This window comes from Cellulosimicrobium sp. JZ28 (assembly GCF_015327065.1).
Lineage (GTDB): Bacteria > Actinomycetota > Actinomycetes > Actinomycetales > Cellulomonadaceae > Cellulosimicrobium > Cellulosimicrobium funkei.
Window position 1 is genome coordinate 2,681,854 of the sequence record NZ_CP017660.1, and the last position, 57,671, is coordinate 2,739,524.

General features: G+C 74.6%; 50 protein-coding genes (2 of these 50 only partly in view). 22 read left to right on the forward strand and 28 right to left on the reverse strand.

The window, feature by feature from the left end:
- A protein-coding gene (mtrB, locus tag BJP59_RS12150) for an MtrAB system histidine kinase MtrB (protein ID WP_194523037.1) crosses the window boundary here: on the reverse strand, positions 1–1,489 show its 5' portion. The gene continues 242 nt to the left of window position 1, outside the view; 1,489 of the gene's 1,731 nt are visible here — the first part of the coding sequence; the start codon lies at positions 1,487–1,489; its stop codon lies beyond the left edge, outside the window.
- Positions 1,490–1,596: 107 nt separating this feature from the next.
- Positions 1,597–2,280 carry an MtrAB system response regulator MtrA gene (mtrA, locus tag BJP59_RS12155; protein ID WP_034655451.1) on the reverse strand — a complete coding sequence of 228 codons (684 nt, stop codon included), beginning with the start codon at positions 2,278–2,280 and terminating at the stop codon, positions 1,597–1,599.
- A gap of 204 nt (positions 2,281–2,484) precedes the next feature.
- Between mtrA and BJP59_RS12160 the strand changes: the two genes are divergently transcribed.
- From BJP59_RS12160 to BJP59_RS12185, 7 genes are all read left to right on the forward strand, one after another.
- A complete protein-coding gene (locus tag BJP59_RS12160) occupies positions 2,485–3,924 on the forward strand; it encodes a hypothetical protein (protein ID WP_194521043.1) in 1,440 nt (479 codons plus the stop codon).
- Positions 3,921–4,583: a DUF4129 domain-containing protein gene (locus tag BJP59_RS12165; protein WP_194521044.1), complete on the forward strand. Its 663-nt coding sequence runs from the start codon at positions 3,921–3,923 to the stop codon at positions 4,581–4,583. The genes BJP59_RS12160 and BJP59_RS12165 overlap by 4 nt, the downstream gene beginning before the upstream one ends.
- Complete coding sequence (locus BJP59_RS12170) at positions 4,580–5,836, forward strand: DUF4350 domain-containing protein (protein WP_228485024.1); 1,257 nt, start codon at positions 4,580–4,582, stop codon at positions 5,834–5,836. Before BJP59_RS12165 ends, BJP59_RS12170 begins: the two co-directional genes overlap by 4 nt.
- Positions 5,833–7,008, forward strand: coding sequence for an AAA family ATPase (locus BJP59_RS12175; protein WP_425291927.1), 1,176 nt, complete (start codon positions 5,833–5,835; stop codon positions 7,006–7,008). The genes BJP59_RS12170 and BJP59_RS12175 overlap by 4 nt, the downstream gene beginning before the upstream one ends.
- 10 nt (positions 7,009–7,018) lie before the next feature.
- Positions 7,019–8,311, forward strand: a complete 1,293-nt coding sequence (locus BJP59_RS12180) for a DUF58 domain-containing protein (RefSeq protein ID WP_194521045.1) — start codon at positions 7,019–7,021, stop codon at positions 8,309–8,311.
- A 527-nt stretch (positions 8,312–8,838) separates the two neighbouring features.
- Positions 8,839–8,961 carry a hypothetical protein gene (locus BJP59_RS20155; protein WP_255179365.1) on the forward strand — a complete coding sequence of 41 codons (123 nt, stop codon included), beginning with the start codon at positions 8,839–8,841 and terminating at the stop codon, positions 8,959–8,961.
- A 7-nt stretch (positions 8,962–8,968) separates the two neighbouring features.
- Positions 8,969–10,240: a winged helix DNA-binding domain-containing protein gene (locus BJP59_RS12185; RefSeq protein ID WP_194521046.1), complete on the forward strand. Its 1,272-nt coding sequence runs from the start codon at positions 8,969–8,971 to the stop codon at positions 10,238–10,240.
- A gap of 11 nt (positions 10,241–10,251) precedes the next feature.
- On the opposite strand, the gene BJP59_RS12190 is transcribed toward BJP59_RS12185, so the two are convergent.
- A complete protein-coding gene (locus BJP59_RS12190) occupies positions 10,252–11,241 on the reverse strand; it encodes a stage II sporulation protein M (RefSeq protein WP_194521047.1) in 990 nt (329 codons plus the stop codon).
- A gap of 86 nt (positions 11,242–11,327) precedes the next feature.
- Between BJP59_RS12190 and BJP59_RS12195 the strand changes: the two genes are divergently transcribed.
- Complete coding sequence (locus BJP59_RS12195; RefSeq protein ID WP_194521048.1) at positions 11,328–12,146, forward strand: RDD family protein; 819 nt, start codon at positions 11,328–11,330, stop codon at positions 12,144–12,146.
- Here BJP59_RS12195 and BJP59_RS12200 read toward each other — a convergent pair.
- The 5 genes from BJP59_RS12200 to ahcY form a co-directional block, all read right to left on the reverse strand.
- Entirely contained in the window at positions 12,119–13,471 is a 1,353-nt protein-coding gene (locus BJP59_RS12200) for an acyltransferase family protein (protein ID WP_228485025.1), read from the reverse strand. The two genes, BJP59_RS12195 and BJP59_RS12200, sit on opposite strands and share 28 nt — an antisense overlap.
- A gap of 182 nt (positions 13,472–13,653) precedes the next feature.
- Complete coding sequence (locus tag BJP59_RS12205; protein WP_034651737.1) at positions 13,654–14,313, reverse strand: response regulator transcription factor; 660 nt, start codon at positions 14,311–14,313, stop codon at positions 13,654–13,656.
- A gap of 115 nt (positions 14,314–14,428) precedes the next feature.
- Positions 14,429–15,964 carry a sensor histidine kinase gene (locus BJP59_RS12210; protein ID WP_228485026.1) on the reverse strand — a complete coding sequence of 512 codons (1,536 nt, stop codon included), beginning with the start codon at positions 15,962–15,964 and terminating at the stop codon, positions 14,429–14,431.
- Between the two features lie 82 nt (positions 15,965–16,046).
- The gene (locus BJP59_RS12215; protein WP_085387527.1) at positions 16,047–16,655 is read right to left on the reverse strand and encodes a hypothetical protein; all 609 of its coding nucleotides are present in this window, start codon (positions 16,653–16,655) and stop codon (positions 16,047–16,049) included.
- A 40-nt stretch (positions 16,656–16,695) separates the two neighbouring features.
- On the reverse strand, positions 16,696–18,249 hold the full coding sequence (gene ahcY / locus BJP59_RS12220) for an adenosylhomocysteinase (RefSeq protein ID WP_442861511.1): 1,554 nt from the start codon (positions 18,247–18,249) through the stop codon (positions 16,696–16,698).
- 585 nt (positions 18,250–18,834) lie between these two features.
- Here ahcY and BJP59_RS12225 point away from each other — a divergent pair.
- The 3 genes from BJP59_RS12225 (at position 18,835) to BJP59_RS12235 (ending at position 22,095) form a co-directional block, all read left to right on the forward strand.
- Entirely contained in the window at positions 18,835–20,196 is a 1,362-nt protein-coding gene (locus tag BJP59_RS12225; protein WP_021482688.1) for a quaternary amine ABC transporter ATP-binding protein, read from the forward strand.
- Positions 20,193–21,062: an ABC transporter permease gene (locus BJP59_RS12230; protein ID WP_194521049.1), complete on the forward strand. Its 870-nt coding sequence runs from the start codon at positions 20,193–20,195 to the stop codon at positions 21,060–21,062. Before BJP59_RS12225 ends, BJP59_RS12230 begins: the two co-directional genes overlap by 4 nt.
- Before the next feature lie 97 nt (positions 21,063–21,159).
- Positions 21,160–22,095: a glycine betaine ABC transporter substrate-binding protein gene (locus tag BJP59_RS12235; protein ID WP_194521050.1), complete on the forward strand. Its 936-nt coding sequence runs from the start codon at positions 21,160–21,162 to the stop codon at positions 22,093–22,095.
- A 159-nt stretch (positions 22,096–22,254) separates the two neighbouring features.
- On the opposite strand, the gene BJP59_RS12240 is transcribed toward BJP59_RS12235, so the two are convergent.
- The 4 genes from BJP59_RS12240 to BJP59_RS12255 all read right to left on the reverse strand — a co-directional run bounded on the left by BJP59_RS12240 (position 22,255) and on the right by BJP59_RS12255 (position 25,649).
- A complete protein-coding gene (locus BJP59_RS12240) occupies positions 22,255–22,443 on the reverse strand; it encodes a Trm112 family protein (protein ID WP_021479800.1) in 189 nt (62 codons plus the stop codon).
- Between the two features lie 123 nt (positions 22,444–22,566).
- A complete protein-coding gene (locus BJP59_RS12245) occupies positions 22,567–23,748 on the reverse strand; it encodes a cell wall-binding repeat-containing protein (protein WP_021479799.1) in 1,182 nt (393 codons plus the stop codon).
- A 62-nt stretch (positions 23,749–23,810) separates the two neighbouring features.
- A complete protein-coding gene (locus BJP59_RS12250) occupies positions 23,811–25,253 on the reverse strand; it encodes a phosphomannomutase/phosphoglucomutase (protein WP_194521051.1) in 1,443 nt (480 codons plus the stop codon).
- Between the two features lie 42 nt (positions 25,254–25,295).
- Entirely contained in the window at positions 25,296–25,649 is a 354-nt protein-coding gene (locus BJP59_RS12255; protein WP_009863301.1) for a DUF3499 domain-containing protein, read from the reverse strand.
- A 145-nt stretch (positions 25,650–25,794) separates the two neighbouring features.
- Between BJP59_RS12255 and BJP59_RS12260 the strand changes: the two genes are divergently transcribed.
- Positions 25,795–26,373, forward strand: coding sequence for a metallopeptidase family protein (locus BJP59_RS12260; protein WP_336244565.1), 579 nt, complete (start codon positions 25,795–25,797; stop codon positions 26,371–26,373).
- 7 nt (positions 26,374–26,380) lie between these two features.
- On the opposite strand, the gene BJP59_RS12265 is transcribed toward BJP59_RS12260, so the two are convergent.
- The 3 genes from BJP59_RS12265 to BJP59_RS12275 all read right to left on the reverse strand — a co-directional run bounded on the left by BJP59_RS12265 (position 26,381) and on the right by BJP59_RS12275 (position 31,959).
- A complete protein-coding gene (locus BJP59_RS12265; RefSeq protein WP_194521052.1) occupies positions 26,381–28,126 on the reverse strand; it encodes a DUF5719 family protein in 1,746 nt (581 codons plus the stop codon).
- Between the two features lie 5 nt (positions 28,127–28,131).
- Positions 28,132–31,497, reverse strand: a complete 3,366-nt coding sequence (locus BJP59_RS12270) for a glycosyltransferase (RefSeq protein WP_194521053.1) — start codon at positions 31,495–31,497, stop codon at positions 28,132–28,134.
- Between the two features lie 132 nt (positions 31,498–31,629).
- Entirely contained in the window at positions 31,630–31,959 is a 330-nt protein-coding gene (locus BJP59_RS12275) for a WhiB family transcriptional regulator (protein WP_021482334.1), read from the reverse strand.
- A gap of 178 nt (positions 31,960–32,137) precedes the next feature.
- On the opposite strand from BJP59_RS12275, the gene BJP59_RS12280 reads away from it, so the two are divergent.
- Both BJP59_RS12280 and BJP59_RS12285 read left to right on the forward strand, forming a co-directional pair.
- Positions 32,138–32,926 carry a TIGR03089 family protein gene (locus BJP59_RS12280; protein ID WP_194521054.1) on the forward strand — a complete coding sequence of 263 codons (789 nt, stop codon included), beginning with the start codon at positions 32,138–32,140 and terminating at the stop codon, positions 32,924–32,926.
- Between the two features lie 191 nt (positions 32,927–33,117).
- The gene (locus BJP59_RS12285; RefSeq protein WP_228485027.1) at positions 33,118–33,714 is read left to right on the forward strand and encodes a class I SAM-dependent methyltransferase; all 597 of its coding nucleotides are present in this window, start codon (positions 33,118–33,120) and stop codon (positions 33,712–33,714) included.
- An 11-nt stretch (positions 33,715–33,725) separates the two neighbouring features.
- On the opposite strand, the gene BJP59_RS12290 is transcribed toward BJP59_RS12285, so the two are convergent.
- On the reverse strand, positions 33,726–34,940 hold the full coding sequence (locus tag BJP59_RS12290) for a M15 family metallopeptidase (protein WP_194521056.1): 1,215 nt from the start codon (positions 34,938–34,940) through the stop codon (positions 33,726–33,728).
- A gap of 90 nt (positions 34,941–35,030) precedes the next feature.
- On the opposite strand from BJP59_RS12290, the gene rfbA reads away from it, so the two are divergent.
- Positions 35,031–35,894, forward strand: a complete 864-nt coding sequence (rfbA, locus tag BJP59_RS12295; RefSeq protein ID WP_194521057.1) for a glucose-1-phosphate thymidylyltransferase RfbA — start codon at positions 35,031–35,033, stop codon at positions 35,892–35,894.
- A gap of 13 nt (positions 35,895–35,907) precedes the next feature.
- Here rfbA and rfbD read toward each other — a convergent pair whose 3' ends face one another.
- A complete protein-coding gene (rfbD, locus tag BJP59_RS12300) occupies positions 35,908–36,765 on the reverse strand; it encodes a dTDP-4-dehydrorhamnose reductase (RefSeq protein WP_194521058.1) in 858 nt (285 codons plus the stop codon).
- Positions 36,766–36,876: 111 nt separating this feature from the next.
- Here rfbD and BJP59_RS12305 point away from each other — a divergent pair, with 111 nt between their 5' ends.
- Positions 36,877–37,509, forward strand: a complete 633-nt coding sequence (locus BJP59_RS12305) for a dTDP-4-dehydrorhamnose 3,5-epimerase family protein (protein ID WP_194521059.1) — start codon at positions 36,877–36,879, stop codon at positions 37,507–37,509.
- 12 nt (positions 37,510–37,521) lie between these two features.
- Here BJP59_RS12305 and BJP59_RS12310 read toward each other — a convergent pair whose 3' ends face one another.
- Complete coding sequence (locus BJP59_RS12310) at positions 37,522–37,914, reverse strand: DUF2304 domain-containing protein (RefSeq protein ID WP_228485028.1); 393 nt, start codon at positions 37,912–37,914, stop codon at positions 37,522–37,524.
- Positions 37,911–38,654, reverse strand: a complete 744-nt coding sequence (locus BJP59_RS12315) for a glycosyltransferase family 2 protein (RefSeq protein ID WP_031316230.1) — start codon at positions 38,652–38,654, stop codon at positions 37,911–37,913. The genes BJP59_RS12310 and BJP59_RS12315 overlap by 4 nt, the downstream gene beginning before the upstream one ends.
- 117 nt (positions 38,655–38,771) lie before the next feature.
- Between BJP59_RS12315 and BJP59_RS12320 the strand changes: the two genes are divergently transcribed.
- Complete coding sequence (locus BJP59_RS12320; RefSeq protein WP_194521060.1) at positions 38,772–39,653, forward strand: glycosyltransferase family 2 protein; 882 nt, start codon at positions 38,772–38,774, stop codon at positions 39,651–39,653.
- A 9-nt stretch (positions 39,654–39,662) separates the two neighbouring features.
- Here the strand turns inward: BJP59_RS12320 and BJP59_RS12325 are convergent, their stop codons facing one another.
- Together BJP59_RS12325 and BJP59_RS12330 are read right to left on the reverse strand one after the other, a co-directional pair.
- Entirely contained in the window at positions 39,663–40,955 is a 1,293-nt protein-coding gene (locus BJP59_RS12325) for a hypothetical protein (RefSeq protein WP_194521061.1), read from the reverse strand.
- Positions 40,952–42,841, reverse strand: a complete 1,890-nt coding sequence (locus tag BJP59_RS12330) for a DUF7657 domain-containing protein (RefSeq protein WP_194521062.1) — start codon at positions 42,839–42,841, stop codon at positions 40,952–40,954. Before BJP59_RS12330 ends, BJP59_RS12325 begins: the two co-directional genes overlap by 4 nt.
- A 234-nt stretch (positions 42,842–43,075) precedes the next feature.
- On the opposite strand from BJP59_RS12330, the gene BJP59_RS12335 reads away from it, so the two are divergent.
- The gene (locus BJP59_RS12335; protein ID WP_194521063.1) at positions 43,076–44,281 is read left to right on the forward strand and encodes an extracellular solute-binding protein; all 1,206 of its coding nucleotides are present in this window, start codon (positions 43,076–43,078) and stop codon (positions 44,279–44,281) included.
- 108 nt (positions 44,282–44,389) lie between these two features.
- On the opposite strand, the gene BJP59_RS12340 is transcribed toward BJP59_RS12335, so the two are convergent.
- Both BJP59_RS12340 and rfbB read right to left on the reverse strand, forming a co-directional pair.
- Positions 44,390–45,103 (reverse strand): N-acetylmuramoyl-L-alanine amidase, encoded by a 714-nt coding sequence (locus tag BJP59_RS12340; RefSeq protein WP_194521064.1) that lies wholly within the window; start codon positions 45,101–45,103, stop codon positions 44,390–44,392.
- A 99-nt stretch (positions 45,104–45,202) separates the two neighbouring features.
- A complete protein-coding gene (gene rfbB, locus BJP59_RS12345; RefSeq protein WP_031315482.1) occupies positions 45,203–46,198 on the reverse strand; it encodes a dTDP-glucose 4,6-dehydratase in 996 nt (331 codons plus the stop codon).
- A gap of 143 nt (positions 46,199–46,341) precedes the next feature.
- On the opposite strand from rfbB, the gene BJP59_RS12350 reads away from it, so the two are divergent.
- The 4 genes from BJP59_RS12350 to BJP59_RS12365 all read left to right on the forward strand — a co-directional run bounded on the left by BJP59_RS12350 (position 46,342) and on the right by BJP59_RS12365 (position 51,122).
- Positions 46,342–47,274 (forward strand): glycosyltransferase family 2 protein, encoded by a 933-nt coding sequence (locus BJP59_RS12350; protein ID WP_228485029.1) that lies wholly within the window; start codon positions 46,342–46,344, stop codon positions 47,272–47,274.
- Entirely contained in the window at positions 47,271–48,170 is a 900-nt protein-coding gene (locus BJP59_RS12355; RefSeq protein WP_021481131.1) for a glycosyltransferase family 2 protein, read from the forward strand. Before BJP59_RS12350 ends, BJP59_RS12355 begins: the two co-directional genes overlap by 4 nt.
- A gap of 83 nt (positions 48,171–48,253) precedes the next feature.
- Positions 48,254–48,811, forward strand: coding sequence for a hypothetical protein (locus tag BJP59_RS12360; protein WP_194521065.1), 558 nt, complete (start codon positions 48,254–48,256; stop codon positions 48,809–48,811).
- 1 nt (position 48,812) lies between these two features.
- On the forward strand, positions 48,813–51,122 hold the full coding sequence (locus BJP59_RS12365; protein ID WP_194521066.1) for a hypothetical protein: 2,310 nt from the start codon (positions 48,813–48,815) through the stop codon (positions 51,120–51,122).
- 4 nt (positions 51,123–51,126) lie between these two features.
- Here the strand turns inward: BJP59_RS12365 and BJP59_RS12370 are convergent, their stop codons facing one another.
- The 5 genes in view from BJP59_RS12370 to BJP59_RS12390 are tightly spaced (at most 8 nt apart) and all read right to left on the reverse strand, a layout consistent with a single transcriptional unit that may run on beyond the window.
- Entirely contained in the window at positions 51,127–53,247 is a 2,121-nt protein-coding gene (locus tag BJP59_RS12370) for an acyltransferase family protein (protein ID WP_194521067.1), read from the reverse strand.
- Between the two features lie 4 nt (positions 53,248–53,251).
- Positions 53,252–55,582: a hypothetical protein gene (locus BJP59_RS12375; RefSeq protein WP_194521068.1), complete on the reverse strand. Its 2,331-nt coding sequence runs from the start codon at positions 55,580–55,582 to the stop codon at positions 53,252–53,254.
- An 8-nt stretch (positions 55,583–55,590) separates the two neighbouring features.
- The gene (locus BJP59_RS12380) at positions 55,591–56,313 is read right to left on the reverse strand and encodes an ABC transporter ATP-binding protein (RefSeq protein ID WP_021480446.1); all 723 of its coding nucleotides are present in this window, start codon (positions 56,311–56,313) and stop codon (positions 55,591–55,593) included.
- Position 56,314: 1 nt separating this feature from the next.
- Positions 56,315–57,184, reverse strand: coding sequence for an ABC transporter permease (locus BJP59_RS12385; RefSeq protein WP_194521069.1), 870 nt, complete (start codon positions 57,182–57,184; stop codon positions 56,315–56,317).
- Positions 57,181–57,671: the 3' end of a glycosyltransferase gene (locus BJP59_RS12390; protein WP_021480444.1), read on the reverse strand. It continues 1,528 nt past the right edge of the window; only the last 491 of its 2,019 coding nucleotides appear in the window; the start codon falls outside the window, past its right edge; its stop codon occupies positions 57,181–57,183. Before BJP59_RS12390 ends, BJP59_RS12385 begins: the two co-directional genes overlap by 4 nt.

The following is a 57,671-nucleotide window of genomic DNA, read 5'->3' on the forward strand; positions in this document are numbered from 1 at the left end:
ACGACTGGAGCCGGATCCCGGCGCGCCGCGGGAGCGTGAGCCGGAAGCTCGCGCCCCGGCCAGGGCGGCCCCACGCCTCGAGCCACCCGCCGTGCAGGTGCGCGTCCTCCAGGGAGATCGCGAGCCCGAGGCCGGTGCCGCCGGTCGTGCGGGCGCGAGCGGGGTCCGCGCGCCAGAAGCGGTCGAACACGTGCTGGACCTCGTCGGTCGTCATCCCGACCCCGTGGTCGCGGACCGTCACCGCGACGGCGTGCCCGTCGCCGTCGACCGTGATCTCGACCGGCCGCTCCTCGGCGTGCTCGATGGCGTTGACGACGAGGTTGCGCACGATGCGCTCGACGCGCCGCGGGTCGATGTCGGCCGTGACGGGCTCGTCGCCGAGGTGGACCGACAGCCACACGCCCTTGCGCTCGGCGAGCGGAGCGGCGTGGTCGACGGCGGCGTTCACCACGTCGCGCAGGTCGCGCCGCTCGGCGTCGAGGATCGCGGCGCCGGCGTCGAACCGGCTGATCTCGAGCAGGTCGGCGAGCAGGTCCTCGAACCGGTCGAGCTGGGCCTGCAGGAGCTCGGTCGAGCGCCGCGAGACCGGGTCGAAGTCCTCGCGCGACGCGTGCAGCACCTCGGAGGCCATGCGGATCGTGGTGAGCGGCGTGCGCAGCTCGTGGGACACGTCCGAGACGAACCGGCGCTGGAGCATCGACAGCTCCTCCATGCGCCCGATCTGCTCCTGGAGGCTCTGCGCCATCTCGTTGAACGAGTGCGCGAGGGACGCCATCTCGTCGTGCCCCTTGACCGGGAGCCGCTCGTCGAGCCGGCCGTCCGCGAGCCGCTCCGCGACGCTCGCGGCCTGGCGCACCGGGAGCACCGCCTGGCGCGTGACGAGCGCCGTGATGCCGACGAGCAGGGCGAGCAGCACGAGCGCCCCGACGAGCAGGACCGACTGGAGGAAGCGCAGCGTCTCCTGGTCGGCCTCGAGGTCGTAGAGGTAGTAGAGCTCGTACGTGCCCGCGACCGGCACCTCGACGGTCGAGCCCACGACGATGCCGGGCACCACCCCCGACGACTCCGGGTGCGCCGGGTCGACCGGGATCGCCACCGACTGGAGGTACTGCTCGCCGTCCGCCGCGACGGTCGCCGCGCGCATCTCGGGCGACACGAGGCCGTCGAGCTGCTGGTCGGTCGACTGGTCGAGGAAGCCGACCGTGCCCGACCCGCCGGACTGCCAGAGGAAGACGTCGCGCGACGACCCGGTCGTCTGGAGCATGGAGAAGAGGTCGAAGAGGAGCGACTGGGCCTCGGTCGGCGTCGACGCGGGCGACGCGTCGAGCGTGCGGCGCGCCTGCTGCGTGGACTGGGCGCTCTCCTGGTCGAGCTCGGCGGCGCGCCGCTCGTAGAGGCCGTCGCGCATGGCGTCGGTGAGGTAGGCGCCGAGCGCCCCGACGGTCAGCACGCCGACGACGAGCGCCGACGTGACGACACGGAGCTGCATCGACGAGCGCCAGCGCCACACCACGCGGCGGACGGTCGCGCGCGCCCGGCGCCGGACGCGGCGCCAGAGCCCTCGCCCGCGCCCGTCGGCGGAGCCGGCCGTCGTGCTCACGTGCGCGTCGCGCCCGCCTTGTAGCCGACGCCGCGCACCGTGAGGACGATCTCCGGGTTCTCCGGGTCGTGCTCGATCTTCGAGCGCAGGCGCTGCACGTGGACGTTGACGAGCCGCGTGTCCGCCGCGTGCCGGTAGCCCCAGACCTTCTCGAGGAGCACCTCGCGCGTGAAGACCTGCCACGGCTTGCGCGCGAGCGCGACGAGGAGGTCGAACTCGAGCGGGGTCAGGGACACCTGCTCGCCACCGCGCGAGACGCGGTGCCCCGTGACGTCGATCTCGACGTCGCCGATGGACAGGTGCTCGGGGGCGGGCTCCTCCGTGCGGCGCAGGCGCGCCCGGATGCGGGCGACGAGCTCCTTGGGCTTGAACGGCTTGGAGATGTAGTCGTCGGCACCCGACTCCAGGCCGAGCACGACGTCGACCGTGTCGCTCTTCGCGGTGAGCATGATGATCGGGACGCCCGACTCCGCCCGGATGAGGCGGCACACCTCCGTGCCGTCCTTGCCCGGGAGCATGAGGTCGAGCAGGACCAGGTCCGGCTGCGTGGTGCGGAACGTCTCGAGCGCGAGGTCGCCGTCCGCGCAGAACACCGGTTCGAAGCCCTCGGAGCGCAGGACGATGCCGATCATCTCGGCCAGGGCGGTGTCGTCGTCCACCACGAGCACACGAACCTTCATGCGGACATCTTGCCATCGACGGGCCCGACGTCGGGGCGGCCGGGCCCCGCGGCGAGGGTGAACCCGCGGGCGGGGCGCACCCGGCGGCGCGAGCCGGTCGGCCGCCGCGCAGGGCCGCGTACTAGGGTGGCCTCGCCGCCGTTGCCGATCTTCGCCCGGCGGCCTGGACCGACGCCCGAGCCGATCGCGGGGGACCACGAGCACATGAGCACACCCGACACCTCCGGCACGCCGGACGGTGCCACGCCCGACCCGACGGCGGCCCCCGGCCCCACGCCGCCCGCCGCGCCCGGTCCGGGCGGCGACGCGAGCGGCTGGGGCGCGCCCTCGTACGGCGCCCCCGGCTACGGTGCGCCCGGCTCGTCGGCACCCCAGCCGCGGTACGGCCAGTACGCGCCCGGCCAGGAGCCCGGTCAGCAGCCGCCGACGGACCAGCCGCCCGCACCCGGCGCGTGGGGTGCGCCCGGCGCCGCTCCGGGACAGCCGGGGTACGGCCAGCCGGGCTACGGCCAGCAGCCCGGCTACGGCCAGCAGCAGCCGGGGTACGGCCAGCCCGGCTACGGTCAGCAGCCCGGCTACGGCCAGCAGCCCGGTTATGGCCAGCAGCCCGGCTACGGCCAGCAGCAGTTCGGGCAGGGCCAGTACGGGCAGCAGCAGTACGGCGCACCGGGCTACGGCCCGCCGCCCGGCCTCGCGGGCGCGCCCTACGCGCCGGCCGCGGCGAAGCCCGGCATCATCCCGCTGCGCCCGCTGTCGCTCGGCGAGATCTTCGACGGCGCGTTCGGCGCGATCCGCCACAACCCCCGGGTCGTGCTCGGCATGAGCGCGCTCGTCGTCGTGGTGGCGACGCTGCTCGGCACCTTCCTCGGCTGGGCGTTCTCCGGCTACGTCGCCCAGTACTTCGACGTCGTGCTGGACGAGGCCACCTTCCCCGGCTTCGACGAGAGCTTCGCCACGACGCTCGCGAGCTCCCTCGGCATCCAGGTGACCACGTTCTTCGCCGCGCCGATCATCGCGGGTCTCCTCACGGTCTCCGTCGGCCAGTCCGCGATCGGGCGCAAGGCCGGCGTCGGCGAGGTCTGGTCCCAGGTCGGACGGCGCACGTGGTTCCTCATCGCCTTCCCCCTGCTGACCGGCCTGGTCGCGTCCGTGGCGCTCGGCCTGGCCACGCTCCTCGTCGTCGCGGGCTTCGCGGTCTCCGAGGGGCTCGGCGCGTTCCTCATCGTCGTCGCCCTGCTCGCCTGGCCCGTGCTCCTCGTCTGGGTGGGGACGCGGACCGGCCTCGTCCCTCCCGCCCTGGCGCTGGAGGGGCAGCCGTTCTGGCAGACGGTCAAGCGGGCGTGGCTGCTCACCCGCGGCAGCTTCTGGCGGCTGTTCGGCATCTACCTGCTCGCCCTCGTGGCGATGAGCTTCGTCTCCGGCATCGTCGCGTACCCCGCGAGCCTCGCCGCGTCGTTCCTGCTCATGGCGGGTCAGACCTTCCTGTACCACCTCGTGCAGGCGATCGGCGTCGCGCTCTCGATGATTCTCACCTCGGTCTTCCTGGGCTGCATCGTCGCCCTGCTCTACATCGACGTGCGCATGCGCCGCGAGGGCCTGGACGTCGAGCTCGCCGCGGCGGCGAGCGAGCAGCCGCCCGCATGACCGTGCGGTCGCTCGCGGCCGACGTGCCCGTGCAGCCCGGTGCCGACGAGGCCCGGCGGTGGCTCGTCGGCGAGCTCGCCGGGCCGGAGTACCGCACGGACCCGTCGCTCCTGCAGCGGTTCCTCGAGTGGCTCCAGGGACTGTTCGACGGCGCGCCCACGCTCGACCTGGGCGGCCCGCTGACCGCGGTGGTCGTCGTCGTGGCGGTCGCCCTGGTCGCGGCGGTGGCCTACTGGGTCGCCGGTCCGGTGCGCCTGTCGCGCCGGGCGAAGGCCTCGGTGGTCGTGCTCGACGACGACGCGCGCACCGCGGCCGAGATGCGGGCCGCGGCCGACGCCGCCGCGGCCCGCGCCGACTGGGCGACCGCCGCGCTCGAACGCTTCCGCGGCGTCGTGCGCTCGCTGGAGGAGCGCGCGGTCCTCGACCCGCGTCCCGGACGGACCGCGTGGGAGGCCGCACGGACGGCGGGCGAGCGCCTGCCCGACGTCGCGGACGGGCTCGAGCGCGGCGCGCACCTGTTCGACGACGTCGCGTACGGCGCCGTGACCGTCGGCCCGGAGGCGGACGCCTTCCTGCGCGCGCTCGACGAGCGGACGCTCGCGACGCGCCCTGCGCTCCGTGCGGAGCTCGCCGTGTCCGCGCCCGGTGACGGCGCATGAGCGCCCCGACGACGTCCTCCGCACCGCCCTCCGCAGGCGCGGCGGGCGACCCGCGAGCCGTGACGACCGCCTACGTGCCCGTCGTCGGCGACGGCACGACCGCCCGCTCGCGGGCCAGCAGCCGCTGGCGCCGGGCGCGCTGGCCCGTCGCCGTCGTCGGCGCGCTGCTGCTGCTCGCCGGGCTGACGGCGCTCGCGCGCCCCGCGACGTCGGCCACACCGCTCGCACCCGACAACCCGGGCCCCGCCGGGGCGCGCGCGGTCGCGCAGGTGCTGGGCGACCAGGGCGTCGAGGTCACCTACGTGCGCACGGTCGCCGAGGCGGTGCGCGCCGCCGAGGAGGGCGGCACGCTCCTCGTCGCGCAGGGCGACTACCTGCTCGACGAGCAGGTGGACGCGCTCGTCGGGACCCCCGCGGACCTCGTGCTCGTCGCGCCGCCCGACCACCTGCTCGCCGCCGCGACCGACGGCGGCGCGGAGCTCGCGTACGACTGGGGCTCCGGCGGGTCGGCACGACCGGCGCGCTGCGCGGACCCGGCCGCGCAGGCCGCGGGCTCGATCCGCTCCGACGGTGTCGGCTTCGTCGCGCTCGACGACGCGACCGTCCTCTGCTTCCCCTCCCCCGACGACCCGTCCCTGGGCGCCTACCTCGTGCACGAGGCCGACGGGCGCACGGTGCGCGCGGTGGACACGCCCGCCGTCCTGCGCAACGACTCGGTCACCGAGGACGGCAACGCCGCGCTCGCGCTCTGGACGCTCGGCGCGCACGACCGTCTCGTGTGGCTCGTGCCCGACCCGTTCGACACGTCGCTCGCCGACGACGGGAGCACGACCCCCGGCCTGTCCCTGCCGCCGTGGTTCGGCGTCGTCGCCCTCCAGGGGCTCGTCGTGCTGCTCGTGGTCGTGCTGTGGCGCGGCCGCCGGCTCGGCCCTCTCGTCACCGAGGACCTGCCGGTCGTCGTGCGCGCCGCCGAGACGACGCGCGGCCGCGGCCGCCTCTACCGGCGCGCCGGCGCGCGCGGTCACGCCGCCGCCGGGCTGCGCGCGGGCGCCGCCGACCGCCTCGCGCACCGCCTCGGCCTGCCCCGCTCGGCCGACGCCCCCACCGTCGTCGACGCCGTCGCCCGCGCGACGGGTCGGCCGGGCGACCAGGTCGCCCAGCTCCTGTACGGACCACCACCCGCCGACGACGCGGCGCTGCTCGAGCTCGCGCGTCACCTTGACCGGATCGAGAGCGAGGTCTACCACTCGTGACGCACCACCCCGACGGCTCCGTGCCGCAGCCCGACCGCTACGCGCCGCCCGCCCAGGACCCGGGCGTCGCCGACCGCGTGAGCGCGGCCGCCGGCCAGCCCGCGCACCGGCCCGGACCGCAGGCACCCGCCCCGCAGACGCCGTACGGCCAGGGCCACGCGCCCGCCGCGCCGACCCCGACCGCGACCCCCGCACCGGTGCACGACGCCCCGCCCGCGCCGTCGCCCGAGCTGCGGCAGGCGCTCGCCGCCGTCCGCAGCGAGGTCGGCAAGGCCGTCGTCGGGCAGGACGGCGCCGTGACGAGCCTGCTCATCGCGCTGCTCTGCAAGGGCCACGTGCTGCTCGAGGGCGTGCCCGGCGTCGCCAAGACGCTGCTCGTGCGCACGCTCGCCGCGTCGCTCGACCTCGGCACGAAGCGCGTGCAGTTCACGCCCGACCTCATGCCCGGCGACGTCACGGGCTCGCTCGTGTACGACGCGCGGACCGCCGAGTTCTCGTTCCGCGAGGGGCCGGTCTTCACGAACCTGCTGCTCGCCGACGAGATCAACCGCACGCCTCCCAAGACCCAGGCGTCGCTCCTGGAGGCCATGGAGGAGCGGCAGGTCTCGGTCGACGGCACGCCGCGCCCGCTGCCCGACCCCTTCCTCGTCATCGCGACGCAGAACCCCGTCGAGTACGAGGGCACGTACCCGCTGCCCGAGGCGCAGCTCGACCGCTTCCTGCTCAAGGTCGTGCTGCCGCTGCCGGAGCGCGAGCAGGAGGTCGAGGTGCTCGCACGGCACGCCGCCGGCTTCAACCCGCGCGACCTCGCGGGCGCCGGGGTGCGCGCCGTCGCCGGGCGCGACGTGCTCGACCGCGCCCGCGCGGAGGTCGCGCGCGTCCAGGTCGCGCGCGAGGTGCTCGGCTACGCCGTCGACGTGTGCCGCGCGACGCGCCACTCCCCCTCGCTGTCGCTGGGCGTGTCCCCGCGCGGTGCGACGGCGCTGCTCGCCACGTCGCGCGCGTGGGCGTGGCTCTCGGGCCGCTCCTACGTGACGCCGGACGACGTCAAGGCCCTCGCGCACCCCACGCTGCGCCACCGCGTGCAGCTGCGGCCCGAGGCCGAGCTGGAGGGCGTGACGGCCGAGAGCGTGCTGGACACCGTGCTCGCGTCCGTCCCCGTCCCCCGCTGAGGCGTCGCTCGTGGCCCTGACGTGGCGCGCCGTCGTGCTGGCGGCGCTCGGGATCGTCCCCGTGCTGCTCGTCCCCGTGCCGGGGACGGTGCTCGTGTGGACGCTGCTCGTCGTCGCGCTGTGCGTGCTCGACGCGGCCCTCGCGGCGTCCCCGCGGCGCGTCGCGATCGAGCGGCGCGTCGCGGGCTCCGTGCGGCTCACCGACGCGACGGCGTCCCGGCTCACGCTGACGAACCTCGCCCCGCGGCGGTTGCGCGCGCTCGTGCGCGACGCGTGGCCGCCGTCCGCGGGGACGCAGGTCAACCGGCACGCCGTCGACCTGCCGCCCGGCGAGGCGACGCGCGTGACGACCGTGCTCGTCCCGACGCGCCGCGGCGAGCGCGTCGCGGACCGCGTGACGATCCGCTCGTTCGGCCCGCTGCGGCTCGCCGCGCGCCAGGCGTCGATCCCCGTGCCCGGGCGGCTGCGCGTGCTCCCCGAGTTCGCGTCGCGACGCCACCTCCCGAGCCGCCTCGCGCGCCTGCGCGAGATGGACGGGCGCGCCGCGGTGCAGGTGCGCGGCGAGGGCACCGAGTTCGACTCGCTGCGCGAGTACGTGCTCGGCGACGACGTCCGCTCCATCGACTGGCGGGCGTCGGCGCGCGGCCGGGACATGGTCGTGCGCACGTGGCGGCCCGAGCGCGACCGCCGCGTGCTCATCGTCGTCGACACGTCCCGCACGTCCGCGGCGCGCGTCGGGGACGCGCCGCGCCTCGACGCGAGCATCGAGGCGGCGCTCCTGCTGGCCGCCCTCGCGGGGCGCGCCGGGGACCGCGTCGAGCTCGTCGCCTACGACCGCACCGTGCGCTCGCGCGTCGCAGGGGCCGCCGGGCCGCGCCTCATGCCCGCCATGGCGGACGCCCTCGCGCCGCTCGAGCCCGCGCTCCTCGAGACCGACTGGCCCGGCCTCGTCGGCACCGTCCACGAGCGCCTGTCGCAGCGCGCGCTCGTCGTGCTCCTGTCGACGCTCGACGCCGCCGCCGTCGAGTCCGGGCTGCTGCCCGTCGTCGGGCAGCTCACGGCCAAGCACCAGGTCGTGCTCGCCGCGGCGGGCGACCCCGAGGTCGCCGCCCTGCGCGACGACCGCACCGGGACCGCCGAGGTGTACGACGCCGCGGCCGCCGCGCGCGGCGAGATCGAGCGCGCCGCCGTGACGACGGTCCTGCGCCAGCGCGGCGTCGAGGTCGTCGACGCCCTCCCCGACGACCTCGCCCCCCGCCTCGCCGACACCTACCTCGCGCTCAAGGCGGCCGGCCGCCTCTGAGCACCCGCCGGGGGCCACCGAGCCGGAGCCGGCGGTCGCGCGAGGTAGGGGCCCGGTCCCACGAGGTAGAGGCCCGGTCCCCCGAGGTAGAGGCCTGGTCCCCCGAGGTAGAGCCGAGGGCGCGCGAGGTAGAGGCCTGGTCTCACGGGATGAGGGTGCCCGGGTTCGCCGAGCAGGGATCCCGGCTCCGTCTGCGGCGCCGGGCCACCAGAAGCGCCCGGTCGGGCGCCACGACCATCCGGTCGGCACGCAACCCGTCCGGGGTGGCCCGACGTCGTCGTCCCCTCGAGCGTGGGCAGGCCCACCCCGGGCGACCACGCCTCCACCTCGCGGAACCACCGTTCTACCTCGCGCAACCCACGCCTCTACCTCGCGCAAACCTCGCCTCTACCTCGCGGAGCTACGGCTCTACCTCGGGAGACCAGGCCTCTACCTCGCGGGAGGTGGTTCCGGGGCCCTCTCCCCCGACCGTCAGGGGCGAGAGGTAGGGTCGTGCAGCACGTCCATCCCGACCTCAGGAGACTCCCGTGGCCTGGCAGCCGACCGACCCCCGGCAGCGCGTCCGGCGCAATCGTCGCGTCGCGATCATCGTCGTGGTGGCGCTGCTCGCGACGTTCCTCGTCCCGGCGCTCGCGATCGTCCTGTCCTGACGGGCCGATGGCCGACGAGCGGTTCGGGCCGCGGCTGAGCCACGACGACCTCAACCGGGCGCTGCTCGCGCGCCAGCACCTCGCCGCCCCGCGCGACGCGACCGTGCTGGACGAGGTGCGCCACCTCGTCGGCCTGCAGTCGCAGGTCCCGTCGTCGCCGTACCCGGCGCTCTGGTCGCGCCTGGCGGGCTTCGCGCCCGACGACCTGGGCGACCGCCTGCTCGACCGCCGGGTGGTGCGCGTCGCGACGCTGCGCGGCACGGTGCACCTCGTCGCGGCCGACGACGCGCTCGAGCTGACGGCGCTCGCCCGCCCTGGTCTGGCGACCTACCTGCGGTCGCGGAACCAGCACGGGACCGCGCTCGCGCACGTCGACCTCGACGACCTCGAGCGTGCGGCGCGCGACCTGCTCGCGGATCCGCTGACGTCGGTCGAGGTGGGGCGGCGCCTCGCCGAGCGGTGGCCCGACGTCGACCCGAAGCACCTCGCGTACGCGGCCCGCTGCCTGCTCCCGCTCGTGCAGGTCCCGCCCCGCGGCCTGTGGGGTGCGAGCGGCACGGGCACGACGACCACCTGGACGACGGCGCAGGCCTGGCTCGGTCGGGCCGACGACGCCGTCGCGCACGGCACGGACCCGGACGCGACGCTCGCGGCGCGCGTGCGGCTCGTGCGGCGGTACCTCGCGGCGTTCGGCCCGGCGTCGGTGGCCGACGCACAGCGCTGGGCGGGCCTGACCCGGCTGCGCGCCGCGGTCGACGTGCTGCGACCGGAGCTCGTGACGTTCACCGGCCCGGCCGGCACCGAGCTCCTCGACCTGCCCGACGCGCCGCGCCCGCCGGGCGACGAGCCCGTGCCCGTGGTCCTCGCGGGCGACTTCGACAACCTGCTCCTGTCCCACGACGACCGCACGCGTGTCCTCGGGGACCTGCCGGTCACGAGCGTCGTGAGCGTCAACGGTCAGGTCGCGGCGGCGGTCCTCGTCGACGGCCGCGTCGCGGGCGCCTGGACGGCCCGGCCGGCGGCACCGGCGGCGCGCAGCGCCCGAGCAGCGGAACCGGCCGACGGGACGCGCCCGGCCGACGGGACGGACGTCGTCGTGCACGTCGAGGTGCGACCCCTGCGCGCAGGGAGCGGCCCCGGCGCGTCCGGCGACGAGGCGCCGAGCCTCGCCGACCGCCTGCGCGACCCCGCGGTGCGCGACGAGGTCGTCGCGCGCGCCGAGGACTGGGTGCGGTGCGGGTGGCCGGACGCGCGGGCGCGCGTCGTCGTCGACGCCTGAGGCGTCGCGGGTCAGGCCGCGACGGGCGCGGTGTCGCCCGCGTGGTCGGCTGTGAGGTCGCCCGTCTCCCCGGCCCGGACCGCGCGGCGGCCGAGCACGATCGTGTAGACCCAGAACGCCGCGAGCGCGACCGCCCCGATGGCGATCTTGAGCCACCACGGCAGCTCCGACCCGGTGACGAACCCCTCGATGACGCCGGAGACCGCGAGCGCGATCGCGAGGCCGATCGCGACGGTGACGAGCGCCCGGCCCTCCTGGGCGAGGGCGCGCGAGCGCGGCAGGGGGCCGGGGTCGATCCACGCCCAGAAGATCCGCAGCCCGGCGGCGCCGGCGACGAAGATCGACATGAGCTCGAGCAGCCCGTGGGGCGCGATGAGCTGGAGGAAGAGCGCGAGCTCACCGTGCGCGGCCATCATGCCGCCGATCGCGCCGATGCCGACCGCGTTCTGGAACAGGACCCACACGGGGAACACCCCCGTGATCCCGAGGCCCACGCAGAAGGCCGCGATCCGCGCGTTGTTCGTCCACACGACGGCGGCGAAGTCGACACCCGGGTCGTAGTAGGACGCGAACGCGTCGTTCACGTACTCCTCCTGGACGCTGGGCGGGCCCATGGAGGCGAGGCCCTCGGGCGTCGTCGCGACCCAGACGCCCGCGACCAGCGCGACGAGGAGGCACGCGGCGGTCACGCCGACCGACCACCACCGGATCCGGTAGAGCGCGGCCGGGAGGGACACCGTGAGGAACCGCACGACGTCGCGCCACGCGGGCTCGTGCGCCCCCGCGATGCGCGTGCGGGCGCGCCCGAGGAGCACGGACAGGCGCGAGATGAGCACCGGGTCCGGCGCGACGGAGCGCACGGTCGACAGGTGCGTCGCGACGGACTGGTAGAGCCGGACGAGCTCGTCGGCCTCCGCGCCGTCGAGCGTGCGGCGGCGGACGAGCGCGTCGAGGCGGTCCCACTCCGCGCCGTGCACGTCGGTGAAGGCGTCGAGGTCCACGACCGATACCCTGCCACACGGGGCGTGCCGCCGGTGCGCCGACCGACCGGCGGGCAGGGCCCGCGACGGCGAGGACGGGAGCGGGCGTGCGCGAGGGCATCGTGATCGGCGAGGGCGTGGTCCTGGACGCGCGACCGGCGTCGTTCGTGACGCGCGGGCTGGCGCTCGCGCTCGACCTGCTCGTCGTGCTCGTGTTCTTCGTCGCGACGCTCTTCGTGCTCGGCGCCTCGCTGGGCTCGCTCGAGCTCGACCTGGTCACCGCGATCCTCATCGCGTTCTCGATCCTCGTCATGGTCGTCATCCCGACGACGGTCGAGACGCTCTCGCGCGGCCGCTCGCTCGGCAAGCTCGCGCTCGGCATCCGGGTCGTGCGCGACGACGGCGGCCCGGTCCGGTTCCGGCACGCGTTCCTGCGGGCGCTCGTCGGGGTCGGCGAGATCTGGCTGACGTTCGGCTCGGTCGCGCTCGTCGCGTCGCTGACGAACGACAAGGGCAAGCGGCTCGGCGACATGGCGGCGGGCACGTACGCGATCCGGGTGCGGGGCGGGCGACCGACGCTCGCCCCGCTCGCGATGCCGCCCTACCTCGCCGCGTGGGCCGCGCACGCGGACATGCGGCGGCTGCCGGACGGCCTCGCGCTGGCCGCCCGGCAGTTCCTCGGGCGCGCCGACCGCCTGCACCCGGCGTCGCGCGCGCGGCTGGGCCAGGAGCTCGCGGGGCAGGTCGAGCGGTACGTCGCGCCGGGCCCGCCGCCCGGCACCCACCCCGAGACGTTCCTGCTCGCCGTGCTCACCGAGCGCCGCGACCGGGACCGCGCGACGGCCCACCGCGCGCAGGCCGCCGCGCGCGAGCAGGCCGAGCTGCTCCACCGGCTCCCCTACTCGGTGCCCGACCCGACGCGCTGACGCGCGCGGCGCCCCGTCGGGGCGTCCTCGAACCGCCCGACGACGCGCGCGATCCCGACGAGCACGAGGGCGAACGCGCCGAACCAGACGGGCCGGCTCGCCCACCAGTCGGCGCCGCCCACGGCCGGGAGCTCCTGCCCGAGCACCACGAGGACGACCCCGACCACGACCACCATCGCGGTGAGGTGCCACAGGTACACGGTCATCGAGCGTCGCGCGAGACCGCGCACGACGGACCGCCCCCGGCCGTCGGCCCAGCGCACGAGCGGTCCCCGCGCGGCGAGCGCGAGCGCGGCGAGCGCGACGGCGTGCAGCACGACGGGCGCGGTCGGCGGCCCCAGGTTGGACATCGCGTCGCCCGGCATGCCGATGAGCGAGACCGGGTAGGGCCCGACGGCGACGAGCAGGGCGGCGAGGGCCGCCGCGGCGAGCCCGACGGCCACGAGCACGCGGGGCCGCGGCACGACGGCGACGGGGACGACGCGGCCCCGGCGCACGACCCGCAGGCCCGAGCGGGCGTCGGCGTAGAGGAGCCCGACCGCGTACGGCACGGCCCACACGAGCACCACGTTGACGAGCGCGAGCCGCTCGAGCCCGGCGCCGAACCGCAGGGTCTCGACCGCGAGCGGGGCCGCGGCGAGCCCGGCGACGGCCCACCAGCCGGCGGCGTGCAGCGCGCGACGCAGGAGCGGCGTGAGGACGACGAGACCGAGGTAGACCGCGAGGAACCACAGGAGCTGCGGCGCGAGCGTCGCGAGCGAGCGGACGGCGTCGGCCGGGAGCCCGACGGCCAGCAGAACGCCGACGGCGACCACCCACGCCCCGACGAAGACGGCCACCGGCCGCAGCAGGCGCGGCAGCCGGGCGCCCGCGAGGCGGACGCCGTCGGCCAGGTCGGCGGCGACGCTCGGGCGGGTCACGACCCGGCCCCGGGCGCCGGTCCCGCCGGTGCTGCCGGCACGCCGCAGCCCGTACGCCGCCGAGGCGCCCGCCGCGAAGAACAGCAGGGCGAGCACCTGGAGCACCCACGTCACGGCCCACCCGGCGCCGTGCGCGAGCGCGTTCCCGATCCGGAGCTGCTCGCCGTCCCACGTCGCGTCCGCCATGAGCCAGTGCACCGTGAGGACGCTCAGGGTCGCGACGGCGCGCACGGCGTCGACGAACACGTCGCGCGACGGACGACGCGGTCCCTCGCCCGCCGCGGCCGCCGCGCCGGGCCGGTCGGAGCGCAGGGCGGGCGGGCCGCCGTCCCGGGTCCGGCGCGCGGCCGGGAGGACGGGCGACGACGCGCGGGGTCGGGCGGGGGGTGGCGACAGGACGGCCACGGGATGCTCCTCGGTCGGCGGGCCCGGGAGGTCTCCCGGTGCTCACCAGTCTCGAAACATCCCGTTCGTCCCGGTACGGGACGGTCCCCCGACCGCGTCGCGGTCGTCCACCGAGGTTCCGGGGGGTTGTCCCCCGCCGCTCCGACCTGGAGCCGCTGAGACCTGGAGGCGCTGAGAGCCGCTCAGACCTTGAGGTAGCGCAGGACCGCGAGGACGCGGCGGTGGTCGCCGGCGTCCTGCGGGAGCCCGAGCTTGCCGAAGATCGAGGTGACGTTCTTCTCGACCGCGCCGTAGGAGAGGAACAGGGCCTCCGCGATGGCGGAGTTCGACCGGCCCTGCGCCATGAGCTCGAGCACCTCGGTCTCGCGCGGCGTGAGGCGCGCGAGACCGTCGTCGGACCGCGACGCGCCCATGAGCTGGCTCACGACCTCCGGGTCGAGGACGGTCTGGCCCGCGGCGATGCGCGTGAGCGCGTCGACGAACTCGCCGACGTCCGCGACGCGGTCCTTGAGGAGGTAGCCGACGCCGCGCGCCCCGCCCGTGAGCAGCTCGCTCGCGAACCGCGTCTCGACGTACTGGGAGAAGAGCAGCACCCCGAGGTCGGGGTGCGCCGCGCGCAGCGCGAGGGCGGCGCGCAGCCCCTCGTCCGTGAACGTCGGCGGCATCCGGATGTCCACGACGGCGACGTCCGGCAGCGCGTCCTGCGCCGCGAGCCGCGCGACCTGCGCGACGAGCTCGTCGCCGTCCGCGACCGCCGCCGCGACCTCGTGGCCGCGGCGGGTGACGAGCGCGACGAGACCGTCGCGCAGGATGGCGGAGTCCTCGGCGATGACGAGCCGCATGGTGTCCTTCCGGTCGGGCGGGCCGGGCGGCCCGGGCGGGCGCGGTGCCCCGGGGACATCCTGCCCGACGCCGCCCCGCCGCCCGGGCAGGACCGTCCCGTTCGCGCGCAGCACGTCAGACCCGGACGGGCAGGAGGACCGTGACGACCGTCGGCCCGCCGACGGGGCTCGTGAGCTCGAGCGAGCCGTCCACGGAGCGCACGCGCTCCGCGAGACCCGCGAGCCCCGAGCGGTGACCGTCGGAGCCCGGCTGCACGACGCGCGCGCCGCCCTGGCCGTCGTCGCGCACCCGCAGGCGCAGGCGGGCCCCCCGGCCGCCGCCCTGGCGCTCCACGAGCACGTACACGCCCGACGCGCGCGCGTGCTTGACCGCGTTCGTCACGAGCTCGGCGACGCAGAAGTACGCGATCGACTCGACCGCGGGGGCGAGCCGGCCGGACGCCTCGACGGCCGGGTCGACGTCGACCGTCACCGGCAGCGGCGAGCGCGCCGCGAGGGTCTCGAGCGCGACCGCGAGGCCGTTGTCGAGCGCCGGCGGGTGGATGCCGCGCGCGAGCTCGCGCAGCTCGATCAGCGCCTCCTTGGTCGACGAGTGCGCGAGGTCGACGAGCTCGAGCGCGTCGCCCGCGTCGCCGCCCGCCGCGAGCTGCTCCTTGGCCTCGCCGAGCTGCATCGCGACGGCGACGAGGCGCGCCTGGGTGCCGTCGTGCAGGTCCCGCTCGATGCGGCGCAGCTTCGCGTCGGCGTCCTCGACCGTGCGGCCGCGCGACTCCTCGAGGTCGGCGACGCGCAGGCTGGACAGCGTGGGGCCGAGCAGCGCGACGGTGAGCACGCGGAAGAGGTGCGCGAACGCGCGCGTGACGTGCGGCCAGACCCAGAGGAAGAGCGCCCCGACGAGCACGAGGCCGAGCTGGCGCGCCGGGGTGTCGACGTACCAGTCGACGCCGATCTGCGCCCCGCGGTGCCACGTCCCGTCGGCGGCCTGCTGCAGCGGGAGCCAGCGCGACCAGATCCAGTGCGTCATGCCGCCCAGCCCGACGGCGAGGAAGACCGTGCTCACGACGAAGGACAGGATGGCGAGCGGGAACGTCACGAGGAGGAACAGCACGGCCCGCCACCCCGTGCCGTCGCCGATCCCGCTCCACAGCGTGCTCCAGAAGCCGCGGCGGCGCGTGTACGGGGCGGGGGCGGCGACGTCGACCCCGAGCAGGGACCGCGCGAGCGACCGGTACATCGAGCCCCAGCCGCGCCCGCCGACCACGACCCACCCCGCGACGACGAGGCCCAGGACGGGCACGATCATCGCGACGAGGAAGACCACGGAGAACAGCCCGTAGGAGAACGCGAAGGGCGCCAGCAGGAGCGCGAGCGAGAGGTACCCGTACTCGCGCCACGTGCGCCCCGCGAACGGTGCGCGCGCGAAGCCGACCCGCTCGCGGTGGTCCACGTACCGCGGGTCGGGCTGCGAGCCCGCGAACGCGCCCGGGACCCCGGGCGCGGCGGCCACGGCGGACGCCGAGGGGTCCGACGGCGCGGCGGGCGACGACGGCACCGCGGAGGGGTGCGGCGTCGGCACAGCCGCCTCGGGCGCGCCGGGCGAGGGCTCGCCCGCGGGCACGACGCTCGGCTGGTCAGGGGTCACGGCAGTCATGGTGCCAGTCTGCGCGCGCGCGTGCGGCGACGACAGGGTGGCGTCCGCCGCACCCGGGTGGGGACAACCCCCGTGCCTGCCGTCAGTGCAGCAGGTACTTGACCGCGATGACCACTCCGCCGAACGCCGCGGCGAGCAGCGTCTCCCCCACCAGCAGACCTCCGCGCGCCCCCGCGCGGTACGCGGCGAGGAACCCCACCACGCCGAGCAGGACGACGGTGAACCACACCGCGACGAGGGCGGCGCCCTCGGCGTCGAGCCCGGCCGCGAGCGCCACGAGGTACACGACGATCCCGGGGAGCGCACCGAGCAGCACCCCGACGTTGGACCGCAGCGCGACGACCGTGCGGCCCCACAGCGAGTGCCCGGTGTCGTGGAAGCGTCCGCTCACCGCGTCCACGTAGCAGTGCGCGAGCCAGTAGCCCACCGCCACGAGGGTCGTCGCGAGCACGACGCGGTCGCCCGTCGGGGCGTGCACGCTGGAGACCGCCATGACGAACCCCGCGACGATCGCGCCGTACAAGAGGTCGTGCGGGGGCTCGCGCTCCCAGCGGTCGCCCACGCGGTGCCACAGCGGCCGCACCCGGCCGGGCGGCGGCTCGTCGCGCACCTCGTCGGCCGGCCCCGCCGTGCCCTCGCCCGCTGGGGGCGAGGGCACGACCGGCGTGCGCTCGTCGGACGACGGGTCCATGCGACCTCCTCGGCGCGTGCCGGACGACTCGGGGCAGTGCTCAGTAGCGGTAGTGCTCCGGCTTGTACGGCCCCTCGACGGGGACGCCCAGGTAGTCCGCCTGGGACGGCGAGAGCTCGGTGAGCCGGACGCCGAGCGCGTCGAGGTGCAGGCGCGCGACCTTCTCGTCGAGCACCTTGGGCAGACGGTAGACCTGGCGTGCGTAGGCGCGCTCGCGCCCCTCGCGCGCGGCGGCCGTCGCGTCCTGGTAGAGCTCGATCTGGCCGATCACCTGGTTCGAGAACGAGTTGCTCATGACGAACGACGGGTGGCCCGTGGCGTTCCCCAGGTTGAGCAGGCGGCCCTCGGACAGCACGACGACCGAGCGGCCCGCGGGCTGGCCGTCGGGGCCCGGCTCCGCGAACGTCCACTCGTGGACCTGGGGCTTGATCTCGGTGCGCGACACCCCGGGCACCTCGGCGAGGCCGGCCATGTCGATCTCGTTGTCGAAGTGGCCGATGTTGCCGACGACGGCCTTGTCCTTCATCGCGACGAGGTGCTCGGCGCGGATGACGTCCTTGTTGCCCGTGGTCGTGATGAAGAAGTCGGCCTCGCCGAGCACGTCCTCGATCCGGGCGACCTGGTAGCCGTCCATCGCGGCCTGGAGCGCGCAGATCGGGTCGACCTCGGACACGATGACGCGCGCGCCCTGGCCGCGGAACGCCTCGGCCGCGCCCTTGCCGACGTCGCCGTAGCCCGCGACGAACGCGACCTTGCCGCCCATGAGGACGTCGGTCGCGCGGTTGATGCCGTCGGGCAGCGAGTGACGGATGCCGTACTTGTTGTCGAACTTCGACTTGGTGACCGAGTCGTTGACGTTGATCGCCGGGAAGAGCAGCTCGCCCGACTCGGCGAGCTGGTAGAGGCGGTGCACGCCCGTCGTCGTCTCCTCGGTGACGCCCTGGATCTCCTGCGCGATCGTCGTCCAGCGCAGCGGGTCGGCCTCGAGCGCGCGGCGCAGCACCCCGCGCACGACGTTCATCTCGTGGGTGTGGTCGGGCTCGCCCGGGAGCGTGTCGGGCGGGACGACGCCGGCGCGCTCGTACTGCAGGCCAAGGTGGACGAGCATCGTGGCGTCGCCGCCGTCGTCGAGGATGAGGTTGGGCGACTCGTCCCCCGGCCACACGAGGATCTGCTCGGTGCAGTCCCAGTACTCCTCGAGGCTCTCGCCCTTCCACGCGAACACCGGGACGCCCTGCGGGTCATCGGGCGTGCCGTGCGGCCCGACGACGACGGCGGCCGCCGCCTCGTCCTGCGTCGAGAAGATGTTGCAGCTCGCCCAGCGCACCTGCGCGCCGAGCGCGACGAGCGTCTCGATGAGGACGGCCGTCTGCACGGTCATGTGCAGGGAGCCGGCGATGCGGGCGCCCGCGAGCGGCTGCGACTCCCCGTACTCGGCGCGCAGCGCCATGAGGCCGGGCATCTCGTGCTCGGCGAGGCGGAGCTGGTGGCGGCCCGCCTCGGCCAGGGACAGGTCGCGGACCTTGTACCGGCCGGGGATCTCGTCGAAGCCGGGGGTGGCGCCGGAGGTCGGGGCCTGCGCTGTGGTGGACATGGTTCTCCTGTGCGTTCTCGGTGCCGGCGGAGCCGGTGGTGCCGGCTCGGCGGTGGCTGCCGATGACTGGTCGGTTGCTGCGCTGGGGGCTCCCGTCCGCGCGGGACGGGACCGCGGCCCGCCCGGCACCAGCCTACCGAGGACGACGCCGTCCGGCCGGGGCGCGGACCGCCCGGGCCCGCAGCACCACCGTTCGTCCGGCGCGCGCGCCCGGGCGCGCGCGTAACACGAACGCTTGACCATCTCAAGATCACGAAGGGATAACGATCCCGGTTCCGCCGTCATCCGCGCCATTCCAACGATGCTCGGTCAAGAATCGTCCTGGAATCGCCCCCGGTGCGGGGGTCCTGGGTAGAAGTTGAACCTCGAATCAGGCAGGGTGGGCGCGAACCGATTGACATCGGATCAGCGTGAGGCCCTGTGTGCGCCGGCCCCTGCGGGGGCAACCGGCCGGACGCGCCACCCCAGGGAGGACGTCCTCGCACCCGGGGCCTCCTGCCGTGCCCTCTCGTCGAGCGCCCGCACCCGGGTGCTCCGGAGGGGCGTGACGCTGGTCCACGACCGGAAGGTGGCGACACCCACCGCATGACAGCTCTCAGCACACCCGTGCCGACCGACCCGGCCGCGCACGCCGGCGCCGCGACCGTCGGCACCGACGAACGCGCGACCGCGCTCTCGGTCCGCGACGTCTACAAGGTCTTCGGGCGCCGCCCCGTCGAGGCGATCCGCCGCCTCGAGCAGGGCGCGAGCCGCGACGACGTCAAGCCGCTCGGCACCGCTGCGGTCATCGACGCGTCGTTCGACGTGAAGCAGGGCGAGATCTTCGTCGTCATGGGCCTCTCGGGCTCCGGCAAGTCGACGCTCATCCGCATGCTCAACGGGCTGTGGAAGCCGACGTCCGGGCACGTGCTGCTCGGCGGCACCGACCTCGCCCAGGCCGACGCCAAGCAGATGCGCGCGCTGCGCCGCAAGCACGTGTCGATGGTCTTCCAGCACTTCGCGCTCCTGCCCCACCGCACCGTGCTCGACAACGCCGCCTACCCCCTGGAGATCCAGGGCGTCGGCAAGGCGGAGCGCCGCGAGAAGGCCCGCAGCGCGCTCGGCCTCGTCGGGCTCGGCGGCTGGGAGGACTCCCTGCCCTCGCAGCTCTCCGGCGGCATGCGCCAGCGCGTCGGGCTCGCCCGCGCGCTCGCCGCCGACACCGACGTCCTGCTCATGGACGAGGCGTTCTCCGCGCTCGACCCGCTCATCCGGCGCGAGATGCAGGAGCAGCTCCTCGAGCTCCAGCAGACGCTCGGCAAGACGATCGTCTTCATCACGCACGACCTCAACGAGGCGATGCACCTCGGGGACCGGATCGCCGTCATGCGCGACGGCCGGATCGTGCAGATCGGCACCGCCGAGCAGATCCTGTCCGACCCCGCGAACGACTACGTCGCCCAGTTCGTCGCCGACGTGGACCGCACGCGCGTCCTCACGGCGTCGTCCGTCATGGTGCGCCCCGCCGTCGTCGTCCCGCTCTCCGGCGGTCCCCGCCAGGCGAGCCGCACGATGCGCGAGGCGCAGGTCTCGGCCGCGTACGTCGTCGACCGCCAGCGCCGCCTCCAGGGCGTCGTGCGCGACGAGGACGCGGTCGCCGCCCTGAAGAAGGGCCAGGACAGCCTCGACGGGCTCGTGCGCCAGGGCGTCGCACCCGTCTCCCCCGACACCCCGCTCGCGGAGGTCTTCGCCCCCGCCGCGGAGTCGCCGCTGCCCGTCGCGGTCACGGACGAGCAGGGCCGCCTCGTCGGCGTCGTCCCCCGCGTCACGCTCCTCGAGGCCATGGTCCCCGGCGACCAGCCGAAGACCGGCGAGATCGACCTCGGGCAGACGCCCGTCGTCCAGGACGCGCCGGCGGAGGGCTCCGCCCCGCTCGCGGCCGCCCCGACCGAAGGCGGTGCCGCGTGAACGACACCCTCGTCCCCCGCATCCCGCTCGGCGAGTGGGTCGACGCCTTCGTCGGCTGGGTCACCACCACGTTCCGCCCGCTCTTCCGGTTCATCAAGGACGTCCTCGTCGGCGTCTACGACGGGCTCGACGCCGTGCTGTCCGGCCCTCCGTTCTGGGTCGTCGCGATCGCCCTCGCCGCGCTGGCGTTCTTCGTCAAGGGCTGGCGGCTCGCGGGCGGCACGCTCGTCGGCTTCGTCCTCATCGCGGGCGTGAACCAGTGGGACAACGCGATGGACACCCTCGCGCTCGTCCTGCTGTCCGCCGTCCTCGCGATCGCCATCGCGATCCCGCTCGGCATCTGGGCCGCGCGCAACGACCGCGTCTCCGCCGTCGTGCGGCCCGTGCTCGACTTCATGCAGACGATGCCGGCGTTCGTCTACCTCATCCCGACCGTCGTCATCTTCCTCACCGGGCCCGTGCCCGGGATCATCGCGACGATCGTCTTCGCCATGGCCCCCGGCGTCCGGTTCACCGAGCTGGGCATCCGGCAGGTCGACAAGGAGGTGGTCGAGGCCGGGCAGGCGTTCGGCTCGACCCCCGGCCGCATCCTGCGCCAGATCCAGCTCCCGCTCGCCCTGCCGACGATCATGGCGGGCGTCAACCAGGTCATCATGCTCTCGCTCTCCATGGTCGTCATCGCCGGCATGGTCGGCGCCGGCGGCCTGGGCGAGGACGTCGTCGCCGCGCTCCAGCGCGTCGACGTGGCGCTCGGGTTCGAGGCAGGCCTCGCCGTCGTCATCCTCGCGATGTTCCTCGACCGCGTGACCTCCGCGCTCGGCGACCGCGCCCCCGTGGCGCGCGCCCTCGCCGCGGCGCGCGTCTGACCGCGCCACCCACCGTCCCCGGCCGCACGCCGGGACCCTGCCCACGCACCCGCCGTCGGGCACCCCGACCGGGCCCCCCGGCCCACGGAAGGAACGCATGACCCCCGCACGCAAGCGCACCACCCGCACCGCCGCCGTCGCCGCGACCGCCGTCCTCGGCCTCGCGCTCACCGGCTGCGCGTCCGACTCCGGCTCGGGCGGCTCCGGCGACGGCGCCTCCTCCACCGGCGAGGACGAGACGTCGGTCTCCATCGGCATCCCGTCCGGCTGGGACGAGGGCATCGCCGTCTCCCACCTGTGGACCACCATCCTCGAGGACGAGGGCTACGACGTGTCGACGCAGACCGCCGACGTCGGCGTCGTCTACACCGGCCTCGTCGGTGGGGACTTCGACCTCACGCTCGACGTCTGGCTGCCCTACACGCACGCGTCGTACGAGAAGAAGTACGGCGGCGAGATCACCGACCTCGGCTACTGGTACGACGACGCCAAGCTCACCATCGCGGTGAACGAGGACTCCCCCGCGCAGACCCTCGAGGACCTCGCGGCCATGTCCGACGAGTACGGCAACAAGCTCGTCGGCATCGAGGCGGGCGCGGGCCTGACCGAGATCACCCAGGACCAGGTCATCCCCACCTACGGGCTCGAGGACATGGACTACTCCATCTCCTCCACCCCCGCGATGCTCGCCGAGCTCAAGGGCGCGACCGACAGCGGCGAGAACATCGCGGTCACGCTGTGGCGCCCGCACTGGGCCTACGACGAGTTCCCCGTCCGCGACCTCGAGGACCCCGAGGGCGCGCTCGGCGAGGCGGAGAAGATCCACATGTGGGGCTCGGCCGACTTCGAGGAGCGCTACCCGACGCTGACGAAGCTGCTCGGCGCGTTCTCCCTCGACGACGAGCAGCTGTTCTCGCTCGAGAACATGATGTTCAACTCCGACGAGTACGCCGACGAGCAGGCCGCCGTCGAGGCGTGGCTCGAGGAGAACCCGACGTTCGTCGACGACCTCAAGGAGGCCGCGGGCGTCTGACGCCCCGACCACCCGCGCTCCGACGGGCCCGGCAGGCCCGTCCCGGACGGGCTGCGGTCCCGGTTCGCCGCAGCCGTGCGGGCACCCTCGGTGCCCGACGCCGAAGGCCGGCTCCCTCGCGGGGGCCGGCCTTCGGTCGTGCTGCGGGACGAGGCGTCCTCAGAGCTCGCGCGCGTCGTCCTCCAGCAGCACCGGGATGCCGTCGCGCACGGGGTACGCGAGCGGACGCCCCGGGTCGGTCGAGTGCAGCTCCGGCTCGCCGGAGGGGCTCGTCCCGTCCACGAGGCGGGCGCCCGTCACCGGGCACCGCAGCGCCTCGCGCACCCAGGGGTCGATCTGCAGGCTCATGCTCGCTCCTCGTCGTCGTCCGTGCGCGCCGTGCTCCCGCGAGTCTACGGGGACCGGCGTCACGGGACGTCTCCGGCCCCCGCCCTGGACGGACGGGGGCCGGACGTCACGCGTGGAGGGCCGTCAGCACTGACGCAGGCTGGCGACCCCGTCGCCGAGCGCCCCGCGTCCGCCGAGCAGGACGTAGCTGTTCACACCGAGCGCAGCACCGTCGCCGAGCACCGCGGCGGGGACGCACGTGCTGGGGACCACCCACAGCGGGACGGGGATGAATCCCGCCGCCGCCGCACCCGAGAGGGCGTCCGCGTACCCGGACCCCGTCGCGAGGAACGCACCGTTCGCCCAGTCGAAGACGCCGCGGTTGAGCTCCACCGAGGTCTCGTAGCGGTTCTTGCCCGCGAACCGCACCACGTTCCCGTTGAGGTAGGGCTCACCGAGGAGGTCGGCCTCGACGGAGGCGCTCACCGCGCCGTTGCCGCCCGCGATGCCGACCGCGCGGACCCCGAGGGCCTGGAAGAGCTGCTTCGTCGGGGCGTCGACGGTGGCCGCCTTGCCGTTGACGAGGACGACGGGCACCCCGTAGGCGCCGGCGACGGCGCCGGCCGAGAGCGCGTCCGGGAAGTCGGTCCCGGTGGCGACGTAGGCGACCTCGACGGTCTGGCCGGCGAACGCCCGCTCGCTGACCAGGCGGGACGTCGCGTACCGGTTCGCACCGGCGTCGCGTCGGATCGCGGGCGTGTACCCGGCGAGCTGCTGGTAGACCGCGTCGGACACGGCTCCCGAGCCACCGACCACGACGATGCGCTGCGGGGCGAGGCGACGGAGCTCGTCGGCCACGACCGTCGGGATCCCGTTGGGCTGGACCAGCAGGAGCGGTCCGCCCTGGACCGCGGCAGCCGGTGCGGCGCTCAGCGCGTCGGCGAAGCCGGTCCCGCTGGCCACGTACACGACGGGCACGCCGGGATCGAAGACGCCGTACGAGACCCCCACCGCGGTCTGGTACCGGTCCTTCCCGGCGACCCGCTCAGTCCCCGCGGCAGCGAGCGTCGCCGCGTTCTCCTCGAGGACGGCGCGACGCTCCGGCGTCAGGCGCGCCGAGAGAGTCTCCTGGAACGTCGTCGTCGCGCCGGCCAGGCCGTCGAGCGTGGCCGTCTCGGACGGTGGGGCCGTCTCCGCGCCGGCGGTGGCGCTGACGCCACCGACCACCGTGAGCGCCAGCGTCGACGCGAGGAGGGCGCGGGTGACGCGGCGCGCACGGACGGGGGACCGACGACCGGAGTCCGCTCCCCGCAGGGGTGTTGCCATGAGTTGTTCCTCTCAGCGGTTGTACAGGGTGCGCTGAGAGTAGCGGTCGTTCGAACGTTCCCCTAACGCGTTTCGCGCACGAGCGACAGGACGTCGTCGCGCACCTTCTCCATGATGTCCTCGTCCGCGGCCTCGACGTTGAGCCGCAGGAGCGGCTCCGTGTTGGACGCCCGCAGGTTGAACCACCACTGCGGGTGAGAGCCCCAGTGGGAGACCGTCAGGCCGTCGAGCTCGTCGACCTCGACCGGACCGGCCCCCTGCTGGGTCACGTACGCCTCGACGACGCGCGCCCGCGCCTCCGGGACGTCCGCCACGGTCGAGTTGATCTCCCCCGAGGCGACGTAGGGCTCGTACATCTCCGCGAGGTCGGACAGCGCGTGCGGCTGCGACCCGAGCGCGGCCAGGACGTGCATCGCCGCCAGCATGCCCGTGTCCGCGAAGAAGAAGTCGCGGAAGTAGTAGTGGGCGCTGTGCTCGCCCCCGAACACGGCGTCGTGCTCCGCCATCTGCGCCTTGATGAACGAGTGGCCCACGCGCGTGCGGACCGTGCGCGCGCCGGCCGCCCCGAGGAAGTCGGGGACGGCGCGCGAGGTGATGAGGTTGTGGATCACGGTGGGGGTGCGCCCGGCCTCGAGCTCCTTCGCGACCTCCCGCAGGCCGACCAGCGCCGTGACGGCGGACGGGGAGACCGGCTCGCCGCGCTCGTCCACGACGAAGCAGCGGTCGGCGTCGCCGTCGAACGCGAGCCCGAGGTCGGCCCCGTGCTCGACCACGGCCGCCTGCAGGTCCCCGAGGTTCTTCGGGTCCAGCGGGTTCGCCTCGTGGTTCGGGAACGTGCCGTCGAGCTCGAAGTAGAGCGGGACGACGTCGAGCGGCAGGGCGGGCAGTCCCGCGCCCGTGCCCAGCACGGCCGGCACGGTGTGCCCGCCCATCCCGTTCCCGGCGTCGACGACGACCTTGAGCGGACGGATGCCCGACAGGTCGACGAGGCCGCGCAGGAACGCCGCGTACTCCGCGAGCATGTCGCGGTCCGTGACGGTGCCGGGCTCCTCGGCGGCGGGCGGGAGACCGTCGTCCAGGTAACCCTCCGCGAGGGTCCGTACGTCGATCAGGCCGGTGTCCTGGCCGACCGGTCGCGCGCCCGCGCGGCACAGCTTGATGCCGTTGTAGACGGCGGGGTTGTGGCTCGCGGTGAACATGGCCCCGGGGACGCCCAGCACCCCGGACGCGTGGTAGAGACCGTCCGTCGAGCACAGCCCGATGCGCGTCACGTCGACCCCCGCGGCCGTGAGCCCCGCGGCGAACGCGTCGACGAGCTCCGGGCCCGACTCGCGCATGTCGTGCCCCAGCACGGCGCTGGGCCGCGTGCCGGCCGGGGCCTCCGGCAGCACCACGGCCCGCGCGAACGCCGCGCCGACCGCCCGCGCCACCTCCGGGTTGAGCTGGTCCGGGACGGTGCCGCGGACGTCGTAGGCCTTGATGAGGGGGGAGAGGTCGGTGCTCACGCGGCCCACCCTACCGACGCGCGGCGGCCCGGGCGTGACGGCTCAGTCGGCCTCGGCGCGCAGGACCCGGAGGTGCCCGCGTCGTCCGACCTCGGTGACGTCCGGCGGCTCCGGCTCGGTGCGAACCTTGCCCGCCTCGCGGACGGCGTCGGCGAGCGCCGAGAGGTCGTCGTCGCTGGGACCGGTCTCGACGAACTGCGGCGACAGGCGCACGACCTCCCAGCCGCGCGGCGCGGTGAGCCGCTCCGCGTGCTCGGCGCACAGGTCGTAGCTGTGCGGCTCGGCGAGGTGCGCGAGCGGGCCCAGGACCGCCGTGGAGTCGGCGTAGACGTAGGTGAGGGTCGCGACGGCGGCACGGACGCACGCCGTGCGCGAGCACTGCCTGACGGATCTCACGGCCTGACCTTACGCCTTCCGGAGGGATCCTGGAGACGGCACACGCCGTCCGCCGCCGCTCCGGGCCGTGGCTGGTCGCGGCCGGGTTCGTACCGGAGCACGACGAGTCCCGGTGCGTCGGGCGGCGGCCGACTAGAGTCGGGGTGTGCGTGGCAACTCATCGTCCCCCGGCTCGCGCCCCGACCCGGCCGGCGCCGGGCGCCGGGCCCGCGACCGTTGGTCGCGTCGCAGCGCCGTCACCCCTCCCCCGGTCTCGTTCGACGAGCTCGTCATCCCGCCGCGCGCCCCCGGGCCGGGCGGCCACGGCCCGGTGCCCCGACGGCGCGACCGCCGGGGACGCGGCATCCGAGGTCCTCTCCTCCCGCCGACCGCGCCCGCGAGCCGCACCCGCGCGGAGAAGTTCGACGACGTCGTGCTCGACGTCGTGGAGCGCGTGCAGCGCTCGTGGGCGAAGCAGCTGCGCGGGACGGAGTTCGCGGTGGAGGACGTCCCGCCGTCGGACCCGGCGCCCTGGGAGGACGGCGGCGTGCCGCTCGGCCGGTGCTTCCCGGCCGAGTCGGGCCAGCCCGCCCGCATCGTGGTCTACCGGCGGCCCGTCGAGGCGCGCGCGTTCGACGCCGAGGATCTCGAGGACCTCGTCCGCGACGTGCTCGTCGAGCAGGTCGCGCACCTGCTGGCCCGCACCCCGGAGGAGATCGACCCGCGCTACACGGGCGACCGCTGACCGTCGCCTAGCGTCCGAGCCCGGCCGTGTCCGACGCGCGGACCGCGACCTCGTGGGCGGCGGGCGCGTCCGTGACCGGCAGGAGCACCGACACGAGGCTCGGCGCGTCGTCGCCCTCGTCGCCGCTCGGCGGGCCGGCGCTCGCCGTGAGCGACCAGACGGGGAGCAGGCCGTCGTCCTCCCCGACGACGTCGACCGTCACCGCCGCGGGGACGGCCTCGGACCCCTCCGCCCGCACCGTCGCCGGGTCGAGCGTCTGCGTCGTGCCCGCGCGGAGGGTCAGGGTCGTCGTGCCCGCCTCCGCGCCGCTCTCGTCGTAGACGCGCACGAGGAGCTCGAGCGAGCCCGTCGGCTCGTCCTCGTCGGCACGCGCCGCGGGGACGGCGGCGAGCGTCAGCGCGGAGGACGTGCCCGGGACGAGCGCCACCTGACCGGCAGGGGACGTGTCGTCGGCGGACCCGGCGCTCTCGTCGGCGCTCTCCGCGTCCGTCAGGGACGGCAGCGGTCGCGCCGCGACCCAGGCGCGGTCGTACTGCCGCTCCTCGTGGAGCAGGTCGGGGTCCGGCTCGCCGCGGCGGTCGACGGACGCGCCGCCGACGACGGGGACGTCGGCGTGCACGGAGACGGCGTACGCGCCCGCGGGCAGGCCGCCGAGCGACACGTCCGTGACGACGCCGGGCGTGAGCGCGACCTCCTCGGCCCCGCGCAGGGGCACGGCGCCGTCCTCGCCGTAGACCGTGACGCGCGCGGTCCCGGCCTCCTCGCCCGGGGCGAGCAGGCGCAGCTGCGGCGCGTGCGGGTCGTCGACCGCCTCCCCGACGCTCGTGACGCCCGCCAGCGCGAGGTCCGTCGTCGGCTCCGCGCCCGGGACCACGTGGTCGACGCCGAGCGGCACGAGGCCGTCGAGCGTCGAGTGCTGCAGGTACGCCGACACGAGGCCGCCCGACGCGGCCACGTGGACGACGAGGCGGCGCTGCTCGGGGGCCGCCGCCTCGACCAGGGTCACGACCTCCTGCCCCGGACCGACGAGCTGCTGCCCGCCCCCGGAGAGCACGACCTCGCCCCCCTGCCCCCAGACCTGCACCTGGACGACCGCGGGCGTGAGGCCGGGGTTCTGGAGCACGAGCTGGGAGCTGCTGCCGATCTCGGTGCTCCCGCCGACGAGCCACTGGCTGATGCCCGGCCGGGAGCAGCTCGCCGCGGCGAGCCCGCGCAGGTCGCCGTCGGTCGTCACGGAGCCGACGGACGCGGCCACGCGCGGGGACGAGTCCTGGGCGGGGCGCACCGTCAGGACGGTGCCGTGCGCGGGGTCCTCGACGTCGCCCACGGTCACGTCGGCGCCCGGCCCGGGCGCGATCTCCTGCTCCTCGAGGTCGCCGCCGTCGAGCACGCCGAGCCCGGCGGTCCCCTCGCCCTCGACCACCGCGCGCAGCCGGCTGGACGTGCCGACCGGGGCGGGACCGAACTGCGCGTCACCGACCGTCTCCGGGTCGGTGAGCCGCGCCGGGCCCGGGCAGACCGAGACCTCCTGGGCGGGCTCGACCGTGACCTCCTCGACGGGGTCCGCCGGGGCCGGCGCCGCGGGCAGGAGCGCCGCGCCCGTGCTCCCGAGCACGACGACCGCGCCCACCGCCAGGATGCCGACCAGCCCGGCGCCCGTCGTCGTGACGCGGCGCACCACCGCCCGGGCGCGCCCGGGGCGCGCGTCCGTCTCCGGAGCCTCGTCGTGGCTCGTGCCGTTCGTCGTCGTCACCGTTCCTACCTCGTTCCCGCGCGACGGCGCCGGACCGGCACCGCGAGCAGCACGTACACGACCAGGGTCACGCCCGCCGCCGCCATCCAGCCGGACCGGTGGTCCGCGGCGTGGTACACCTCGAGCCGCCCGGCGTCGGTCCCGAGGGCGAAGGCCTGCAGCCCGCCGGTCGTCGCCGGGTCGACCGCCTCCAGCGGGCGGCCGTCGAGCGTCGCACGCCACCCGGACGACGCGTCCTCCGCGAGGACGACCTGCCGGTCCTCGGCCCCCTCGGGCACGGTCGTGACGACCGGGCGCAGCGCGTCGCGGTCCGCGGCCAGCGGCTCGACGCCCGCGTCGGACTCGACGCGCGCCCACGACGGCTCGCCTCCCTCGGGCACGACGCGCCAGAGCAGCGCCGAGCGGCCCTCCGTCATGCGCTCGAGCCCCGGCACCATGTCGAGCCGGGCGACGAGCTCGGCCCGCGCCTGGTCCTCCGGCGCGGACGCGGGCAGGAGCACGGCCCCGACGCCCAGACGGCCCAGGCCGTCGGCGACGTCCGCCGAGGTCCCGGAGACGAGCTCCGCGACGAGCCGGGGCAGCTCGCCCTCGGTCACCGCGGGGTCGGCCGCCTGCCACGCGTGCACGACGACCGACGAGTCGACCGCCTGCGGACCGTCCGAGCGCAGCGCCGCGTACTCGACGACGCCACCCGGACCGTGCTCCAGGGTGAGCACGCGCGCCTGGCGCGGCGAGGACTGCATCTGGCGGCCGACCGGCGGCACCACCGGCTCGGTCGTGGCCACGACCGAGCCGACCCGGGCGTCGTCGCGGTCGAGCACGCCCACGGTCCACGACGCGGCGGTCCCCAGGGGCAGCAGGGTGACGACCAGGGCGAGCGCGACGACGGCGCCTGCCCGCCAGCCCGGGGCGCCGGCACCGGGCCATCGCGGGACACCGAGGAGCGCAGCGCCGAGCAGGGCGAGCAGCGCGAGCGACAGCCCGGCGCCGGGCCACCCCGTGACCGGGGCGTCGGGCGACGCCCCGGCGGCCACGACGGTCGACCCGGCGAGGACGGCGGCGGCCAGCCCGAGCGCCGCGACGAACCACGCCCCCACGGCCAGACGGCGGCCGCGCAGCACGGCGAGCACGGCGAGCGCCACGACGACCGCGCCGGCGGCGAACGGGGCCCAGCGCGCCAGGAGGTCACCGGCGCCGCCCCCGTCGAGCCCGAACCACGCCTCGGGCGCGGTCGGCAGCCCCAGGAGCTGCTGCCACGGCGCGGCGGGCGTCGCCGCGACCGGCGCGCCCGGGTCGGCGAGCAGCAGCCGCCACCCGCCGTCGCCCGCGGTGCGGGCCACGTGCACGAGGAACGGGGCGAAGAGCACGAGGGCCGGCACGGGGACGAGGGCGAGGTAGCGCCGGTGCGCCCGGACCCCGAGCGCCACGACGACGAGCACGACCACACCGACGGGCAGGAGCACGGGCGCCCCGGCGACGGCGACCGCGAACAGCAGGCCCGCGGTGGCGGCGGCCGCGAGCGACCCCGGCTCGCGGCGCGCAGCCCGGCGGACGACGTCCTGCGTCGGGGGCGCGACCACGTCGAGCCGCTGGAGCCCGAGCGCACGGACGACCGCGAGCGCGAGCCACGGGAGGGTCGCGTGCACGAGGACGGCGCCGACCCGGCCGGCACCCACGGCGGTGAGGAGCGCGGGAGCGGCGACCCAGACGAGCGTCGCCCAGGCCCGGAGCGGCACCGAGCGCGTGACCGCGCCCGCGGCGAACCACGCGCCCAGGCCGGCCGCCAGGAAGCACGCGGGGACGAGGAGGTTCACAGCGGTCTGCGTCGCGCCGCCGGCGAGCAGGGACGCCGGGACCAGCGCGGACACGAACGGGTCCGCCGGCGCGGGCGCGCCGAGCCCCGTGGTGACCCAGCCCGTCGTCGCCGCGCGCCACACGTCCCCGAGCGTCCCCGTGGCCGGGAGCAGCGACCCGCCGACGAGCCGACCGCCCGCGAGGAGAGCCCCCGCCAACGGCCCGAACACGACGGCGGTGAACCCCGCCAGCACGACGGCGGCCCCGGCGAGCCCGGCCCGACGCCGCACCGCGAGGGCGCGCAGCTCGCGCCGCTCGATGTCGGTCGGCGCCCACGCGGTGCGCCGCTGCTCGGCGCGCGCGAGCCGGCGGTCGCGCCGCTCGACGAGCACCTCGCGCCACGTGCCGCGCAGCGGGCGCAGCGCTCGGCGCGGGAGCGTCCGGGTCCGGCGCGCCACGCGGCGCGCCCGCACGACGGGCCCGACCCGCGCGAGCGCCCACAGCGGCGCGAGCAGCTCGTCCCGGGCCTGCCCCGGCTGCTTGACGAGCAGCCGGAACGCGGCGTGGAACGGCGCGCCGACGACCATCGCGAGCGCGACGAACGGGAGCCACGGCGCCGCGACGCCGACGAGCCGCGCGTGGAGCTGGGAGTGACGGCGCGCCGCCGACGACGCGTCGGGGTCCGGGGCGGGGAGCGCCGTCGTCCCGCGCCGGCGCTCACGCAGGCCGAGCAGGGAGGCCTGCGCGTGCCGCACCACGGCCGACGGCACGACGACGACCCGGTGCCCCGCGAGGCGCGCCCGCCGGCACAGGTCCAGGCCGTCGCCGAACGGGCCGAGCTCGGGGTCGGTCCCGCCGAGCTCCTGCCACACGGCCCGCCGCACGAGCGCCCCGGCGAGCCCGACCGCGAGCACGTCCTCGCGCGCGTCGTGCTGCCCCTGGTCGACCTCGTCCTCGTCGATGCCGGTCAGGCGGCGGCCGAGCGGCGTCGTGGTCACGCCCACCTCGACGAGGCGGCTGACCGTGCCCGGCTCGAACGGCGCCGCGAGCTGGGCGTCGGTGCCGGGCACCCAGCGCTCCTGCTTGGGGCCGGCCACCGCGACCGCGCTCGAGTGCTCGACGGCGCGCAGCAGCTCGGCGAGCGCGTCGGGCGAAGGGGCCGAGTCGTCGTGCAGGAGCCAGAGCCACGTGCCCGGCTCGACGTTCGCGAGGGCCGTGTCGACCGCGTCGCCGAACGAGCGGGCGCGCGGCGCCGCGACGAAGCGCGCGTCCCCGAGCTGCAGGCCCTGGTGCTCGCTGCTCGCGTCGCCGGTCGCGGCGTCGACGACGACGACCTCGTGCGGGCTCGTCGTCTGGGCGCGCAGCGCCGCCAGCGTGTGGGCGAGGAACGGGGTGCGGCCGCGCGTCACGACGACCGCCGTGACCGTGGTCACGACGGGCAGCGCGCCCGTCACGGCGGCGACGATCCCGGGTGCCGCGACGACGCCCGGCACGGCGGCGGCGCGCGCGGCGGCCCCCGGCGTGACGTCGCCGGGACGGGCGCTGCGCGCGGACGTGGTGAGGTCGGAGGAAGTCATGTCCCGTCGATCATGCGACGGACACGGCTCCAGGCGCGGCATTTGCGCGCACCGGTGTGGCGGGTGTCGACCACCCGTCACGACGGCGCCTGCCGACGACGCCGACGAGCCCGCCGGGCCGAGGCCCGGTCGTCAGACGACGCGGCGCTTGAGCTTGCGGCGCTCCCGCTCGGAGAGCCCGCCCCAGATACCGAAGCGCTCGTCGTGCTCGAGCGCGTACTCCAGGCACTCGGCCCGGACCTCGCAGCCCGTGCAGACCTTCTTCGCCTCGCGCGTGGACCCGCCCTTCTCCGGGAAGAAGGCCTCCGGGTCCGTCTGGGCGCACAGCGCACGCTCCTGCCACCCCATGAGCGAGTCGTCGACCGGCTCACCGAAGAGCGGCAGCACCGGTGCCACGCGCTCCACCTCTCGCTCAGCGTCGGAGGGGAAGACCCCGCCCGTCCCGTCCAGCATGTTCCACATTGCTCGCCCCTTCATGCCGTTCGCCGGGCCTCGAGCGAGAACCAGGCAGGAAACTGCATTGAAGAAATTACACGCGTGTCATCCGCGGGCGTCAAGCCGAAATGTGATAGCCCCGCGGAGGCGGCGGGTGAAACCATCACATCTCGGGTGTCGATATCAGCACCCTAGGGTGGTGTCCATGGTGTCCGCTCCCCGCTCCCCCGCCCCGCGCGGCGACTGTCCCACCCACATCGCTGACCTGCTCCGACTCGTCACGCGCGATCCCGGTCGGCCACGGCTCACGTGGTACGGGGACGACGGCGAGCGCGTCGAGCTCTCCGGCGCGGTGCTCGAGAACTGGGTCAACAAGACGACGAACCTGCTCGTCGAGGAATTCGACGCCGGTCCCGGAACGCAGGTCGTTCTCGATCTTCCCGTGCATTGGCGCACCGTCGTCTGGGCGTTGGCTGCATGGCGCGTGGGAGCCACCGTGGTCCTGGTCGACGAGAATGCCATCGCCCCGGGCACCACGCACGCGCAGGCGGACGTGGTCGTCACCCACCGGCCCGAGACGTGGACGGGATCGGGGTCGGAGCTGGTCGCCGTCGCGCTCCCGGCCCTGGCCCGCCGGTTCGACGTGCCCCTCCCCGCCGGGGCGGTCGACGCCGCCTCGGCGGTCATGACGTACGGCGACCAGGTGGGCTGGGCACCGGAGCCCGCCGCCGGGTCCCCGACGACCGCCGGTCGCCGCGAGACCCACGGGGAGCTCGTCACCCGGGCGGTCGAGGAGCTCGCCCGCACGGGCGACGCGCTCACGGCGCCGCGCCGCTGGCTGGTCGAGGGCCGGACCGTCGAGGGCGTCCTCCACGCGGCGGTGGGGATCTGGGCCACGGACGGCTCGCTCGTGCTGATGCCCGAGGCAGCCGGGAGGGACCTCGCCGCGCTGCGCGCCTCGGAGCGCGTCGACGGCGTGCCGCTCGAGGCCTGACCCCCGCAGGTCGTCGACGGGCCGGCCGCCATCTGTTGCCATCCGGCACCGTACCCGCGAGGCTCGGGGGGTTCGCGGTCGCCGTGCGCCTGCGAGCACGACCCCACGAGGCCCGGAGGAGCACCATGGCAGGTCCGGAACCTGACAGCACAGCCGGGGACGAGCCGGCGGACGGCCCCCTGCCTCGTCGCGTGCAGGACACCACGTCTCCCGAGTACGCGCAGCGGCTCGAGGAGCTCGAGGGCGCCCGCTGGAAGCGGCTGCTCGACGTGCAGGCCCCGTACCGGTGGAACCTGCGCCGCCTGCTCGGCACGCGCCGGACGCTCGACGTGGGGTGCGGGATCGGCCGGAACCTGCGCCACCTCGCCCCCGGGAGCGTCGGTGTGGACCACAACCCGAGCTCCGTGGACTTCTGCCGCACGAGAGGGCTCGAGGCATACCTGCCCGACGAGCTCGAGTCCCGCACGCCCCCGCTCGACCGGGGTTTCGACGGTGTCCTCCTCGCCCACGTGCTCGAGCACCTCGAGCCCGGCAGCCAGGAGTCCTTCCTGCGCCGCTACCTGCGGTTCGCGGCGCCCGGAGCCCGGGTCGTCGTCATCTGCCCGCAGGAGCGGGGCTTCGCGAGCGACGCCTCGCACACGGACTTCGTCGACGGCGACCGGATCGTCGCGACGTGCCGCGCCCTGGGCCTGCGGGTGACCGGGTCACGGTCCTTCCCGCTGCCTCGCGCCGCGGGCCGCCTCTTCACGTACAACGAGTTCGTCGTCGCGGCCACCGTCCCGGGCTGACGCCGGCGCGCTCACCCCGTGTACTCGAAGTGCCAGTACTCCGGGTTGGAGCCGTCCGCCCAGGCCCACCGCGGCGCCACCCAGCCGTACGTCGGGGCGTTGGCGCGCAACCACGCGTAGGACGGCGAGCCGAACCCGTGACCGGCGCCCTCGGGGGTGTCGATCGCGAGACCCCAGCCGTGGTTGGACGTCCCGGGGACCGCCGCCACGGTCCCCAGCGTCATCCGGAGGTACACCTGCGTCGCGTAGGTGCGGTACCCGTAGTCCACGGCGAGCGGTCGACCGAACTGCCGCGTGTACGCGACGTTGAGACGTTCGAGCGCACGCGCGGCGTCGCACCGCAGCAGCACCCCCGGCGACCAGGCGATCCCGCAGAGGGTCGCCGGGTCCAGGCGTCCGTTCCGGCCGGCGTACGGGACGGGCGACCCGGCGGCCTGCCACTCTGCGAACGAGACGTAGCGCGAGACGGTCGGCCCCGAGTACCGGATCCCGGGGCCCGTGAAGTCCTTCTCGAAGATGTCGCCGGGGAACCGGGGCGCGACGCGAGGAGTCGGGGCACCCTCCGCGAGCCAGGTCGAGTAGGAGATCGGCGCCCCCTGCCCGTACCGCAGGTCGCGCACACGGGCGACGGACCCGTCCCACGACAGGCGGACGAAGCCCTCGTTCGCGCGGACCGTGGCGGGCGGGCGCCCGGCGAGGCTCCACTCGGACCACGTGAGCTTGTGGATCGACGCGTCCTCCCCTCGCAGGAAGAGCTCGTCCGACGTCTCCCAGCGGTACACGGAGCTCCCGGGGATCCAGCCTGCGAGCTGTGCCGCCGGACGCCCCGCGTCCACCCAGCCCGCGTAGGACAGCCGCTCCCACTCCGCCCCGTCCGGCCAGGAGGTGACGCCGTAGAGCGTGGCCGACCACGCGTACCGGAAGTACGCGGTGGGCGACGGACCCGGGGTGGGCGACCCGGCGTCCCGCCACTCGGCGTAGCCGATCGCCCGGTGCGAGGTGGCCGTGACCGCGTAGATCGTGGGGCTGAACGGCTTCTTCACGTACGCCACCGCCGCGGCCTGCTCGACGGCGTGAGGGGCCACCGTACCGGTCGCGTGCGCCGCGGGGGCCATCGGTGCCCCGAGCGCCAGGACGACCCCCACGGCGGTGACGGCGCGCCGCAGCCGGCGCGGGCGCCAAGGGGCACGGAAGGGTCGCGGCGCTCCGGCCGGGGACTCGAGCATGGCTTCTCCTGCGGTCGGACGACGACGTCCGGCCCATCGTGCCCCGGGCGCCCCCGACCGGCATCCGCGGGCCGTGAGAGGATCGCGGGCATGCGCGGAATCATTCTTGCCGGCGGCTCCGGGACGCGTCTGCACCCGATCACCCTCGGCGTGAGCAAGCAGCTCGTGCCGGTCTACGACAAGCCGATGATCTACTACCCGCTCTCGACGCTGATCCTCGCGGGGATCCGCGAGGTGCTCGTCATCACGACGCCGCACGACGCGGACCAGTTCCGCCGCCTCCTCGGCGACGGTTCGCAGTTCGGCATCTCGATCGAGTACACGGTGCAGCCCGAGCCGAACGGGCTCGCCCAGGCGTTCGTCCTCGGCGAGGAGTTCGTGGGCGACGACGCGGTGGCCCTCGTCCTCGGCGACAACATCTTCTACGGCCCCGGCCTGGGCTCACAGCTCGTGCGCTTCGGCGACATCGACGGCGGCGCCGTGTTCGCCTACCGCGTCTCGGACCCGACCGCCTACGGCGTCGTCGAGTTCGACGACGAGGGCAAGGCGCTGTCGCTCGAGGAGAAGCCCTCCGCACCCAGGTCGAGCTACGCGGTCCCCGGCCTGTACTTCTACGACAACGACGTCGTCGAGATCGCCAAGAGCCTGCGGCCCTCCGCGCGGGGCGAGTACGAGATCACCGACGTCAACCGCGAGTACCTGCGCCAGGGGCGCCTGCAGGTCGAGGTCCTGCCGCGGGGCACGGCGTGGCTCGACACGGGCACCTTCGACTCCCTCCTCGAGGCGTCGGACTTCGTCCGCACGATCGAGAACCGGCAGGGGCTCAAGATCGGCTCCCCGGAAGAGGTCGCCTGGCGTCGTGGCTTCCTCGACGACGAGGGCCTGCGCTCCCGGGCCCAGGCCCTCGTGAAGTCGGGCTACGGCTCCTACCTGCTGAGCCTGCTCGACGAGTGACGCGTCGCGGTCGTCAGCCGACGACCGCGGCGGCCGCCGCCGCCCACCGCTCGTCCCAGGGCCCGATCGGCTCGACCCCGGCGGCACGCAGCGCGTCGTGCCCCAGCACCGACCAGGACGGCCGCGGGGCGGGTCGCGCGAACGCCGCGCTCGTCGTGGGCGCGACCGCTGCCGGGTCGAGCCCGGCGGACGCGACGGCGGCACGCGCGAACCCGAACCACGTCGTCGCACCGCTCGACGTGCCGTGGTACACCCCGCCCGGGGCGTCGGCGTCGACGAGCCGCACGATCAGGTCGGCCAGGTCGGCCGTCCACGTCGGCTGGCCCCGCTGGTCGTCCACGACGGACACCGCGCCGCGCTCGCGGACGAGCCGCACCATCGTGGCGGCGAAGTTCGGGCCGCCGGCGCCGTACAGCCACGCGGTGCGCACGACGACGTTGCGCCGGTCGGCCGCGAGGACCGCCCACTCCCCCGCGGCCTTCGTGCGGCCGTACGCGGAGAGAGGGAGCACCGGCGCGTCCTCCGCGTAGGGAGCCGTGGCGTCGCCGGCGAAGACGTAGTCGGTGGAGACCTGGACCACGCGTGCCCCGTGCTCACGGGCGGCGCGCGCGACGTTGGCCGCACCCACCGCGTTGACGGCGAAGGCCGCGGGCTCGCGCTTCTCGGCGTCGTCGACGGCGGTCCAGGCGGCGCAGTTGACGACGACGTCGGCCCCCGCGACCGCCCGACGGCACGCCTCGGGGTCGGTCACGTCCAGCGCGTCCCGGCCCACGCTGCGCACGGGGCGCCCGGCGGCCTCGAGCGTGGAGACCACGTCCTGACCGAGCATCCCGCTCGCACCGGTCACCAGCCACCGGAGGCCATCCGCCATCGATCTCTCCTTCGTCGTCCGTGCCGAGCCAGGTACGACCCGTCCGCAGGCGAGGATATCTGGCGCACGAAGGCGGGTAGTGTGGCCGGGCCCCCACCAGAAGGAGAACCGATGGACGTCCGCGCACTCTCGATCGACGGCGCGTGGGAGCTCACGCCCCGGCAGCACGGCGACGACCGTGGCGTGTTCCTGGAGTGGTTCAAGGCCACCGAGCTCGAGGAGGCGACCGGTCGGTCGCTCGACCTCCGGCAGGCCAACATGTCGGTCTCGTCGCGCGGGACGCTCCGCGGCGTGCACTTCGCCGACGTCCCGCCCAGCCAGGCGAAGTACGTGACGTGCCCGCGGGGCGCCGTCCTGGACGTCGTCGTCGACGTCCGCGTCGGGTCACCGACGTTCGGTCGCTGGGAGACCGTGCTCCTCGACGACGTCGACCGGCGCGCGGTCTTCCTGTCCGAGGGCCTCGGCCACGCCTTCCTCGCCCTCGAGGACGACTCGGTCGTCACCTACCTCTGCTCCGCGCCCTACGCGCCGGGACGGGAGCACGGCATCCACCCGCTCGACGGCACCGTCGCGATCGAGTGGCCGACGCAGGACCGGGACGGCCAGCCCCTGGAGTATCAGCTGTCGGCCAAGGACGCCGCGGCGCCGTCGCTCACGGACGCCGCGTCCGCCGGTCTCCTGCCGACGTTCGAGGCGGCGACGGCGTTCGTCTCAGGGCTCGGGGTCCGGCCTCCGCAGGCATGACGCGGGGGCGGGTCAGCCCTCCTCCGGCGCTTCGCCGGCCCGGTCGCCCGCGACCGCGTCGGTGCGCTCGCGCAGCTCCCCGACCTCGTGCCGCAGGAGCGCGATCTCCTCGGTGAGGGTGCGGTTCCGGTCCTCGATCGCCGTGAGGCTCACGCTCAGCTGGATGCACACCAGGAGCAGGACGACGAGCCCGAGCACGAACACGAGGTTGATGGGGGTCGCGACCCCGACGAGGCGCGCCAGCGCGAACGACAGCCCCGGGAAGACGACGAGCACCACGACGGCCAGCGCCAGGACGATCCAGATGCCGGCGTACTTCTCGCTCACCCGGCGCCGTCGCAGCAGGAAGAGCATGGAGACGACGAGGACGACGGCGACGAGGGCCGCGAAGAGGTAGGCGGTCACGCGAGGGGCTCCGGCTCCAGGGGTTCGGTCGGTCGGGTGAGCGCCACGACGAGGGCCACCACGGCGCGCAGGAGGAACGCTGCGGCGCGGACCGGGCCGTGCGAGGGCGTCCCGCCGGCCCGTGGCCGCATCTCGACGCCCTGCTGCTCGATGCGCAGCCCGGCCCGGGTGGCGATGACGATCGCCTCCACGGTGTCCCCGAGGTACTCGGCCGGGTAGTTCGAGGCGAACAGGCGGATCGCGCGCCGGTTGCTCGCCTTGAAGCCCGAGGTCGTGTCGGTCAGGCGCGTGCGCGTCACCCGGGACAGGACCCCGGAGAGGAGGCGCATCGACCAGCGCCGCGGCCCGCGCGCCGTGTAGGTCCCGACTCCCGCGAACCGCGCCCCGATGACGAGGTCCGCGCCCGTCTCCTCCATCCGGCGCAGCAGCGCCGCGACCTCGCGCGGGTCGTGCTGGCCGTCGGCGTCGAGCTGGACCGCGACCTCGTACCCGCGGCGCAGGGCGAACTTGTACCCCGCCCGCATCGCACCGCCGACGCCGAGGTTCGCGGGAAGGTCGAGGACCTCCACCCCGCAGCGCGCGGCGACCAGGGCGGTGTGGTCGGAGGAGCCGTCGTTCACGACGACGACGTCGGCCTCCGGGAGCACCTCCCGCACCTCGCGGAGCACACCGGGAAGCGCCTCCTGCTCGTTCCACGCGGGGATGATCAGCAGCAGGCCGCGTGGAGAAGGCGAAGGCATGAGGGGGAGTCTATCGACCTCGGTGCGCTGGCGCGGACGCTCCGCGAACGGGTACGGTCCGGTCCGTCGCGCCTGGGCGCCGACCGGCGCGTCCCCGTCCCTCCCGAAGGAGCTCCCGTGCAGATCGACGTCGTCATCCCGTACTGGGGAGACCCCACGCTCCTGGAGGAGGCGGTCGACTCGGTGCTCGCGCAGACGTCGCCGGACTGGACCCTGCTCGTCATCGACGACGCGTACCCCGACCCCACGGCCGCCGACTACGTGCGCGGGATCGACGACCCTCGGGTGACCTACCGCCGCAACGAGGAGAACGTCGGGCTCATCGAGAACTTCCGTCGCGCCGTGCGCTCGGCGACGTCGGAGTACGTCGTCGTCATGGGATCCGACGACGTCCTCGGCCCCGACTACGTCGCGACGGTGCTCGAGGCGGCCCGCCGGTACCCGGACGTCGACATCCTCCAGCCCGGGGTGCAGGTCATCGACGCCTCGTCGCGGCCCCACCACCCGCTCGCCGACCGCGTCAAGGGCCTGATGCGCGCGCGGTGGGAGCGGCGGACGGGGCCGTTCGCGGGAGAGCCTCTCGCCGCCTCGCTGCTGCACGGCGACTGGCTGTACTGGCCGTCCCTGGCCTTCCGGACCGCGACGGTCCAGCAGGTCGACTTCCGCGACGAGTACCGGATCATCCTCGACCTGGCCCTGATCGTCGACCTGCTCGACCGCGGGGCGACGCTCGCCCTCGTCCCCGCCGAGGTCTTCTCCTACCGGCGGCACGCGGAGAGCGTCTCCTCCGACTTCCGCAGCGGCGAGCGCTTCCGCGGCGAGCGCCGCTACTTCGACGAGACCGCTCGGCACCTCGCGTCGCGGGGCTGGCGCCGTGCCGCGCGCGCCTCGCGCCTGCACCTCACCTCGCGCGTCCACGCGCTGACGCTCCTTCCGGGAGCCGTCAGTGCGCGGGACGGCCGCTTCGTCCGCGAGCTGCTGCGGCACGCGTTCCGGTAGCCCGCTCGATCAGTCCGCGCGCGGCCGCCGGACGAGCGCGCCGCGGAGCGCGACGAGGTGCACGACGAGCCCGCAGTAGGGGCCGACCAGCAGCGCCGCGACGACCCGCGTGGTCATGTCGAGCCCGCTCACCAGGACCGCGACGGAGACCGCGAGCGCGACGAGCCAGCCGGCCACGAACACGCCGTGCCGCTTGAGCGCCTGGCAGAGCGCCCCGCTGATCGTCAGGAGCGCCGTCCCGGCGGACGCGAAGGTCATCGCCGCGAGCTCGAGCCCGCCCACGCGATAGTCGGCGCCGAACAGCACCTGCATGAGCGGCGGCCCGACGACGAACGCGAGGGCTCCCCCGACGACCCCGGCGAGGAGGAGGGCCCCGGTCACCCGGAGGAACAGGCGGCCCGCCCCGTTCTTCTCCCGGACGAAGTGCGCCACGATGACGCTCTGGAACGACGTGAGCGGCACCATGATCGGCGCGCGGGTCAGGGAGATGGCGAGCATGAGCGGCGCGGCGGTCGCGTAGACGGCCGGCGACGTGGTGAGCGAGGTGAGCACGGGGAAGCCGACGAGGAGCACGGCGCTGGCACCCGAGGCGACGGCCGCCACGGCGGCGCGACCCAGGAACGCCCGGGTCCGCGCGTCGACCCGGGCGCGTAGCGCGGCACGAGACGCCGGGGAGAGCGCGAGCATCAGGACCCAGGCGGCGGCCGCCGCCCCGGCCGCCGCGGCGAGCGCGACCACGCCGGACAACCAGAGGCTCACGACCGCTACGACGGCGACGCGTCCCAGCGCCTCGAGTGCGATGACCCCGGCGTAGGCGTCCCAGCCGCCGCGACCCGACAGCGCACCCAGGAGCGACGCCTCGACGGCGTAGGCGGAAGCCGACAGCGCGACCACGAGCGCCAGGGACACGTGGCCCGGACCGAACACCGCACCGCCCCACAGGCCGGAGGTCGCCGCCAGGACGACGAGGACGGTCGCGGCGACGATCGTGGCGGTCACCGCGACCCGGGGCGCCCGGGCACGGGGTGCGGCGTCGAGCGAGGCCTGGGCGACCGCTCGGGCCGTCTCGGTCCCGACCCCGGTGAGCACGCCGTACGTGGTGAAGAGCGCCGCCCAGAACGTCACGAAGAGCGCGTTCTCCTCGAGCGTCAAGGACCGCGCCGCGATCGCGAGCACCACGTAGCCGGCCAGCGCCCCGGCGGCGGAGGCCGCGGTGATGCGCGCGCTCGAGCGACGCCCGAGAGCCCCGGGCACCGTGCCCCGGTCGGCGCGAGGCGGGACGGTGGTCGCGTCGTCGCTCACGCCGCGTCGTCCCGCACGACGTCGTACACCGTGAAGTCGGCACCGGCCCAGCGCATCGACGTGTCGCGCTCGAGGCACGGGACGTCGAGGTCCTGGCCGGAGACGACCTTCGAGAGCTCGGGGAACGTGTCCGCGAGCACGCACGGGTCGGTGCGCACCCACGTCTGGTCGAACCCGTCCGTCGCGACCTCCGTCTCGCGACCGGGGACGAGCTCGAACCCGAGGTACCCGCCGCCGCGGTTCCACGCCTCCTCGAACTCCCGCTCGGGGTCGATCCGCAGCCACTCGTCCTCGACCGGCCCGGACCTCTGCAGCCCCGAGAGGGAGGGGACGCCGTTGGCGAGCATGACCGGTCCGAGCACGCTCCCGTCGCTCACCCAGAGCGTCCCGTCCGCCCGCGCTCGCTCCCCCTCCGCAGCCAGGTAGTCCGCGGTGGTGGAGCCGCGGAGATCGCCGAGCCCGACGAGCAGCGGGTTCGCGCGGTACACGGGCAGCGCCGCGAGGAGCACCGCGACGCCGATCGCCCACCAGCGGTCCGGGAACCGCACGACGAGAGCCACGACCACCGCGACACCGAGGCCGGCACCGACGATGGTCAGCGCGCTCGCCTGGGGAAGGAACGTCTCGCGCAGGAGCGACACCGCGTACACGGTGACCGCACCCGCGACCGCACCGACGACGAGCGCCGTCGAGAGCTCCAGGCGTGGCAGCCCGGACAGCGCGAGGCACACGAGGAGCACGCCGAGGATGCCGACCACCTGCGCGGCGCGCGGCGCGGGCACGCTGCTGAAGATCGGGATGCGCGAGCCCGCCCCGTACAAGGACACGGTGGCCCAGGCGAGCCACACGGCGGAGAACGCCACCAGGGTCCAGACCTCGGGACCGACGCCGCGCAGCCGGAGGCTCCGCTGCGCCACGAGGAGGACCACGAGCACGACGAAAGCCACCGTGAACGACGTCGAGAGCTCGCTCGCGTTGGTCCCCGTGGGGTCGCCCGACTGGAGCGGGCCGAGCCCCGGGGCGCCGAACAGCATCGAGAATGGCTGCGCCTCGGGGCCCGACCGCCGGGCACCCGGGTAGACGGTGTCGAGCAGGGCCGCCAGGCTGTCGCGGTACTCCCAGAGCGTGCCGAGCCCGAAGACGACCGCGGTCCCACCCGCGATGCCCGTGGTCAGGAGCCGGGGCGCCCAGGAGCCCGGCCGCGTGAGGACCCAGAGCGTGGTCGCGACGAGCAGGGGCAGCCCGAGGACGATGGACCAGGGCACGTAGAACGAGGGCATGCCCGCGATCAGGACCCCGGCCAGCACCGCCTGCACGACGGGCACGAAGCGACCGCCCCGCGCGAAGCGGTGGTAGGCGCAGGCCATGAGGGCGCACCCCGCCGCCGTGTAGGCAAACGACCGCACCGGGATCAGGGACCACCAGGCGACGGCGGGCGACAGCACGGTGAGGAAAGCCGCCAGCCACCCGAGCCTCCGCGAGTGGCCGAGCGCCTGGAACCACACCGGGAGCGCCAGCAGCAGGAGCACGACGGGCATCCACCACCGCAGGGCGAAGACCGTCGCGTCCGGGAGCACCCCGGCCGCCTTGAGGACCGTGGCGTCGAAGAACGTCACCGTCGAGAAGATGCCGCCCGAGGAGTACCGCTGGACGAGACCGGCGTCGGCTCCCAGCGGGCTGAGGGTAGGTTCGCCATGGGTCGTCATGATCGACAGGTCGATCGGTGTGTTCGCGTTGTACTCGTCGGAACGGATGGCGCGCGGCGTCCCGACCTGGCTGACGTCCTCGCTCGAGCCCTCCTGCGTGAGGTGGCCGATCCCTGCGGACGACGTGGTGACGCCCGCGAGGACGAGCCCGGCGAACAGCGCGAGCACCACCACGACCATCCACCGGTCTTCCCGGACCAGCCATCGTGCCGCGCGACGTGGGTCCGGAAGTCGACTCATGGGAACGGCTCAGCTCCTCGTGGGCGGAAGGTGGGTGCGGCCGGGGCGCGCGGCGAGCCTGACGAGTTTCCCACAAGCCGGAGCACCTGGGCGCCGCGCTTCGCCGGGGCGTCGAACGCTCGGGGAGGTATCGTGCTCGAGGTGGGCAGATCGTGCCAGCACGGGGGAGGAAACGTGGCGACAGCACTGACCAGGCGGACGTTCGTCGTCGCAGCGGCCTTGGCGGCCGCCGCGGTCGACGTCGTCGCCCGTACGGGCACGGTGTCGGCCACGACCTCCGGGACCACGGGCGTGCGCGTGCTGGCGGTGCGCCACGCGTGGACGGACGCGCTCCGCCGCGACGTCGGCGGGTTCGTCGGCCCGGGCGGGACGGCGGCGTCCCTCACCGAGGTGGACACGTCCCCGGGCGGCCTGCTGCTCCAGGGCGCGGCGGAGGCCGACGTGCTCCTGTACCGGACCCTGGAGGAGGAGGACCTCCTCCTGACCGCCGGCGTCCTTCGGCCGGAGACGGCGGCGGCGCTCGACGCGGCCCCCGACGCCCCTCCCCTCGTGGCGGTCGCGGCCGAGAGGTCGCGCCTCGGCGTGCCGGTCGCGCACGGCGCCCCGTCCCTCTTCGTGCACGACGACGTGCTGGCCGAGCTCGGCGACGTCCGGCTCGACACCTTCGACGACCTCTACGCGGCCGCCTACCGGCTCCACGCCCCGGGCACCCGGGCCGGCGTCGTCGTGAGCGACGAGATGTCCGTGCTCAGCCCGATCCTGTACTCCTTCGGGGGTGCGGTGGCCGAGAACGGGCGGTCGGCGCTGGGATCGACCGGGTCCGGGGCGATGTTCTCCTACCTGGGCCAGCTGCTGCGCGACTGCGCCGCCGGCGAGGCGTCCCTGCTGGCCCCCGACGACGCCGTCGCCGCGTTCGTGGCTGGCGGCGCCGCGCTGCTCGTCGCCGAGGGCGACCTCGAGCCCGCGATCCGGTCGCGCCTCGGGGCCGAGGTGGCGGCGGGGCTGCATCGGCTGCCCGTTCCCGCGGGCCCGGACGGGCGGGTCGTCTGCGACCTCCCCACCTGGAGCCTCGGGGTCGCCCGCAACGCGGCCGACCCCGTCGCCGCGCAGGCCTTCGTCGCATGGGCCACCGGTCGCGGTGCCGCGTCCGGCGACGACGGGACCGGGGTGGCGGTCGCCTCCCTCGCGACCGGAGCCGCCCTCGAAGGGCCCCCGGTCGGGGGCGACGGGCGCCGACCTGCGGACGACGACCTGACGCTCGTCGCGGGGACCACGGGCGACGCCGTCCGCGCACCGCTCGCTGCCGCCGCCGCGGGCGCCGACGCGGGCGGTGCCCAGCAATCGTCCGCCCGGCTCGTCGACTCGCTCCTCGGCTCCTGACCCACCGCGTCCCGACGCCGTGTCCGGTGTCGGGTCCGAGTCCCGTGGTCGGGCCTCCCGACGTCGGCTCCGCCCGGCGGGCCGTCCACGGACGGCCCGCCGGGCGTCCTAGGAGTTCGCGCGCGCGTCCGCGATGAGGTTCTTCAGCGTCCACGCCTCGACCCAGACGACGGCGACGCCCGCCTGGATCAGGTTGTTGTACTCGGCACGGGAGCTCAGCTCGACCCATCCGCCGTTGTGGCCGAAGACCCCGTACGGGGTCCGCTCCCCTGCTGCCCGATAGATGATCGCCATCTCGTCTCCTCTCCAGTCCCGAAGGGGCGGGGGCAGCCGGCGCGCGGAGTCGAGCAGCCCAGCGAACTGGGCCACCCTCTGCTCGCCGGGACAGACCTTGCCCGTCGGCCCCCAGACCTCACCGTTCGCCACCCGCCACGGATCGACCCCGTAACGGTGCATCCCCACCCCGACCGCGTCGGGGCGGGACGTCCTCATGTCGCTGATCGGCAGGCTGTAGTACTGGCACAGCCAGACGACCAGGCGCGCGAGCGCGGTCAGCTGCGCCGCGGTCCAGGCCCCGTCACCGCGGCCCTGCGTCTCGATGCCGATGCAGCTCGCATTGCCCTCACGCTGCGTCCACGCGATGCGGTCCGTGTCGACGTACTGCTCGACGCGTCCCGAGTACGTCACGTAGAAGTGGCTCGACGCCAGCGCCGCCGGGTTGCTGAACCAGCCGTAGAGCGACTCCGCGCCACCGGCGTCGACGTGCAGCACGACGGCGCGCGTCCGTGACCGGACACCGCCGACGTTGTTCTTGATCGGCATCCAGTGAGCACCTGGGTATCGAGCCATCGGACCTCCTTCACCGCGAGGCTACCGGCGGCCCGCCCCCGACGCGTGGAGCAACGCGCGGGCGCTCGCCGCTCACTGCCCGGTCGCGGCGTACTTCGCCTCGACCTCGGCCTTGCGCGGACGCCACCACTGCTCGTTCGCGCGGTACCAGTCCACCGTGGCCTCGAGGCCGGAGCGGAAGTCGGTGTAGCGGGGCGTCCAGCCCAGCTCCTCACGCAGCTTCGTCGCGTCGATCGCGTAGCGCAGGTCGTGACCCGGCCGGTCGGCGACGAGGTCGAAGTCGTCCGCGGGCCGCCCGAAGATCTCGAGCAGCGCCTGGACCACCTCGAGGTTGTTCCGCTCGCCGTCGGCCCCGATCAGGTACGTCTCCCCCGCGCGGCCGGCCTCGATGATCCGCCACACCGCCGTGTTGTGGTCCTCGACGTGGATCCAGTCGCGGACGTTCTTCCCTGCTCCGTAGAGGCGCGGGCGCACGCCGTCCACGAGGTTCGTGATCTGACGCGGGATGAACTTCTCCACGTGCTGGTACGGCCCGTAGTTGTTCGAGCAGTTCGAGATCGTCGCCTCCACGCCGAACGACCGCACCCACGCGCGGACCAGGAGGTCGCTCGCGGCCTTCGTCGACGAGTAGGGGCTCGACGGGTTGTACGGAGTGCTCGCCGTGAACTTCGCGGGGTCGTCGAGCTCGAGGTCCCCGTAGACCTCGTCGGTCGAGACGTGGTGGAAGCGGACGCCGTGCCGTCGCACCGCCTCGAGGAGGGTGAAGGTCCCGACGACGTTGGTCTCGACGAACGGGGTCGGGTCGTCGAGCGAGTTGTCGTTGTGCGACTCGGCCGCGAAGTGGACGACGACGTCGGCGTCACGCACGAGACCGTCGACGAGGTCACGGTCGGCGATGCTGCCCTCGACCAGCTCGACCGCGTCCGCGACCGGCTCGAGCGACCCGCGGTCGCCCGCGTAGGTCAGCGCGTCGAGCACGACGACGCGGGCGTCGGGGCGCTCGCGCACGGTCTGCTGGACGAAGTTGGAGCCGATGAAGCCGGCCCCGCCGGTCACCAACAGCTTCACGGTCATCTCCTCAGGTTCGGTATCGGGGGCGCGGCCCGGCGTCCGGCCGGGTGTGCGCAGTTTGGTAGCGTACACACCGGCCCATTCCCGCTCCTCGTCGCTAGCGTGGTCATCCGATGTCAGAGTCCGCGGCACGTCCGCTCGTGTCCTATGTCTTCCCGATCTACAACGAGGCCGGGAACCTCGACCTGCTGTACTCGACCCTCCGAGGGCTCCTCGACGAGCACCCCGAGTACGCGTACGAGATCGTCTTCGTCAACGACGGCAGCAAGGACGAGTCCCTCGAGATCCTCTTCCGGATCGAGGACGCCGACGACCGTGTCGTCGTGGTGGACCTCTCGCGGAACTTCGGTCACCAGATGGCGGTCACCGCCGGTCTCGACGTCGCGAAGGGCGACGCCGTGATCATCATGGACAGCGACATGCAGGACCCTCCCGCGGTCAGCTTCGAGCTCCTGGCGAAGTGGCGCGAGGGCTACGACGTCGTCTACGCGCAGCGGCGCAGCCGCAAGGACAGCGCGTTCAAGAAGCTCACGGCGAACGTCTACTACCGGTTCCTCCACCTCGTCACCGACATCGACATCCCGCGCGACACCGGTGACTTCCGCCTCGTGGACCGGCAGGTGGTCGACCAGATCGTCCGGATGCGCGAGCACTCCCGCTTCCTGCGCGGCATGGTCAGCTACGTCGGGTTCCGCCAGGTCGCCGTCCAGTTCGACCGTGACGAGCGCCACGCGGGCGAGACCGGCTACCCCCTGCGCAAGATGCTCAAGTTCGCCGCCGACGGCATCATGAGCTTCTCGACCGTCCCCTTGCGGCTCATCACCCGGATCGGATACCTGTTCGCCGCGGCGAGCTTCGCGCTCATGGTGTGGGTCTTCGTCGCGCGGTTGGTCCAGCCCGCCACCGTCGTGGAGGGCTGGACGTTCATCGTGATCCTCCTGCTCCTCACGAGCGGGGTCCAGATGATCCTGCTGGGGGTCGTCGGGTCGTACGTCGGTCGCACCTACATCGAGACGCAGCACCGGCCGCTGTACCTCGTGCAGGAGAAGTCGCGACGCGCGGTGCGCCCGTGAGCGCCTCGACCGCGGGAGCGCCACGCACGCCGCGCGTCTCCGTCGTCGTGCCCGCCTACGACAACGCGGCGTTCATCGAGGAGACGATCGACTCGATCCTCGCGCAGACGTTCACGGACTTCGAGCTCGTCGTCTCGGACCACTCCTCGACCGACGGCACCTGGGAGCTCCTCCAGCGGTACGCGTCCGACCCACGCGTCACTCTCGTCCGGACGGACGCCGGCGGCGGAGCGCGCCGGAACTGGAACCGCGTCACGGAGCTGGCGACGGGCGAGCTGGTGAAGCTCGTGTGCGGCGACGACCTCCTGCGGCCCACCTGCCTGGAAGAGCAGGTGCGCGCGTTCGACGAGGGCGGCCCGGACGTCGTGCTCGTCGCCTCGCAGCGGGACATCGTCGACGCGCGCGGGGCCACGTTCATCCGTGGTCGCGGGCTCGCGCGCCTCGACGGGGTGGTCGACGGCGCCGAGGCGCTGCGTGCGACCGTCCGGTCCGGCAGCAACGTCTTCGGCGAGCCCGCCTGCGTCCTCCTGCGGCGTGACGCCCTCGCGCGTGCGGGCGGGTGGCAGGACCTGCGCTACTTCATCGATGCCGGCACCTACGCCCGCGTGCTCGTCCAGGGTGACGCCGTCGCCCTGCGGCGCTCGCTGGCCGCCTTCCGGGTGAGCGCCGCACAGTGGTCGGTCCGGCTCGCTCGTCAGCAGGCGCAGGAGGCGGCCGAGTTCCACCGGTCCGCCCGCGCGCTGGCACCTGCGGCGATCAGCAGCACGGACGTCCGGCTCGGCGATCTGAAGGCTCGGATCGCGGCCGTGCAGCGCCGGGTGGCCTACCTGCTCCTCGGGCGCAGGATGCACCCGGTCGAGACGAGCCCGGCCGGCGCCAGGAGCGCCACCGACTGACCCGACCCCGACTCCTCCCCGTGCGGAAATTGGTTTCCCTGGGATACTTGGTGCGACGACCTGCACCGGGAACAGGGGGATACATGGGTGCTCGCTCTTCGCGACTTCGGGCGTGCGCGCTCGCCGTCGCTGCCCTGCTCATGGCGGGCTGCACGGGAGGACCGACGGAGGCCGGACCGGTCGACGACGCTCCGGTCCCGTCGCCGTCGGGCACGAAGGATCCTGCGGCAGCGACGGAGGGTGGCGACCCGGCGGACGAGGAGCCGACGCCCCCGGGCGACGACGACACCTCCGGCCCTGACGAGGCGGGCGAGGGTCAGGCGGGCTCGGACGACTCCGAGAACGCCCCGGCCGGGACCGCCGCCACACCGACGATCACGTCGGCCGTCGCGGCCGACGGCACGCTCTCGGTCTCCGCGGGCGTGAACGGGGTCGTCGAGGACGGCGGGACCTGCACCGTCACGGTGACGGCGGCCGACGGTGCGGAGACGACTCAGGACGTCGCGGCGTTCGCCGACGCCACCAGCACGCTGTGCGAGCCGATCTCGGTCCCCGCGGAAGGCGCAGGACCGTGGACGGTCCGCGTCGCCTACGCCTCGGCCGCCCGCTCGGGCACCTCCGACCCGGTCGAGGTGTCCTGACGTGCACGGTGCAGCAACCCGGACGCTCTCCGCGGCCCTCGCGCTGGCGCTCGCGGCGGTCCTCTCGCTCGTGCCCGTGACCGCGCCCGAGCCGGCGACCGCGGCCGGCGGCGAGACCTGGGACCCCGGTCTCATCATCTCGGACTCGGTCTTCTACGACTCCGGCGCGATGTCGGTCGCGCAGATCGACGCCTTCCTGCGCTCGAAGGGCGCGGGCTGCGTCGCGGGCGAGCGCCCCTGCCTCAAGGACTTCAAGGAGAACACCCGGGCGTGGCCCGCGGAGCCCGGGATCTGCTCCGGGTACACCGCCCGGAACGGCGAGACGGCGGCCCAGATCCTCCAGCGCGTGGCCACGAGCTGCGGCATCAATCCGCGCGTCCTGCTGGTGATGCTCCAGAAGGAGAACAGCCTCGTCGACCGGACCCGGCCCACGGCGCGGAGCTACGACGCCGCGATGGGCTTCGGATGCCCCGACACGGCGCCCTGCAACACGGAGTACTACGGGTTCTTCAACCAGGTCTACCGGGCGGCACGTCAGTACAAGGTCTACGCCGCGAACCCGACCCGCTACAACTACCAGGCCGGTCGGTCGAACTACATCGCGTACAACCCGAAGGCCTCCTGCGGCGGCTCGCAGGTGTACATCCGCAACCAGGCGACGGCGTCGCTCTACATCTACACGCCGTACCAGCCGAACGCCGCTGCCCTCGCGAACGTCTACGGGTCGGGCGACTCCTGCAGCGCCTACGGCAACCGCAACTTCTGGCGGCTCTTCACGGACTGGTTCGGCAACCCGCAGCTGGGCGGCTACCTCGTGAAGTCGGACGCGTCGGTGACCGTCTACCTCGTCGTCGGCTCCCGGAAGTTCGCGATCCCCGACTGGCCGACCTATCTCGCCTACGAGCCCCTGGGTCCGATCGCCACGGTCGGCGCGGAGACCCTCAACCGGTACACGTCGGCGGGCGAGCTCGGCCGCCTCGTGCGCAACCCCGGCAGCGGGGAGATCTTCTTCGTCGACGCCGGTCGGCGGTACCACGTCGGGACGTGCCAGCTGGTCGCAGACTTCGGCAGCTCGTGCCCGAGCGTGCCCGAGCTCGGCGCGGACCAGATCGCGCTCCTCGGTGCGGGCTCCAGCCTGTCCGCCACCGTGTCGCTGCCGAGCGGACGGAAGTTCGCCATGGTCGGAGGGACGCGCCGGGAGGTCTTCGACGACGCGTCGCTCTCGGCCGCCGGTCTGCCGACCTCGGCCGTCCGGCTCTCCGAGCAGGCGCTCGACCGGTTCCCCCTGGGCGCTCCGGTGGTCCGGGACCGGGTGCTCGTGGGGACCCGAGGATCGTCCGCGCTGGCGCTGTGGGCGGGCGGCCGGCTCGCGCCGCTGCCCTCGGCAGCCACCCGTTACCCCGGCGTAGCGCAGCTGGCGCGCGGGACGCTCGACGCCGCCTCCGTGGCGCGCATGTCCCGCTCGAACGGTGCGCCCGGGCTCGTCAGCCGGGACGGGGCCGGCGTCTACGCGCTGGGCGAGGGGGGCCTCGCCCTGCTCCGGCCGGCCGCGCTCGGGGCACGACCACCCGCGACCTCCTCGCTACCCGCCGCCACGTTCGACACGCTTCCCGTCGGCGCCGCCACGGGTTCGGCCGCGGCGCTCAAGCGCGCCGACAGCCCCACCGTCTGGGTCCTCGCGGACGGCGTCCTGCGGCCCGCGAACACCTGGGACGACCTCGTGTCCCGGTTCGGCGGTATCGCTCCGCCCGTGCACACCGTGGCACCGGAGACGCTCGCCGTCTTCCCCACCGGCCCTCCGATCCTCACCCAGGGGCGGCTCGTCAAGACGAGCGACAGCCCGGAGGTGTACCTCGTCAACTCCGGCGGTCGGGTCGTCTACGTCGACTGGTTCGGCACCCTCCAGGCGCTCGGCCACACCCGGATCGAGACGCGTCCCGCCGGTGCGTTGCGGGGGTACGCGATCGACCCCCTGCCGCTGCAGCCGTTGCTGCGCTGCGCCGACGGCGACCGCGTCGGGATCGCTGGCAGCGTCCGGCGCATCGACCGCAAGGAGGCCGGCCCGACGCCGGCGACGTCCCTCGGTCCGGTGGCGTGCCGGACGCTGGCACCCACCGGGTCCACCGTCACGGGGCCGCTCTTCGTCAAGGCGCCGGGAGACTCCGTCGTCTATCGGGTCGTCGCGGGCACCAAGCGGCCGGTGCGGAGCTGGACCGCGCTCGTCGCGATGGCCGGCACGGGGTCGCCGCGCATCGTCGAGGTCAGCTCTCGGGTGCTGTCGACGGTGCCGACGGGCGCGATGATGGGCTGAGCGGTCAGGAGGCCGGTCGCTGCAGCCCGAGCGCGCTCTCGAGGCGCGGCTCGAGCGACAGCGCGTAGGTGTCCGTCAGGTGGTTGTCCCGGTAGACGAGGACGTTGCCCTCCACGGCACGACAGGTGTCGGCGCGGCACAGGCTGTCCGTGAGGTCGACGACCTCCACCTCACCGAGCGCGCGGGCGGCGTCCACGAGCGGGTCGTCCTGCGCGGCGAGGCGTCCCCGGGGGAAGGCGCACTCCGGGGACGCCGCGCCGTGCTCGGCCACGCACTCGGGGGCGACGAACGGGGGCAACGGCGTGTCGCGCACGACGACGACGCGGATGCCGGCGTCGACGATCGGCTCGAGCGTCTCCCGGTAGCCGGCGACCGCGTCGTCGAACTCGTCCCACCCCCAGTCGAGCGCCGAGCGGTAGCCCGCCGGCGTCATGGCGGAGACGACGACGAGCTCCGGGCGCTCCCTGAGGATGAGCTCCTGGTTCCTCCGGTTGCGCTCCCCGCACTCCCCGAACGGGATCCCGTTGCTCGACATCGGGTCGACGTTGAACGGGCACCCGTTGCGGACGAGAACCGTCAGCGCGTACCCGTTCTCCTCCGCGGCACGGGCGAGCGGCGAGCTGAGGACCGCCGCGTGCGAGTCCCCGACGAGGACCACGCCGGGCCCGTCGTCGGCGCCGTAGCGACAGGCGTCCGGGGAGCGGGTCTCCCCGTCCGGCACCGGGAGGGTGATGTCCTCGTCGATGCAGCCGTCCCGGTTGACGAGGCCCACGTCGCTCGCCGCGACGAGCGGGTCGGGCGCGACGGGCGCGTCCGGCGGGGCCGACGCGCCCTCGAACACCGCGGCGCCCGGGTTCGCCTCGCCGGCGACGACGTTCGCCGCCGCCTCGGTCCGGGCCGTCACCTCGGCGAGCGGGACCAGCGCGGCGAGGACGGACACCGCGACGAGCGAACCGCCGAGGGCAAACGTGCGCGCCAGGGGCTCGCGCGCGCGGGCGTGCCGGGCGCGGACGGGCCGGACGGCCGGACCGCGGCGGAACGGAGCCTCTACCCAGCGGGTCGAGGCGGCCGCGAGGCCCAGCGACAGCAGGACGACCCCGACGGAGAGCGGCACCGTGAGCCGGTCCTGCCCGCTCCAGGCGAGGACGAAGACGATCAGCGGCCAGTGCCACAGGTAGAGGCTGTAGGAGATGTCGCCGACGTACACGGCAGGGCGGGCGGACAGTGCCCGCGAGACGACCGTCGGGGCCGGTCCGGCTCCGCCTGCCGCGAGGAGGAGCGCGGTGCCGACCGTCGGGACGAGCGCCACCCACCCGGGGAAGGCCATGTCCGTCGAGTACACGAACGCCGAGACGACGACGGCGACGAGGCCGAGCGCGGCCAGCGCCGACCACGCGCGCGACCGGAGGCTCACCCGGGGCAGGAGGACGGCGACCAGCCCGCCGATCGCGAGCTCCCAGGCCCGGGTCGTGGTCACGAAGTAGGCCGCGCCGGGGTCGGAGCCCGACAGCACGACCGACCAGGCGAGGGACGCGAGGACCACCGCACCGAGCACCAACAGCACGACCCGCGACGTGCGGTCGCGGCGACGACGGGTCACGAGCCCCACGGCGAGGAGCACGAGCGGGACGACGAGGTAGAACTGCTCCTCGACCGCCAGGGACCAGAAGTGCTGGAACGGGGAGACCCCCGCGGTCGCCTGGGCGTACTCGTCCGGGCCGTAGGCCAGCGCCCAGTTCTGCACCTGGAGGGCCGACGTCAGCGCGCTCTCCAGCACTGTGCGCCACTGCGACGCGGGGAGGACGAGCAGGGTCGCCACCACCGAGAGCACGATCACGACGGTCGACGCGGGGAGCAGCCGGCGGATGCGCCGCGTGTAGAACGTGGCGAGCCGCACGGTGCCGGTCCTCGACACCTCGCGCACGAGCGAGCCGATGATGAGGTAGCCGGAGATCACGAAGAACACGTCGACCCCGACGAACCCTCCGGGCAGCGCGTGCGGCCACAGGTGGTAGACGACGACCAGCCCCACGGCCAGCGCCCGCAGCCCCTGGATGTCGGCGCGCGCGTGGCTGCGCGCGGGGCCGGCCGTCCCGCGTGCCGCGGTGGTCGACGACGCGCTCATCACGTCATCCGGCCGGCGACGACGCCGTCTCGCGGGCGCGTCCCGGACGCCGACGCACGACGACCTCCGCGAGCGACCACAGCAGGGCCCCGGCGATCCCCACCGCGAGGGCGGCGACCTCCACGGTCCAGCCCGGCGGCGAGAAGGACACCGTGACCTCGTCCCCGCTCGAACCGGGTTCGAGCTCGACCACGACGAGGAAGTCGCGCAGCGGGTCGCCCAGCGCGGCCCCCTGGACGGAGTATCCCGGCCAGGCGAGCCGGGACAGCACGACCCGGCCGCCGTCGGCGGGCACCTCGTCCACGGTGAAACGGACGGACGTCTTCGAGACCTCCGCGCCGGACACGGTGGTCCCGTCGGACGTCCAGGTGATGCCGCCCGCGCCCGGGACCGGCTCGTCGCGCTGCCAGCCCACGCTCACGTCGCTGCGGGTCGTCTCGTGCCAGCCGGGGGGCGGGGTGGCGTCCGCGTACGGGTCGGGAGACTCGCCGTCGTCCCGCCGCAGGATCTGTACCGTGCTGACGCCCAGCAGGTCGGCGAGCGGGCGCCCCGTCTCGGGGTCCGTCTCGAAGAGCGTCTCCGCCGCGTCCCAGCACGACGCGCCGTGCGACGTCATGCACAGCTGTTCCGAGTAGGCCCGGAACTGCAACGGGGTGTAGACGTTCTGCACCGACGCCTCGTTGAGGTACCAGAGGTTCGCGTACGCGACGTCGTTCCAGGCGCCGCGTACGAACTGCGGCGTCCCGACGACGAAGACGTCCCCTTCGGCGTCGGGCAGCTTCTCCTGGTAGTCCGCCCGCTGCCCGGAGAGGCCGTAGTCCGGGAGCGGTGCCTGCGGGATGGTCGCGTGCTGGAGCAGCACCACGACGGCCGTGACCGCGATCCCGCTGGCCGCGATCCTGCGCGTCGTGCGACGGCGGTCGCCCCCCGCGCGCAGGAGCAGGCCGAGGAGCACGACGCCACCGAGCGCGAGGAGCGTCGAGACGGCGTAGACCTTCCACCACGAGGGCGACTCCGCGTAGGCGAAGTAGGCGCCGACGAGGACCACGACACCGACGCCGACGATCCGTCGTGCGCTCGGGCGGCCCGCCGCCCGGCTGAGCAGCACGACCGTGACGCCGATGACGCAGGTCGCAAGATAGGGCAGCAGGCGGGCGGGGAAGCGCAGCGGTCCCACCGCGCTGGGCCCGAGGACGAAGACCGCCGCGAACGCCCCCACCGCGAGCAGCCCCACCAGCGTCGGGACGGCGGCGCGCGCCCCCCGGGCACGGACGAACAGGACCGCGGGCAGGAGCCACGCGATGTAGAGGATCGGGCCCGGCGTGGGCAGCCCCCAGAAACCGGACACCCAGGGCTGCGCCGTCGCGATCCAGGAGGTCGACAGCCCCGAGAGATCGGGCGACATGAAGTTGTCGTTGAGGATGCCGGTCGCGTCGCGGACCGTGACCGGGGCGGTCAGGAGGCCCGGGAGATACACCGCGAGCGCGACGAGGCCGAGGAGGGCACCGACGACGAGCGTGCGCAGGACCGCGGCGCGGCGCCCCGCGAGGAAGGCCTCGACCATCGTGGCGGCGATGACCGCCACGAGCATGATCGTCCCGTGCACGTAGCCGATCGTGATCACGAGGTAGCCGCCCGCGAACGCCCAGAGCGGGCTGCCCCCGCGCGCGGCGGTGCGGCGCAACGCCCACCACGCCCACGGCAGCAGGGCCCAGACGAAGAGGCCCGTCACCCAGGACGCCGCGTCGACGTAGACCGTGAACCCGGTGCACGTGGTCAGCACCGCGCCGAGGAACCCCCAGGTGCGGTCGGCACCGTACGAGCGGAAGAGCAGGAACCACCCTCCCGCCGCGAGGACGAGGAACACGACCTTGACCAGCGCCGCGTACGCCGTCATGTCGGCGGCGGCGCTCGCCCCGAGCCCGACGAGCATGACGAGCGGGTTGAACAGGCCCCACTGGCCCTCTGCCGCGTAGTTGCCGGCCATCCACCGACCGGGCTCGAAGAACGGCATGTGTCCCGAGCGGAGCGACTCGCCGATCGCGTACCAGATGCCGTACGCGCCGGTCTGCGTGTCGTCGTTGAAGTAGAAGCGCGCGTCGAACAGGTACGGCACGAACGCGAGCACGGCGGTCGTCACGACCAGGGCCGCCCCGAGGAGGAGACCACGCGGTCCGCGCTCGCCCCAGTGGCGGAACGAGTCCCAGCGCCCCTCGCGCGGGAGCGCCGCCCCGCTCTCGGTCGAGGTCGCCGACGCGGGGCGACCGTCGTTGCTCTCGGGATCGACCGCCGGGAGACCTGCCTGCGCCCCCTGCGTCACCGGTTCGTTCGTCACTCGATCTCCTATACGGCCCGGAGGAGGTCGACCATGTCCCTGGTCGGACCGTCGGCGCGGACGCGCCCGCCCTCGAGCAGGACGCCACGCTCGCACAGCCCCGCCACCATGTCGAGGTCGTGGCTGACGATGACGAGCGTCCTGCCCTCGTCGCGCAGCTCCCGGACCCGGGCCAGGCACTTCTTCTGGAAGGGCTCGTCACCCACGGCGAGGATCTCGTCGATGAGGAAGACCTCGGGGTCGGAGTGCACCGCGACCGCGAAGGCGAGGCGCAGGAACATGCCCGAGGAGTAGAACTTCACCTCGGTGTCGATGAAGCGCTCGATCTCGCTGAAGGCGACGATCTCGTCGAAGCGTCGCTCGATGTCGTCCTCCTGCATGCCGAGGATGGCGCCGTTCAGGAAGACGTTCTCGCGTCCCGTGAGGTCAGGGTGGAAGCCCGCGCCGACCTCGATGAGACCGGCGACGCGACCCCGGGTCCTGACCGTCCCCTGGTCGGGGCGCAGGACGCCCGAGATGAGCTTGAGGAGCGTCGACTTCCCGGACCCGTTGAACCCGAGCAGCGCGACGGTCTCCCCCTCGGCGACGGTGAGGTCGATCGCGTCGAGCGCGACGAACTCGTCCGCGAGCCGCTGCCGGCGCACGGCCGACATCGCGAGCTCCTTGAGCGACCGGTTGTGCCGGAGCGTGAAGCTCTTCCGGACGTCCCGGATCTCGATGCTGGTCGTCATGTCACAGCTCCTGGGCGAAGCGCCCCTCGAGGCGCCGGAAGACGGACTGGCCGAGGAGCAGGAGCAGGAGGGCGATGCCGAGACCGGCCCACCCGAACGCCCACATCGACGGCGGGAGCTCGATGTCGGACGACGTCGTCCCCGGGTACCAGAACGCGTAGTGGAACAGCTCGACCGCGCCCGTCAGGGGGTTGAGCTGGTAGACCGCGAACAGCCAGGTCGGCAGGACGTCCCGGACGGCCTCCCACGGGTAGAGCACGGGCGAGAGCCACGTCGCCACCATGACGATGAGGTCGACGAAGTTCTCGGCGTCGCGGTAGAAGACGTTCACCGCGCCGAACAGCAGCCCGAGGCCCAGGGACAGCACCGCCACGATCGTGAACCCGAGCAGCCCCGCACCGAGCTCCGCCGGGTTCGGCCGCCAGCCGAAGATGACCGCACCCACGAGGAGGACGAGCAGCTGCGGGAAGAAGTGCACGGCGGACACCCAGAGCGACGACACCGGGAAGAGCTCGCGCGGCAGGTAGATCTTCCGGATCAGCGGAGCGTTGCCGACGATCGACCGGGTCGCGTTGGAGAAGCCCTCACCGAAGAAGTTGATGACGACGATGCCCGAGAACAGGTAGACCGCGTAGTCCTCGATCCCCTTGTTCAGCCCGAGGAAGAGCCCGAGCGCGAGGAAGAAGACGACGAACTGGACCGCCGGCTTGACGTACGACCAGAGCATGCCGAGCACGGAGCCCCGGTACCGGACGCGGACCTCCTTCTTGACGATCAGCCGGAGGAGGAAGCGGTTCCGCACCACGTCGACGAGCCCGTGCCCGTGCCCGGGCTCGATCATGGGCCGCTCGGTCACGACCGTCTGGCTCATCGTGGCGTGGGAGGGTTCTCGTCGAAGGTCTGCTTCCACGCCTCCATCGACGTGATCCGGGGGAGCGCCTCACGGTACGAGGACCGCAGCTCTGCCCAGCGGGCGAAGAGCTCCGCGTGCAGCCGCACGCCCTCCGTGAGCATGGTCCGCACCTTGCGCGGGTCGCGCTTGTGCCAGGACGCACCCGTGCCCTCGGCGTTCGACACGATGGCGCTGTCGAACTGGGACAGCCGCCACCAGCGGGCGTCCTGGTGCGGCACCAGGGTCTGCGGCTGCTCGGTGAACCGCGGATCGACCGGCTTGCCGACCTGCCGGATGACGGTCTTCGCCGCCCACGGCACGAGGGTGAGCCGGTTCGGGACCTGGACCCCGCGGCCCTTGTTGCGCGGCTTGCTCGGCGCGGGGGGCGGGAACTCGTCGAAGTCGGGCTTGTACTGCGCGTCGGAGTACTCCGCGACCATGCCGCGGATCTCCGGGAGCTTCGTCC

What these genes read in the sequence shown, in the direction of transcription:
- BJP59_RS12360 (WP_194521065.1), top strand. Translation starts at nt 48,254, where the DNA reads ATGGGTGCTCGCTCTTCGCGACTTCGGGCGTGCGCGCTCGCCGTCGCT.
- mtrA (WP_034655451.1), bottom strand. Translation starts at nt 2,280, where the DNA reads ATGAAGGTTCGTGTGCTCGTGGTGGACGACGACACCGCCCTGGCCGAG.
- BJP59_RS12240 (WP_021479800.1), bottom strand. Translation starts at nt 22,443, where the DNA reads ATGAGCCTGCAGATCGACCCCTGGGTGCGCGAGGCGCTGCGGTGCCCG.
- BJP59_RS12340 (WP_194521064.1), bottom strand. Translation starts at nt 45,103, where the DNA reads ATGCCGATCAAGAACAACGTCGGCGGTGTCCGGTCACGGACGCGCGCC.
- BJP59_RS12280 (WP_194521054.1), top strand. Translation starts at nt 32,138, where the DNA reads ATGGTGTCCGCTCCCCGCTCCCCCGCCCCGCGCGGCGACTGTCCCACC.
- BJP59_RS12225 (WP_021482688.1), top strand. Translation starts at nt 18,835, where the DNA reads ATGACAGCTCTCAGCACACCCGTGCCGACCGACCCGGCCGCGCACGCC.
- BJP59_RS12215 (WP_085387527.1), bottom strand. Translation starts at nt 16,655, where the DNA reads ATGGACCCGTCGTCCGACGAGCGCACGCCGGTCGTGCCCTCGCCCCCA.
- BJP59_RS12330 (WP_194521062.1), bottom strand. Translation starts at nt 42,841, where the DNA reads ATGGTCGTGGTGGTGCTCGCGCTGTTCGCCGGGCTCGTCCTCGCGGGC.
- BJP59_RS12235 (WP_194521050.1), top strand. Translation starts at nt 21,160, where the DNA reads ATGACCCCCGCACGCAAGCGCACCACCCGCACCGCCGCCGTCGCCGCG.
- rfbD (WP_194521058.1), bottom strand. Translation starts at nt 36,765, where the DNA reads ATGGCGGATGGCCTCCGGTGGCTGGTGACCGGTGCGAGCGGGATGCTC.
- BJP59_RS12290 (WP_194521056.1), bottom strand. Translation starts at nt 34,940, where the DNA reads ATGCTCGAGTCCCCGGCCGGAGCGCCGCGACCCTTCCGTGCCCCTTGG.
- BJP59_RS12370 (WP_194521067.1), bottom strand. Translation starts at nt 53,247, where the DNA reads ATGAGCGCGTCGTCGACCACCGCGGCACGCGGGACGGCCGGCCCCGCG.
- BJP59_RS12380 (WP_021480446.1), bottom strand. Translation starts at nt 56,313, where the DNA reads ATGACGACCAGCATCGAGATCCGGGACGTCCGGAAGAGCTTCACGCTC.
- BJP59_RS12305 (WP_194521059.1), top strand. Translation starts at nt 36,877, where the DNA reads ATGGACGTCCGCGCACTCTCGATCGACGGCGCGTGGGAGCTCACGCCC.
- BJP59_RS12170 (WP_228485024.1), top strand. Translation starts at nt 4,580, where the DNA reads ATGAGCGCCCCGACGACGTCCTCCGCACCGCCCTCCGCAGGCGCGGCG.
- BJP59_RS12185 (WP_194521046.1), top strand. Translation starts at nt 8,969, where the DNA reads ATGGCCGACGAGCGGTTCGGGCCGCGGCTGAGCCACGACGACCTCAAC.
- BJP59_RS12165 (WP_194521044.1), top strand. Translation starts at nt 3,921, where the DNA reads ATGACCGTGCGGTCGCTCGCGGCCGACGTGCCCGTGCAGCCCGGTGCC.
- BJP59_RS12210 (WP_228485026.1), bottom strand. Translation starts at nt 15,964, where the DNA reads ATGACTGCCGTGACCCCTGACCAGCCGAGCGTCGTGCCCGCGGGCGAG.
- BJP59_RS12385 (WP_194521069.1), bottom strand. Translation starts at nt 57,184, where the DNA reads ATGAGCCAGACGGTCGTGACCGAGCGGCCCATGATCGAGCCCGGGCAC.
- BJP59_RS12160 (WP_194521043.1), top strand. Translation starts at nt 2,485, where the DNA reads ATGAGCACACCCGACACCTCCGGCACGCCGGACGGTGCCACGCCCGAC.
- rfbA (WP_194521057.1), top strand. Translation starts at nt 35,031, where the DNA reads ATGCGCGGAATCATTCTTGCCGGCGGCTCCGGGACGCGTCTGCACCCG.
- BJP59_RS12270 (WP_194521053.1), bottom strand. Translation starts at nt 31,497, where the DNA reads ATGACTTCCTCCGACCTCACCACGTCCGCGCGCAGCGCCCGTCCCGGC.
- BJP59_RS12315 (WP_031316230.1), bottom strand. Translation starts at nt 38,654, where the DNA reads ATGCCTTCGCCTTCTCCACGCGGCCTGCTGCTGATCATCCCCGCGTGG.
- BJP59_RS12205 (WP_034651737.1), bottom strand. Translation starts at nt 14,313, where the DNA reads ATGCGGCTCGTCATCGCCGAGGACTCCGCCATCCTGCGCGACGGTCTC.
- ahcY (WP_442861511.1), bottom strand. Translation starts at nt 18,249, where the DNA reads ATGTCCACCACAGCGCAGGCCCCGACCTCCGGCGCCACCCCCGGCTTC.
- BJP59_RS12275 (WP_021482334.1), bottom strand. Translation starts at nt 31,959, where the DNA reads ATGTGGAACATGCTGGACGGGACGGGCGGGGTCTTCCCCTCCGACGCT.
- BJP59_RS12245 (WP_021479799.1), bottom strand. Translation starts at nt 23,748, where the DNA reads ATGGCAACACCCCTGCGGGGAGCGGACTCCGGTCGTCGGTCCCCCGTC.